Source organism: Pseudomonas sp. TUM22785 (assembly GCF_028198105.1).
Classification (GTDB): domain Bacteria; phylum Pseudomonadota; class Gammaproteobacteria; order Pseudomonadales; family Pseudomonadaceae; genus Metapseudomonas; species Metapseudomonas solani.
Genome location: NZ_CP116239.1, coordinates 6,258,895 through 6,316,565 on the forward strand (window position 1 = coordinate 6,258,895; position 57,671 = coordinate 6,316,565).

48 protein-coding genes, 2 tRNA genes and 1 riboswitch (2 of these 51 only partly in view) are annotated in these 57,671 nt (G+C 66.5%); of the genes, 13 read left to right on the top strand and 37 right to left on the bottom strand.

Annotated features, from left to right (window positions below):
- On the bottom strand, positions 1-810 hold the start of the coding sequence (rnr, locus tag PI990_RS28480; RefSeq protein ID WP_271659178.1) for a ribonuclease R. 2,013 nt of this gene lie to the left of the window's left edge; only the first 810 of its 2,823 coding nucleotides appear in the window; it begins with the start codon at positions 808-810; its stop codon lies off the left edge, out of view.
- A 174-nt stretch (positions 811-984) separates the two neighbouring features.
- Here rnr and PI990_RS28485 point away from each other — a divergent pair.
- Together PI990_RS28485 and PI990_RS28490 are read left to right on the top strand one after the other, a co-directional pair.
- Positions 985-1,071, top strand: a tRNA-Leu gene (locus tag PI990_RS28485).
- A 114-nt stretch (positions 1,072-1,185) separates the two neighbouring features.
- Positions 1,186-1,272, top strand: a tRNA-Leu gene (locus PI990_RS28490).
- Positions 1,273-1,327: 55 nt separating this feature from the next.
- On the opposite strand, the gene PI990_RS28495 is transcribed toward PI990_RS28490, so the two are convergent.
- The 13 genes from PI990_RS28495 to PI990_RS28555 form a co-directional block, all read right to left on the bottom strand.
- Complete coding sequence (locus tag PI990_RS28495; RefSeq protein WP_271659179.1) at positions 1,328-3,262, bottom strand: methyl-accepting chemotaxis protein; 1,935 nt, start codon at positions 3,260-3,262, stop codon at positions 1,328-1,330.
- A gap of 139 nt (positions 3,263-3,401) precedes the next feature.
- Positions 3,402-4,697, bottom strand: coding sequence for an adenylosuccinate synthase (locus PI990_RS28500; RefSeq protein ID WP_184490532.1), 1,296 nt, complete (start codon positions 4,695-4,697; stop codon positions 3,402-3,404).
- A 52-nt stretch (positions 4,698-4,749) separates the two neighbouring features.
- Positions 4,750-5,937 carry an ATP phosphoribosyltransferase regulatory subunit gene (locus tag PI990_RS28505; protein WP_021219737.1) on the bottom strand — a complete coding sequence of 396 codons (1,188 nt, stop codon included), beginning with the start codon at positions 5,935-5,937 and terminating at the stop codon, positions 4,750-4,752.
- 34 nt (positions 5,938-5,971) lie between these two features.
- Positions 5,972-6,157: a DUF2065 domain-containing protein gene (locus PI990_RS28510; protein WP_031287789.1), complete on the bottom strand. Its 186-nt coding sequence runs from the start codon at positions 6,155-6,157 to the stop codon at positions 5,972-5,974.
- Positions 6,158-6,262: 105 nt separating this feature from the next.
- Positions 6,263-7,129, bottom strand: coding sequence for a protease modulator HflC (gene hflC, locus PI990_RS28515; protein WP_021219739.1), 867 nt, complete (start codon positions 7,127-7,129; stop codon positions 6,263-6,265).
- Entirely contained in the window at positions 7,129-8,286 is a 1,158-nt protein-coding gene (gene hflK, locus PI990_RS28520) for an FtsH protease activity modulator HflK (protein ID WP_021219740.1), read from the bottom strand. Before hflK ends, hflC begins: the two co-directional genes overlap by 1 nt.
- Positions 8,287-8,384: 98 nt before the next feature.
- Entirely contained in the window at positions 8,385-9,686 is a 1,302-nt protein-coding gene (hflX, locus tag PI990_RS28525) for a ribosome rescue GTPase HflX (RefSeq protein WP_271659180.1), read from the bottom strand.
- 12 nt (positions 9,687-9,698) lie between these two features.
- On the bottom strand, positions 9,699-9,953 hold the full coding sequence (gene hfq, locus PI990_RS28530; RefSeq protein ID WP_031287790.1) for an RNA chaperone Hfq: 255 nt from the start codon (positions 9,951-9,953) through the stop codon (positions 9,699-9,701).
- Positions 9,954-10,051: 98 nt separating this feature from the next.
- Positions 10,052-11,026: a tRNA (adenosine(37)-N6)-dimethylallyltransferase MiaA gene (miaA, locus tag PI990_RS28535; protein ID WP_271661368.1), complete on the bottom strand. Its 975-nt coding sequence runs from the start codon at positions 11,024-11,026 to the stop codon at positions 10,052-10,054.
- Between the two features lies 1 nt (position 11,027).
- A complete protein-coding gene (gene mutL / locus PI990_RS28540; RefSeq protein ID WP_271659181.1) occupies positions 11,028-12,914 on the bottom strand; it encodes a DNA mismatch repair endonuclease MutL in 1,887 nt (628 codons plus the stop codon).
- Entirely contained in the window at positions 12,911-14,347 is a 1,437-nt protein-coding gene (locus tag PI990_RS28545) for an N-acetylmuramoyl-L-alanine amidase (protein WP_184490534.1), read from the bottom strand. Before PI990_RS28545 ends, mutL begins: the two co-directional genes overlap by 4 nt.
- Positions 14,348-14,355: 8 nt before the next feature.
- Positions 14,356-14,784, bottom strand: coding sequence for a tRNA (adenosine(37)-N6)-threonylcarbamoyltransferase complex ATPase subunit type 1 TsaE (gene tsaE / locus PI990_RS28550; RefSeq protein WP_021219746.1), 429 nt, complete (start codon positions 14,782-14,784; stop codon positions 14,356-14,358).
- A gap of 26 nt (positions 14,785-14,810) precedes the next feature.
- Positions 14,811-16,310, bottom strand: coding sequence for an NAD(P)H-hydrate dehydratase (locus PI990_RS28555; RefSeq protein ID WP_271659182.1), 1,500 nt, complete (start codon positions 16,308-16,310; stop codon positions 14,811-14,813).
- A 66-nt stretch (positions 16,311-16,376) separates the two neighbouring features.
- Between PI990_RS28555 and queG the strand changes: the two genes are divergently transcribed.
- Entirely contained in the window at positions 16,377-17,441 is a 1,065-nt protein-coding gene (gene queG / locus PI990_RS28560; RefSeq protein WP_271659183.1) for a tRNA epoxyqueuosine(34) reductase QueG, read from the top strand.
- Between the two features lie 6 nt (positions 17,442-17,447).
- Here queG and orn read toward each other — a convergent pair whose 3' ends face one another.
- The gene (orn, locus tag PI990_RS28565) at positions 17,448-17,990 is read right to left on the bottom strand and encodes an oligoribonuclease (RefSeq protein ID WP_021219749.1); all 543 of its coding nucleotides are present in this window, start codon (positions 17,988-17,990) and stop codon (positions 17,448-17,450) included.
- Positions 17,991-18,088: 98 nt separating this feature from the next.
- Here orn and rsgA point away from each other — a divergent pair, with 98 nt between their 5' ends.
- Complete coding sequence (gene rsgA, locus PI990_RS28570) at positions 18,089-19,120, top strand: small ribosomal subunit biogenesis GTPase RsgA (protein WP_271659184.1); 1,032 nt, start codon at positions 18,089-18,091, stop codon at positions 19,118-19,120.
- Positions 19,121-19,183: 63 nt separating this feature from the next.
- On the opposite strand, the gene motB is transcribed toward rsgA, so the two are convergent.
- Both motB and motA read right to left on the bottom strand, forming a co-directional pair.
- Complete coding sequence (motB, locus tag PI990_RS28575; protein ID WP_271659185.1) at positions 19,184-20,254, bottom strand: flagellar motor protein MotB; 1,071 nt, start codon at positions 20,252-20,254, stop codon at positions 19,184-19,186.
- A 13-nt stretch (positions 20,255-20,267) separates the two neighbouring features.
- Positions 20,268-21,119, bottom strand: a complete 852-nt coding sequence (gene motA, locus PI990_RS28580; RefSeq protein WP_021219752.1) for a flagellar motor stator protein MotA — start codon at positions 21,117-21,119, stop codon at positions 20,268-20,270.
- 127 nt (positions 21,120-21,246) lie between these two features.
- Between motA and PI990_RS28585 the strand changes: the two genes are divergently transcribed.
- The 5 genes from PI990_RS28585 (at position 21,247) to PI990_RS28605 (ending at position 28,666) form a co-directional block, all read left to right on the top strand.
- Positions 21,247-22,758, top strand: coding sequence for an HDOD domain-containing protein (locus PI990_RS28585; RefSeq protein ID WP_271659186.1), 1,512 nt, complete (start codon positions 21,247-21,249; stop codon positions 22,756-22,758).
- 46 nt (positions 22,759-22,804) lie between these two features.
- Positions 22,805-23,620, top strand: a complete 816-nt coding sequence (rhdA, locus tag PI990_RS28590) for a thiosulfate sulfurtransferase (RefSeq protein ID WP_271659187.1) — start codon at positions 22,805-22,807, stop codon at positions 23,618-23,620.
- Positions 23,621-23,644: 24 nt separating this feature from the next.
- Positions 23,645-24,508 (top strand): archaetidylserine decarboxylase, encoded by an 864-nt coding sequence (asd, locus tag PI990_RS28595; RefSeq protein WP_271659188.1) that lies wholly within the window; start codon positions 23,645-23,647, stop codon positions 24,506-24,508.
- Positions 24,509-24,709: 201 nt separating this feature from the next.
- On the top strand, positions 24,710-26,533 hold the full coding sequence (locus PI990_RS28600) for a molecular chaperone (RefSeq protein WP_271659189.1): 1,824 nt from the start codon (positions 24,710-24,712) through the stop codon (positions 26,531-26,533).
- 63 nt (positions 26,534-26,596) lie between these two features.
- Positions 26,597-28,666: an EAL domain-containing response regulator gene (locus PI990_RS28605; RefSeq protein ID WP_184490543.1), complete on the top strand. Its 2,070-nt coding sequence runs from the start codon at positions 26,597-26,599 to the stop codon at positions 28,664-28,666.
- Between the two features lie 63 nt (positions 28,667-28,729).
- On the opposite strand, the gene serB is transcribed toward PI990_RS28605, so the two are convergent.
- A complete protein-coding gene (gene serB, locus PI990_RS28610) occupies positions 28,730-29,944 on the bottom strand; it encodes a phosphoserine phosphatase SerB (protein WP_271659190.1) in 1,215 nt (404 codons plus the stop codon).
- A 133-nt stretch (positions 29,945-30,077) separates the two neighbouring features.
- Here serB and PI990_RS28615 point away from each other — a divergent pair, with 133 nt between their 5' ends.
- Both PI990_RS28615 and PI990_RS28620 read left to right on the top strand, forming a co-directional pair.
- On the top strand, positions 30,078-31,619 hold the full coding sequence (locus PI990_RS28615) for an AhpA/YtjB family protein (protein ID WP_271659191.1): 1,542 nt from the start codon (positions 30,078-30,080) through the stop codon (positions 31,617-31,619).
- A 24-nt stretch (positions 31,620-31,643) separates the two neighbouring features.
- Positions 31,644-32,183, top strand: coding sequence for a metal-dependent hydrolase (locus PI990_RS28620; protein ID WP_021219760.1), 540 nt, complete (start codon positions 31,644-31,646; stop codon positions 32,181-32,183).
- A 77-nt stretch (positions 32,184-32,260) separates the two neighbouring features.
- On the opposite strand, the gene PI990_RS28625 is transcribed toward PI990_RS28620, so the two are convergent.
- From PI990_RS28625 to PI990_RS28665, 9 genes are all read right to left on the bottom strand, one after another.
- On the bottom strand, positions 32,261-32,965 hold the full coding sequence (locus PI990_RS28625) for a PqiC family protein (RefSeq protein ID WP_031287800.1): 705 nt from the start codon (positions 32,963-32,965) through the stop codon (positions 32,261-32,263).
- Positions 32,966-33,130: 165 nt separating this feature from the next.
- A complete protein-coding gene (gene parC, locus PI990_RS28630) occupies positions 33,131-35,395 on the bottom strand; it encodes a DNA topoisomerase IV subunit A (RefSeq protein ID WP_271659192.1) in 2,265 nt (754 codons plus the stop codon).
- A gap of 7 nt (positions 35,396-35,402) precedes the next feature.
- On the bottom strand, positions 35,403-35,927 hold the full coding sequence (locus PI990_RS28635; protein WP_184490547.1) for a retropepsin-like aspartic protease family protein: 525 nt from the start codon (positions 35,925-35,927) through the stop codon (positions 35,403-35,405).
- Positions 35,924-36,907 carry an esterase-like activity of phytase family protein gene (locus tag PI990_RS28640; protein WP_271659193.1) on the bottom strand — a complete coding sequence of 328 codons (984 nt, stop codon included), beginning with the start codon at positions 36,905-36,907 and terminating at the stop codon, positions 35,924-35,926. Before PI990_RS28640 ends, PI990_RS28635 begins: the two co-directional genes overlap by 4 nt.
- A complete protein-coding gene (gene parE / locus PI990_RS28645) occupies positions 36,904-38,802 on the bottom strand; it encodes a DNA topoisomerase IV subunit B (RefSeq protein ID WP_021219765.1) in 1,899 nt (632 codons plus the stop codon). Before parE ends, PI990_RS28640 begins: the two co-directional genes overlap by 4 nt.
- A gap of 12 nt (positions 38,803-38,814) precedes the next feature.
- A complete protein-coding gene (locus PI990_RS28650) occupies positions 38,815-39,432 on the bottom strand; it encodes a YqiA/YcfP family alpha/beta fold hydrolase (RefSeq protein ID WP_271659194.1) in 618 nt (205 codons plus the stop codon).
- A gap of 60 nt (positions 39,433-39,492) precedes the next feature.
- Entirely contained in the window at positions 39,493-40,332 is an 840-nt protein-coding gene (gene cpdA, locus PI990_RS28655) for a 3',5'-cyclic-AMP phosphodiesterase (RefSeq protein WP_184490550.1), read from the bottom strand.
- Between the two features lie 95 nt (positions 40,333-40,427).
- Positions 40,428-40,880, bottom strand: coding sequence for a DUF1249 domain-containing protein (locus tag PI990_RS28660; protein ID WP_021219768.1), 453 nt, complete (start codon positions 40,878-40,880; stop codon positions 40,428-40,430).
- Positions 40,871-41,488, bottom strand: coding sequence for an NUDIX domain-containing protein (locus tag PI990_RS28665; RefSeq protein ID WP_184490551.1), 618 nt, complete (start codon positions 41,486-41,488; stop codon positions 40,871-40,873). Before PI990_RS28665 ends, PI990_RS28660 begins: the two co-directional genes overlap by 10 nt.
- 200 nt (positions 41,489-41,688) lie before the next feature.
- Between PI990_RS28665 and PI990_RS28670 the strand changes: the two genes are divergently transcribed.
- Positions 41,689-42,411: an RsiV family protein gene (locus PI990_RS28670; protein WP_442969355.1), complete on the top strand. Its 723-nt coding sequence runs from the start codon at positions 41,689-41,691 to the stop codon at positions 42,409-42,411.
- Here PI990_RS28670 and cytX read toward each other — a convergent pair.
- Both cytX and thiC read right to left on the bottom strand, forming a co-directional pair.
- On the bottom strand, positions 42,368-43,666 hold the full coding sequence (cytX, locus tag PI990_RS28675; RefSeq protein WP_271659196.1) for a putative hydroxymethylpyrimidine transporter CytX: 1,299 nt from the start codon (positions 43,664-43,666) through the stop codon (positions 42,368-42,370). The genes PI990_RS28670 and cytX overlap by 44 nt on opposite strands.
- A gap of 79 nt (positions 43,667-43,745) precedes the next feature.
- A complete protein-coding gene (gene thiC, locus PI990_RS28680; RefSeq protein WP_271659197.1) occupies positions 43,746-45,629 on the bottom strand; it encodes a phosphomethylpyrimidine synthase ThiC in 1,884 nt (627 codons plus the stop codon).
- A gap of 93 nt (positions 45,630-45,722) precedes the next feature.
- A riboswitch (TPP riboswitch) is annotated at positions 45,723-45,829 on the bottom strand.
- 218 nt (positions 45,830-46,047) lie between these two features.
- Here thiC and PI990_RS28685 point away from each other — a divergent pair.
- Entirely contained in the window at positions 46,048-47,487 is a 1,440-nt protein-coding gene (locus PI990_RS28685; protein WP_031287807.1) for a TolC family outer membrane protein, read from the top strand.
- A gap of 59 nt (positions 47,488-47,546) precedes the next feature.
- Here PI990_RS28685 and PI990_RS28690 read toward each other — a convergent pair whose 3' ends face one another.
- From PI990_RS28690 to PI990_RS28725, 8 genes are all read right to left on the bottom strand, one after another.
- Entirely contained in the window at positions 47,547-48,257 is a 711-nt protein-coding gene (locus tag PI990_RS28690) for an NAD(P)H-dependent oxidoreductase (RefSeq protein WP_271659198.1), read from the bottom strand.
- Positions 48,254-49,474 (bottom strand): pyridoxal phosphate-dependent aminotransferase, encoded by a 1,221-nt coding sequence (locus tag PI990_RS28695; RefSeq protein WP_271659199.1) that lies wholly within the window; start codon positions 49,472-49,474, stop codon positions 48,254-48,256. Before PI990_RS28695 ends, PI990_RS28690 begins: the two co-directional genes overlap by 4 nt.
- A gap of 15 nt (positions 49,475-49,489) precedes the next feature.
- Positions 49,490-51,109 carry a 5-guanidino-2-oxopentanoate decarboxylase gene (locus PI990_RS28700; RefSeq protein WP_271659200.1) on the bottom strand — a complete coding sequence of 540 codons (1,620 nt, stop codon included), beginning with the start codon at positions 51,107-51,109 and terminating at the stop codon, positions 49,490-49,492.
- A 32-nt stretch (positions 51,110-51,141) separates the two neighbouring features.
- On the bottom strand, positions 51,142-53,229 hold the full coding sequence (locus tag PI990_RS28705; RefSeq protein WP_271659201.1) for an acetate--CoA ligase family protein: 2,088 nt from the start codon (positions 53,227-53,229) through the stop codon (positions 51,142-51,144).
- Positions 53,230-53,239: 10 nt separating this feature from the next.
- Positions 53,240-54,400, bottom strand: coding sequence for an acyl-CoA dehydrogenase family protein (locus PI990_RS28710; protein ID WP_271659202.1), 1,161 nt, complete (start codon positions 54,398-54,400; stop codon positions 53,240-53,242).
- Positions 54,401-54,417: 17 nt separating this feature from the next.
- Positions 54,418-55,206 (bottom strand): enoyl-CoA hydratase/isomerase family protein, encoded by a 789-nt coding sequence (locus tag PI990_RS28715; protein ID WP_271659203.1) that lies wholly within the window; start codon positions 55,204-55,206, stop codon positions 54,418-54,420.
- Positions 55,207-55,455: 249 nt separating this feature from the next.
- A complete protein-coding gene (locus PI990_RS28720; protein ID WP_271659204.1) occupies positions 55,456-56,880 on the bottom strand; it encodes an amino acid permease in 1,425 nt (474 codons plus the stop codon).
- A gap of 222 nt (positions 56,881-57,102) precedes the next feature.
- Positions 57,103-57,671, bottom strand: the 3' end of a protein-coding gene (locus tag PI990_RS28725) for an ATP-binding protein (RefSeq protein WP_271659205.1). The gene runs 1,657 nt beyond the window's last position; 569 of the gene's 2,226 nt are visible here — the last part of the coding sequence; the start codon falls outside the window, past its right edge; its stop codon occupies positions 57,103-57,105.

Here is a 57,671-nt window from a genome sequence, read left to right on the forward strand (position 1 = left end):
CAGGCCGCGCAGGTCGATGCGCTTTTCCTTGTCCTTCTCGGCCACTTCCGGTTTCAGCTTGGCGGCTTCCTTGACCACGGCCTCGGGCCATTCGTGGGGGATGTCGTAGCTGCGCAGGGCGACTTCGATCTCCATGCCCGGCGCCATGTAGTCACCCAGCACCTCGACCACTTCGCCCTGGGCGACGCGGAAGTTGCTCGGCCACTGCTCGATCTTCACCTGCACGAACTGGCCGTGCTTGGCGCTGCCCTGCTTGCCCTGGGGCACCAGCACTTCCTGCTGGATCTTCGGGTTGTCGGCCACCACGCGGGCGATGCCGCTTTCTTCGAAGAAGCGGCCGACCAGGGTTTCATGGGCGCGCTCGATCACTTCCACCAGCGCGCCTTCGCGGCGGCCACGGCGGTCGAGGCCGGATACGCGCGCCAGGGCGCGGTCACCGTCGAACACCAGGCGCATCTGCGCGGGGCTGAGGAAGAGGTCGTCACTGCCGTCATCGGGAATGAGAAAGCCGAAGCCGTCGCGGTGGCCGCTGATGCGGCCGCAGATCAGGTCGAGCTTGTCGACCGGTGCATAGGTGCCACGGCGCGTATAGATAAGCTGGCCGTCCCGCTCCATGGCGCGCAAGCGCCGACGCAGAGCCTCCAGCTGGTCTTCGGTGGTCAGACCGAACTCTTCGACCAACTGCTCGCGGTTGGCCGGGGCGCCACGTTCATCGAGACGCTGCAGGATGAGCTCGCGGCTGGGGATGGGGTTTTCATACTTTTCCGCCTCGCGGGCGGCCTCGGGATCGAGGTTTTGCCAATCGGCCATCAGAGGGGATTCACCTTTTCATTCATAGTTATGTTTGCCATCTGTCTATTGAAGCGCGAAATCCGTTCAGCGGTCAGCTTTCATCCAAGAATAATTTTTTTGCCGTCAGGGGTGTACAAGCAAAAAGTCGAACCGTATAGTTCGCGCCCACAGCGTTGCTGAGACGTTGTGAGTGCCCAGGTGGCGGAATTGGTAGACGCACTAGGTTCAGGTCCTAGCGGTGGCAACACCGTGGAAGTTCGAGTCTTCTCCTGGGCACCATTATTCAAGCGACTGAGCCTTTGGCTTGGTTTGCAGTACAAAGGGTAGCAGCACACCCTGTCGACCTGGTCGATCAAGTGCAGCAAAAAAGTCGATGAGCGATCATCGCAATGTGCCCAGGTGGCGGAATTGGTAGACGCACTAGGTTCAGGTCCTAGCGGTGGCAACACCGTGGAAGTTCGAGTCTTCTCCTGGGCACCACTCTTCAACACAAAGCCGAGCTCTGCTCGGCTTTGTGCTTTCTGGCATCCAGCCATCAGGCCTTGAACTGGCCGAGGCTGGATTTCAGTTGCGCCGCCAGCCCGTCGAGCACACGCCCGCTGCTGACGGTTGCCGCCACGGCGTCCGCCGCCAGGCGCGCCTCGGAATGAATGACATCGACCCGCCCCCGCACGGCATGCGCCCCTTCGGCCTGGTGCTCGGCCGCTCGCGCCGCCGCCCTCACCGCCTCGTGCACTTCCTCCACCGCCTGCTGCACGCTCTGCTGCAGGCGCTCGCTGTCCCGCAGCGCATCGATCCCCTCGGTTGCGCGGGCGCGCGCCTGGGCAATGGCCGCGACCGCCTCCTTGGCGCCCTTCTGCAGTGCACCGATATGCGCCTGGATATCACCGGTGGATTGCTGGGTCTTGCTGGCCAGCGCACGCACCTCGTCGGCCACCACCGCGAAGCCGCGACCACTCTCCCCCGCCCGCGCCGCTTCGATCGCCGCGTTCAACGCCAGGAGGTTGGTCTGCTCGGCGATGCCGTGGATGACCGAGAGCACCACTTCGATCTGCTCGCTTTGCCGCGCCAGGCGCTCGATCACTTCGGCACCGTTCTGCACACGCTCTTCCAGGGTCCCGATCAGGCCACCCACCTTGCGGGCGATGGCGGCATTGTCCTGGGTCGCCTGGCGAATCTCGCCAACCTGCTGCAAGGCCGTTTGCATGGCCTGGCTTTCACCCTGGGCCTCGGCCGTCATCTGCGCCAGCGCATCGAGACTGCCGGCGACTTCATTGCGCTGGCGCTCGGCAGCCGCCGCGGCCGCCAGGCTGCGCTCGGACAGGGAGCGGATTTCACTGCCCGTGCGCACCGCCACATCCCCGGCCTCGCGGACGATGGGCTGCAGCTTGTCGATGAAGCGGTTCACCGCCGTAGCCATCTCGCCCAGCTCATCGGTGCTGTCCAAGCGCACGCGGCGGGTCAGGTCGCCCTCACCGGCGGCCAGGTCATTCAATGCGGCGATCAGCAGGCGCAGGCGATTGACCACGCGATGGCCGAGCACCACCGCCAGCACCAGCAGCACACCAAGCCCCACCAGCACCAGGGCCAGGCCGATACGCCAGCGCAGCTCATTGGCGGCACCTTCCACCGTCTTCTGGGTACCAGTGCTCATGCCATTGGCGGCCTCCTGGGCGGACTTGAGCCGCGCCGTCAGCACCGCCGTGCTATCGGTCGCCGCACCGGAAAGACTCTGCCCTACCAGCTCACCGCCGCTGGCGATCAGCGCACTGAAGCGCGAGTCCAGCGCCTTCAACTGGTCTTCGATGGTGGCCGTGGAGACCCCCAGGCGCACCTTGCCGATCTCCACGCCGTTGGGGCTGATGGAGGCTTCGACCATGTAGACGGACGGGTCGCTGGCGGCGGCGTTGAGCACCTTGTCCAAAGCACGCTCGCCCTGCCCCTTGGCCAGCAGGGCCTTGATCGCGGCGTTCTCGCGATTGAGGTAACGCGTCAGGTGCTGGCCCTGGGCATCGTCATACACCACGAAGAGCACGTTGGGATTGCGCTGGGCGCGGCGGGCGAATTCGGAGAGCGTGGGTATGTCGTTGTCCCACATGGCGCGCGGCGCGACCGCGGCGAGCAACTGGGCGAGATCAGTGGCGGACGCCTTGAGGTTCTCTTCCAGCGTGGAACGCAATTGCCCCTGCTCCGCCTTGAGGCGCTCGGACAGGGAGGCACTGAGGCGCTCACGGGTCTTGCTGGAAAGACTGGAAAGGCTGCCGGAAACCTCCTGACCAGCCTGCTCCAGTTCGCCCGACAGGCGGCGGGTGTCGTCACCCAGGCGCTGACCGAGATCCTCGACCAGCGAGTCGACCGTGCCCCGAGTCAGGGCAACGGCCACCACCACCTGCACCAGCAGGGAGACGCCGAGAGCGATGAAAACAGGCCGCAGCAAGCGGCTTCTGAGCAGGGAAAGGATGGCGGACACGACGATGCTCCTCTACGACCGTTCTTCTTTAACGGCGACTTCAGGGATTTATAGAGCGCCAGCAAGGGCCGTGCCGCAATATTTTCTTTCGCCCATGAAAAAGGGCCGCACGAGGCGGCCCTTTTTCGAGTCGGTCGACTCAGGCGTACGGGTGGCGCAGGACGATGGTTTCGTTGCGATCCGGGCCGGTGGAGATGATGTCGATGGGGGCACCGACCAGCTCCTCGATGCGCTTGATGTAGGCGCGGGCAGCAGCCGGCAGCTCATCGAGCGACTTCACGCCAACGGTGGATTCGCTCCAGCCCGGCATGTCTTCGTAAACCGGCTGCAGGCCGATGTAGCTGTCGGCGTCGGTCGGCGCATCGACAAGCACATCACCGTTCTGGTCCTTGTAGCCGACGCAGATACGGATGGTTTCAAGACCGTCCAGTACGTCCAGCTTGGTCAGGCACAGGCCGGAGATGCTGTTGATCTCGATGGCGCGACGCAGGATGACGGCGTCGAACCAGCCGCAACGACGGGCGCGACCGGTGGTGGAGCCGAACTCATGGCCACGCTTGGCCAGGAAGGCGCCGGTCTCGTCGAACAGCTCGGTGGGAAACGGACCCGAGCCCACGCGAGTGGTGTAGGCCTTGGTGATACCGAGGATGTAGTCCAAGTACAGCGGGCCGAAACCGGAACCGGTGGCGGTGCCGCCAGCGGTGGTGTTGGAGCTGGTGACGAAGGGGTAGGTGCCGTGGTCGATGTCCAGCAGCGAGCCTTGCGCGCCTTCGAACATGATGTAGGCGCCCTGCTTGCGCAGTTCGTGCAGGCGGGCGGCGACGTCGGTGATCATCGGCTCCAGCACTTCGGCGTAGCCCAGGGCTTCATCGAGGGTCTTCTGGAAGTCGACGGCCGGCTCTTTGTAATAGTTCTGCAGGACGAAGTTGTGGTAGTCCAGCAGCTCGCCGAGCTTGGCGGCGAAGCGCTCGCGGTGGAACAGGTCACCGATGCGCAGGCCACGACGGGCGACCTTGTCTTCATAGGCCGGGCCGATACCACGGCCGGTGGTGCCGATCTTGGCATCGCCACGGGCCTTCTCACGCGCCTGGTCGAGGGCGACGTGGTACGGCAGGATCAGGGTGCAGGAAGGGCTGATGAGCAGGCGCTCGCGAACCGGCACGCCCTTCTCTTCCAGCTTGGTGATCTCGCGCATCAGCGCATCCGGCGCGACAACCACGCCGTTGCCGATCATGCACTGCACGTTCTCGCGCAGGATGCCGGACGGGATCAGGTGGAGCACGGTCTTCTCGCCGTCGATCACCAGCGTGTGACCGGCATTGTGGCCGCCCTGGTAGCGCACGACAGCGGCTGCCTGGTCGGTCAACAGGTCGACGATCTTGCCTTTGCCCTCATCACCCCACTGGGTGCCCAGGACCACGACATTCTTACCCATAACACTTGTCCTCTTCGGAAGCTCGATGCCGGCAACGGCCGGCGGGAAAACCTTAGGAAACCAGGGGCGCAACCTGCCAGCGCCCGTCACGCAGGGACAGCTGGCGATCGCAGCCGACCTCCTGCGCGCTATCTACATCCTGCCCCGGCAACGCCTGGACCACCCGCTGACCTTCGCTGCGCAGCCGCTTCACAGCCTGCCAAAGGTAGACGTCATGGACGTCGGGCGCCCAGATACCAGTCGGGATTTCGTCAAGATCCATCCGCCCCAGGGTGACCAGGGTCTTCAGGTCGGTGGAGAAGCCGGTAGCCGGACGGGCACGACCAAAGTCGGCGCCGATATCGTCATAGCGACCGCCCTGAGCAATGGACTGCCCCTCGCCCGGCACGAAGGCAGCGAACACCACACCCGTGTGGTAGTGGTAGCCGCGCAACTCGCCCAGGTCGAAATACAGAGGCAGTTCGGGGTAACGGAGTTCCAGCTCGTCGGCGATGGCGATCAGCTCGTCGAGGGCGACATGCACCTCATCCGGCGCATCCATCAGCACGCCCTGGGCCAGCTCCAGCACCTGGCGGTCGCCACACAGCTCAGCGAGCGCGCGCAGCATGGAAGCCAGTTCACTGGGTAGATCGGCGGTCAGATCGGCCACTTCGTCCACGGCCTTGCGCTGCAGGGCGTCGAACAGTTGCTGCTCCACTTCGCCCGACAGCTCGGCGGCACGGGCCAGGCCGCGGTAGATACCGACGTGGCCGAGGTCCATGTGCACATCCGGCACGGCCGCCAGCTCGAGCATCTCCAGCATCAGGCTGATGACCTCGACGTCACTGGCCGGGCTGGCGTCGCCATAGAGCTCGGCACCCAGCTGGATGGGGCTGCGGGAAGTGGAAAGTGCACGCGGCTTGGCGTGCAGCACGCTGCCGGCATAGCACAGGCGATTGGGGCCTTCACGACGCAGGGTGTGGGCGTCGATACGCGCCACCTGCGGGGTGATGTCGGCGCGGAAGCCCATGAGGCGACCGGATTGCGGGTCGGTCACCTTGAAGGTGCGCAGGTCCAGATCCTGGCCGGCACCGGTCAACAGTGACTCGAGATATTCGATGTGCGGGGTGACCACGAAGTCGTAGCCCCAGCGCTGGAACAGATCCAGCACCTGGCGGCGGGCTGCTTCGATGCGCGCCGCTTCGGGCGGCAGTACTTCTTCGATTCCATCTGGCAGCAGCCAGCGATCTACCGTTGCCATTACGCCATTCCCCTCTCAGCCGGGCGGCAAGCCTTCAGTGAAGCAGATACAGGAGGCCGGTCCCCAGCAACATGCTGACGAGGCCCATTAGGCGGAGCTGGCGGTCTTTCAACCCTGCCAACCCGTGCACCGCGGCGCGCCAACGGCGCGGATAGAGGAAGGGCAGGATGCCTTCCAGCACCAGCACGAAACAAAACGCTATGCCGATTTCCTGCCACATGATTCTCGCGGACGCAAAAAAGCCGGGATTTCCCGGCTGACGCATGATACCACGTTTTCCCGGCGGGTCACCCCGGCGGACAGGACCGTCCGCCGGGGAAGACCATCACTTGGCCTTGTTGAGGAACTGGAAGAACTCGCTGTTCGGGTCCAGGACCATCACGTCGCCCTTGCTCGAGAAGCTCTCGCGGTAGGCCTTGAGGCTGCGATAGAAGCTATAGAACTCCTGGTCCTGGCTGTACGCCTTGGAGTAGATGGCAGCCGCCTGGGCGTCACCATCACCACGAGCCTCTTCCGATTCGCGATAAGCCTCGGCCAGCAGCACGCGGCGCTGACGATCGGCATCCGCGCGGATACCCTCGGCCAGCTCGCTGCCCTTGGCGCGGTGCTCACGGGCTTCACGCTCACGCTCGGTGCTCATGCGCTCGAACACGCTGCGGTTCACTTCCTTGGGCAGGTCGATGGCCTTGACGCGAACGTCCACCACCTCGATGCCCAGCTCCTTGCTGGCCATGGTGTTCAGCGAGCGTGTGATGTCAGCCATCAGGCCGTCACGCTCACCGGATACCACTTCGTGCAGGGTGCGCTTGCCAAACTGGTCACGCAGGCCTGCTTCCAGGCGGCGCGACAAACGCTCGTCGGCGATCTGCTTGAGGCCGGAAGTCGCGGTGTAGAAACGCTCGGCATCCGCCACGCGCCATTTGGCGTAGGCATCCACCATGACCGCTTTCTTTTCCTGGGTCAGGAAGCGCTGGGTCGGGGAATCCAGAGTCAGCAGGCGAGCGTCGAACTTGCGCACCTGGTTGACGTACGGAATCTTCACGTGGAGACCCGGCTTGACGTCGGCTTCGACGATACGACCGAACTGCAGGAGCACCGCGCGCTCGGTCTGCGCCACTATGTAGAAGCTGCTCCAGGCCACCAGGGCGAGGACAACGGCTCCGATCAGGGCGATCAGCGATTTGTTACCCATCAGCGACTCTCCCTAGAACGCAGATCGCGCTGCTGCAGATCGGTGGTGACGCGCGCCCCGAGATCGGCGGCGCCACTGGCAGCTGCGCCGGGAACGGCACTGCCGCTGCCACCACGGTTGTCGATCATCTTGTCCAGCGGCAGATAGAGCAGGTTGTTCTGCCCCTTGTCGCCGGTCAGCAGCACCTTGCTGGTGTTGCTGAAGACTTCCTGCATGGTGTCGAGGTACAGACGCTGACGCGTGACCTCCGGCGCCTTGCGGTACTCGGCCACCAGCTTGGTGAAGCGATCCGCCTCACCCTTGGCACGGGAGATGACTTCATCGCGGTAGCCGTTGGCGTCTTCGATGATGCGCTGCGCCTGGCCACGGGCCTCGGGGATCACGCCGTTGGCGTAGGCTTCGGCCTGGTTCTTGGCACGCTGCTCGTCTTCACGGGCGCGGATCACGTCGTCGAACGCTTCCTGCACCTCACGCGGGGCGGCTGCGCTCTGCACGTTCACCTGGGTGACGGTGATGCCGGTGCCGTAAGTGTCGAGGAACCGCTGCAGGCGCTCCTTGATCTCGCTGGCCATCAGCTCGCGCCCCTCGGTCAGGACCTGGTCCATCTCGGTAGAGCCGACCACGTGGCGCAGCGCGCTTTCGGTGGCGTGCTGCAGGCTGACTTCAGGCTGGTCGACGTTCAGTACGAACTTCTGCAGGTCAGTGATCTTGTACTGGACGGTGAGCGGCACCTCGACGATGTTTTCGTCTTCGGTGAGCATCTGACCCTGCTTGCTATAGGCACGCTCGCGGGTGACGTTTTCCTGGTACTTGCGATCGATGGGCGGGAAATAGATGTTCAGGCCCGGGCCGACGGTGTCGTAGTACTTGCCGAAGCGCAGCACCACGGCCTGCTCCTGCTCATCGACCACGTACACGGCGCTGTAGAGCCAGACCATGGCGAGAAGGAACAGGGCAATGCCGACCAGGCCGAAGCCGCCGCCCTTGCCACCGCTTTCGCCACCACCACGTTTCTTGCCGCCGAACAGCCCATTGAGACTGTCCTGCAGTTTGCGGAAGGCTTCGTCCAGATCCGGCGGCCCCTTGCGATCGCCACCACGGCGTCCACCCCAGGGATCCTGATTGTTCGAGTTGCCACCCGGCTCATTCCAAGCCATAGCGCTCTCCATACTGATAAAGCAAAGACGCACCCACGGCACGCCCGCCAATGCTACCGAAAGCCCGCCACCCGCGGCAAAAAGCGCACCCGCGGGCTTTATTGCAAAGTGTGTTGCTCCAGGAACTCCTGCGGCTTCCAGCCTTCACGGCTGACCAGACGATTGAGCTCCACACGCGGCACACGCAGCGCCAGGAGGAAGTCGCCCGCCTCATCGTGCTGCTCGCTCTGCACCGCGCCAAGGGAAAAGAACTGAGCCCTGAGCCTGCCCAGCTTCTGCGGCAGCCTCAGGGTACCTACGAACAAATCATCACCCAGCAACTCGGCAATCGCCTGCTTGAGCAGATCGAGCCCGAGCCCCTCACGCGCCGACAGCCAGACCCGTTCAGGCTTGCCATCGGCGTCCCGCTGGATCTGCGGCTCCATGCCATCGAGCAGGTCGATCTTGTTGTACACCTCGAGCATCGGCAAGCCATCGGCACCGATTTCATGCAGCACCGCCATGACCTGCTCGATCTGCGCCATGCGCTCAGGCTCATGGGCGTCGATCACGTGCAGCAGCAGGTCGGAGTTGCTGGACTCCTCAAGGGTAGCCCGGAAGGCCTCGACTAGCTTGTGCGGCAGGTGACGGATGAAGCCCACGGTATCGGCCAGCACGATGGGCCCGAAATCGTTCAGATCCAGGCGACGCAACGTCGGGTCGAGCGTGGCGAACAACTGGTCCGCAGCATAGACCTCGGACGAGGTCACGGCATTGAACAGCGTGGACTTGCCGGCGTTGGTGTAGCCAACCAGGGAAACAGAAGGGATATCGGCACGCTTGCGCCCGCGACGAGCCTGTTCGCGCTGGCTGCGCACCTTGTCGAGACGCTGCTTGATCTGGCGTATGCGCACACGCAGCAGACGGCGGTCGGTTTCGAGCTGGGTTTCACCCGGCCCACGCAGGCCGATACCACCTTTCTGCCGCTCGAGGTGGGTCCAGCCACGGATCAGCCGCGTGCTCATGTGTTCGAGCTGGGCGAGCTCCACCTGCAGCTTGCCCTCATGGGTGCGGGCGCGCTGGGCGAAGATATCGAGGATCAGGCCGGTACGATCCAGAACGCGGCATTCGAGCGCTCGCTCGAGGTTGCGTTCCTGACTGGGCGAAAGGGTGTGGTTGAAGATGACCAGTTCGACCTGCTCGGCCTTGACCAGGTCATGCAGCTCTTCGACCTTGCCAGTGCCGATCAGATACTTTGCCGTCGGCTGGTGGCGCGACACGGAAATGAATGCTGCCGTGTCGGCGCCAGCCGACCGAGCCAGCTCCTGGAATTCCTGCGGGTCTTCTCGCGCCTCGGGATTTTGGCCGTCCAGATGAACCAGGATGGCCCGTTCACCACCACCAGGGCGTTCGAAAAACAATGCAGACTCCTATCAGGCGTTACCAGGCTCGGGGTTTTCTTGCTCGGTGGCACTCGGCAGACGCACGGGGCGGCTCGGTACCACGGTGGAGATTGCGTGCTTGTAGACCATCTGGCTGACAGTGTTCTTCAGCAAAATCACGAACTGGTCGAAGGATTCGATCTGGCCTTGCAGCTTGATGCCGTTAACCAGATAGATGGAAACCGGTACGCGTTCCTTACGCAAGGTATTCAGGTAAGGGTCTTGTAGCGAATGCCCTTTTGACATATGCCGCACTCCTGTAGGGATATAAATCGATTTAGTTGTCAAATGACGAGAAAGTTAGGCCGCCCTACCCCCAAGGATAGACGGTAACTGGTGAGGTCTCAGCCCAATATGGAGACCGACGCCAGGTATTTCAAGGTGCGCGGCAGATTGTCGCAAGCCAGGCTGTCCAGCCAATGTATATCAGCCCAACTACGTAACCAGGTGAACTGCCGCTTGGCCAATTGGCGCGTTGCAATGATGCCTCGCTCTTCCATTTCGGCCCGGGTCAGGTCGCCGTCCAGGTATTCCCATACCTGGCGATAACCGACAGCTCTTATAGACGGCAGTCCGGCGTGCAAGTCACGTCTTTCGCGCAGAGCTTCGACCTCTTCGACAAAGCCCTGTTCCAGCATCAGACGAAATCGTTGCGCGATTCGCGCGTGCAACACCTGGCGCTGCGTCGGAGCGATCGCCAAGTGGGCCACAGTATAAGGCAATTGCCCCCGGCCAGAGGGGCCCGAGTCGGGATTTTGCAACGCCTGTCGCTGACGATGTGCGGTCATCGTCATCCCACTCACCTGGTACACCTCCAGGGCGCGGGTAAGCCGCTGGGGGTCGTTCGGGTGGATGCGCGCGGCGGACTCCGGGTCCACCTCCGCCAACTCGCGATGCAACGCTTCCCAACCCTCACGCTCGGCGCGTGCCTCCAGCTCCGCACGTACGGCCGGGTCGGCACTGGGCATGTCCGCCAGGCCTTCCAGCAGCGCCTTGTAATAGAGCATGGTGCCGCCGACCAGCAGGGGGATACGCCCCTTCGCGGTGATCTCGGCCATGGCGGCCAGCGCATCGCTGCGGAACTCGGCGGCAGAGTAGCTCTGCGCCGGGTCGCGGATATCGATCAAACGATGGGGAAATGCCTCAAGAATGGCCTTCTCGGGCTTGGCCGTACCGATGTCCATGCCGCGATAGACCAGCGCCGAGTCGACGCTGATGAGCTCGCAAGGCAGGTGGCGCGCCAGGTCCAGGGCAAGGTCGGTCTTGCCGGCGGCAGTGGGACCCATCAGGAAGATGGCCGGTGGCAGGGGCTGCCCCATCTCAGCGGCCACGCAGGAAGAGCTTGTCCAGGTCATCCATGCCCAGCTGCGTCCAGGTGGGGCGGCCATGGTTGCACTGGCCGCTGCGCTCGGTGTGTTCCATGTCGCGCAGCAGGCCGTTCATTTCGGGCTGGGTAAGGCGGCGATTGGCCCGCACGGCGCCGTGACAAGCCATGGTGCCCAGCAGCTCGTTCAGGTGAGCCTGGATGCGGTCACTGGTGCCGTACTCCAGCAGATCGGAGAGCACGTCGCGCACCAGTTGGGTCGCTTCGGCCTGTTTGAGCAATGCGGGCGTCTGGCGGATGGCCAGGGTTTCAGGCCCAAGACGCTGCAGCTCGAAGCCCAGGCGCTGGAACCAGTTGCCGTGTTCCTCGGCACAGTCGGCTTCACGCTGGCTCACGGCCAGCGACTCGGGCACCAGCAACGGTTGCCCCTTGAGCCCTTCACTGGCCATGGCGACCTTCAGGCGCTCGTAGGTGATGCGCTCATGGGCCGCGTGCATGTCCACCAGCACCAGCCCCTGGGCGTTCTCGGCGAGGATGTAGATGCCCTTGAGCTGCGCCAGGGCATAGCCCAGCGGCGGGATATCGCCCTGGCTGTCCGGCAATACGGCGGCGGACTGGCCCGTCATGGGCGCGAAATATTCACGGTAGGCGCCCTGCGCCTCGGCGGTGCCCAGCGCCGGTGAGGGTCGTGGTGCCTGGTAGCCGGCCCCTGCACCACCGAACGATGGCGTCCAGGCAGGCTGGCTGACCGGCTGCTCCAGAACGGTCGCGGCCAGGCTCATTTCACCTTGAGGGCCGAACTCACCCGCCTCGGCCCCGGTGGCCCGGACCATCCCTCCCACGGCCGCGGGGGCAGCCAGGTGATCTTCAGGCCGTACCTCGCCCAGCGCACGGTGCAACGTGCCGTAGAGGAAGTCATGGACCATGCGGCTTTCACGGAAGCGCACTTCGTGCTTGGTCGGGTGCACGTTGACGTCCACCACGGCCGGGTCCACCTCCAGGAACAGCACGAAGGTCGGGTGCCGGCCGTTGTAGAGCACATCGCGGTAGGCCTGGCGCACCGCGTGCACCACCAGCTTGTCGCGCACCATGCGGCCATTCACGTAGAAGTACTGCATGTCCGCCTGACTGCGGGAGAAGGTCGGCAGGCCGACCCAACCCCACAGGTGCAAACCATTGCGCTCCACCTCGATCGGCAACGCCTGTTCGAGGAAGGCCGGGCCGCATACGCTGGCCACGCGCCGCGCGCGGGTGATCTCGTCCTTCGCTTCGTGCAGGGCGAAGACCGTCTTGTTGTTGTGCCGCAGGTGGAAGGCGACATCGAAGCGAGCCAGAGCCAGCCGCCGGATCACTTCCTGCAGATGGTCGAACTCGGTCTTCTCGGCACGCAGGAACTTGCGCCGCGCCGGGGTATTGAAGAACAGGTCGCGTACTTCCACCGAGGTGCCCACCGGGTGCGCCGCAGGCTGCACACGGGCCTCCATGTCACGCCCTTCGGTCTCCACCTGCCAGGCCTGTTCGGCATCGGCGGTGCGCGAGGTCATGGTCAACCGCGCCACGGAGCTGATGGACGCCAGCGCTTCACCACGGAAGCCCAAGCTCATCACCCGCTCGAGGTCTTCGAGGTCGCGGATCTTGCTGGTGGCGTGGCGTGCCAGGGCCAGCGGCAGATCATCGGCCGGGATGCCGCCGCCGTCGTCGCGCACCCGCAGCAGCTTGATACCACCCTGCTCGACCTCGACATCGATGCGCCGGGCGCCCGCGTCGAGACTGTTCTCCAGCAGTTCCTTGATCACCGAGGCCGGGCGCTCGACCACCTCGCCGGCGGCGATCTGGTTCGCCAGGCGCGGGCTCAATAGCTGGATGCGGCGCAGCTCACTCATGGCTGGGCAGCCAGGGCAGTGGCAGGAATGTCCAGGGTCTGGCCGACCTTGATGTTGTCGCTTTTCAGGCCGTTGGCGCTGCGCAGGGCCGCGAGGCTGACCTGGTAGCGCTGGGCGATCAACGCGAGGCTTTCGCCGGAGGTGACCAGATGCTCACGCGGGCCGGCGGCGATCTTGCCCTGGTCACGCTGAGAGGCGATGTAGGTGCCAGGCGGCGGGTTCTGCTGGAAGAACTGCTTGATCCCGCCCTGGATGGAGCGCGCCAGGGCCTGCTGGTGACCGGCACTGGCCAGCTTCTGCGATTCGTTGTGGTTGGAGATGAAGCCGGTTTCCACCAGGATCGACGGGATGTCCGGGGACTTCAGCACCATGAAGCCGGCCTGTTCGACGCGGCGCTTGTGCAGCGGCGTGACGCGGCTGATGTTGGTCAGCACCTTCTGCCCGACGTTGAGGCTGGAGGACAGCGACGCGGTCATCGACAGGTCCAGCAGCACCCCTGCGAGCATGCGGTCCTTGTCGTCCAGGCTGACGCTGCCGACGCCGCCGATCAGGTCGGAACGGTTTTCGTTGTCGGCCAGCCAGCGGGCGGTCTCCGAAGTGGCGCCACGGTCCGACAGGGCGAACACCGAGGCACCGAAGGCGCTGCGGCTGGGGGCAGCGTCGGCATGAATGGAAACGAACAGGTCCGCGCCCTTCTTGCGGGCGATCTCGGTGCGCTTGCGCAGCGGGATGAAGTAGTCGCCGGTCCGCACCAGCTCGGCCCGGAAGCCCTTCTCCTGGTTGATCTGGCGCTGCAACTCCTTGGCGATGGCCAGGGTCACGTCCTTCTCATGCTGCCCCTTGGGCCCGAGGGCACCTGGGTCCTCGCCGCCGTGGCCGGCGTCGATGGCGATGATGATGTCGCGGTTGCCACCGGGTACCGGCGGCAGCTTGTTGGTGGCGGGCTGGGTCGGCGACACCGGCGGCTGCGGCGTGCTTGGCGCCACGGCGACCTGGGGTGTGGACGCTTCATTGGCAGCGGCTTCCTGGTCGAACAGGTCCACTACCAAGCGGTTGCCGTACTGCTGGTTCGGCGCCAGGGAGAAGCTCTTGGGTACGACGGCAGCGGAAACGTCTATCACCACACGCAGCTCGGTGGGGCTGCGCTGGGCGGAGCGCACACTGGTGATGGGCGTATTGCTCAGCGACAATTGCTCCAGCTTGGTGGCCAACTGGGCGCCGCTGATATCGATGACGATGCGATTGGGGGCCGCCAGCGTGAACACGCTGTGCTGCACGGGGCCAGACAGGTCGAACACCAGCCGGGTATTGTCGGGGGCGCGCCAAAGCCTAACGCCACGAACCTCCGCAGCGGCCAGGACATCAGCGGCAAACACCGCAAGCAGAACCCCAATCCCGGCAAACAGCGCGCGCGAGCGCATACCCCACCCCATTCTCTTGTTCATACTCCCGTGGCCAAGGCGGCGCACCAGGACTCGCCGCGCTCGGTATGCGGCGACAGATGCAGCGTACGGCCGCCTGCATGGGGGCTAATGGTAATGTCCATGTCGGCCTTTGGCAAAATGCCGGTGCCCCTCTGGGGCCACTCGATCAGGCACAGCGCATCGCCCTCGAAATAGTCGCGGATACCCAGGAATTCAAGCTCTTCCGGGTCGGCCAGGCGATACAGGTCGAAGTGGAACGCGCGCAACTCGCCGATCTCGTAGGGCTCCACCAGGGTGAAGGTGGGGCTCTTCACCGAACCGCCATGGCCCAGGCCACGCAGGATGCCGCGCGACAGCGTGGTCTTGCCGGCCCCAAGGTCACCGTGCAGGTAGATGATGCCGCGACCTCCGGTCGCCTGCGCCAGGCGCGCGCCCAGCGCCAGCATGGCGTCTTCGCCGTCGGCAAAAAGATTCAACTCAGGCACGGCGAGCACTCCTCGAGCAGCTGACGAATGGTAGGAATCAGGTCACTGGCTGCCAGCCCACGCCCCTGGGCACCCAGCAGTTGGCCAGCGCCGGCATGCAGCCAGACGCCCAGACAGGCAGCCTCGAACGGCGCCATGCCCTGGGCCAGCAGGGCTCCGATGACACCCGCGAGCACATCTCCCAGCCCGGCGCCGGCCATGGCGGGATGGCCGCGATCACAGAGCGCCAGGCGGCCATCGACACCCGCGATCAGGCTACCCGCGCCCTTCAACACAACGGTGGTGCGATAGCGACGGGCAAGCGCGAGGGCGGCGGCGGGACGATCCTTCTGGACGTCGGCGATGCTGGTACCCAGCAGCCGCGCGGCCTCCCCCGGGTGCGGCGTGATCACGCAACCCTCGGGCAAAACGACCCCACCCGCGGCCAGCATATTGAGGGCATCGGCATCCCAGACCTGGGGTATCTCCTGTGCAGTCACGGCGCTCAGCAGGCTGCGCCCCCAGGCGCCCTGGCCGAGCCCGGGGCCAACCACCAACACGCTGGACGCAGCCGCCAGGCCACGCAGTTGGTTGGCGGACGCAACCCCCACGCTCATCACCTCGGGAATGCGCGACAGTGCCGCGCCAACGTGCTCGCCCCGGGTGGCCAGCGACACCATGCCGGCCCCGCTGCGCAGCGCGCTTTCGGCGCTGAGCAAGGCCGCACCACCGGTGCCCAGGTCACCGCCCACCACCAGCAGGCGGCCGTAGCGCCCCTTATGAGCAGTCGCCGGGCGCGAGGCCAGGAGGTCGAGCCCATCGACGGCCAGGCGCCGGGCGACGAACAGCTGGCTGGCGACGATCGCTTCGTCCGCCTGCAGGCCGTCGAAAACCAGTTCGCCGACCCGATCGGGTGCAGCGCCGGTAAACAGGCCCAGCTTGAGGCCAATGAAGGTCACGGTGAGGTCGGCGCGCACCGCAACGCCAAGCACGCGGCCGGTATCGGCGCAGAGGCCGGAAGGGACATCCACCGCGAGCACCGGCAGGTGGCTGGCATTGATGCAATGGATGGCCTCGGCATAAGGCTCGCGAACCTCACCGACGAGTCCGGTTCCCAGCAACGCATCGACCACGACGCCTTGAAGGTCTGCCGTCTCGTTCCACGACAGGATGGGCACACCGGCGCTCAGCGCCTCATCCCGCGCCAGCGCAGCGTCCCCTTCGAGGGCAGTGGCATCACCCACGGCCAGCACCTGGGCGCGCCACCCCGCGCGCAGGGCCAGCGCAGCGATCAGGTAGCCATCCCCGGCGTTGTTGCCACGGCCAGCCAGAACCGTCAGCTCAGCCACATTCGGCCAGCGACGACGCAGGGCGCGCCAGGTGGCGTGGGCGGCACGCTGCATCAACTCGAACCCCGGCGTACCGGCGGCGATCAGGCGTGCATCCAGCTCGCGTACCTGGGCAGATGAATAGAGGACGAGCGGCAGGTCATCGATTGGGTCGGGCATGCGATTCGGCGTTCAGGGCTAGGTCTGGCAGAATTATACGCACCTCGATTGCGGTTTCCCTCCAGCATGTCCCTATCTCCCGAACAACTCGCCGACCTCGCGCAGTCCATCAAGGACTGGGGACGCGAGCTCGGCTTCCAGCAAGTGGGCATCACCGGGGTGGAGCTGGGCGAGCACAAGGCGCACCTGCAGCGCTGGCTGGACGCGGGCTACCAGGGCGAGATGGATTACATGGCCGCCCACGGCAGCAAGCGCTCCCACCCGGACGAGCTGGTCCCCGGCACGCTGCGGGTGGTCTCTCTGCGCATGGACTATTTGCCCGGCGACACGCGCATGGCGCAGGTACTGGGGCAGCCGGAGAAGGCCTACGTCTCGCGCTACGCACTGGGCCGCGACTACCACAAGCTGATCCGCAAGCGCCTGCAGCAACTGGCCGAGCGGGTCCAGCAGGCCATCGGCCCCTTTGGCTATCGCGCCTTCGTCGACAGCGCGCCGGTACTGGAGAAGGCCATCGCCGAACAGGCGGGCCTCGGCTGGATCGGCAAGAACACCCTGGTGCTCAACCGCAAGGCCGGCAGCTACTTCTTTCTTGGCGAACTGTTCGTCGACATGCCGCTGCCGGTGGATGCACCCCACGGCAGCGAACATTGCGGCCGCTGCTCGGCGTGCATGGACATCTGCCCCACCGCCGCCTTCGTCGCGCCCTATCAACTGGACGCGCGGCGCTGCATCTCCTACCTGACCATCGAGCTCAAGGGCTCGATCCCGGAAGAGCTGCGCCCGCTGATCGGTAATCGCGTATTCGGCTGCGACGATTGCCAGATGGTTTGCCCCTGGAACCGCTTCGCCCGCCCCACCGACCAGGGCGACTTCCAGCCCCGCCACGGCCTGGACAATGCGGCCCTGGCGGAGCTGTTCACCTGGAACGAGGAGGAGTTCCTCACCCGCACCGAAGGCTCGCCGCTACGCCGCGCCGGCTACGAACGCTGGCTGCGCAACCTGGCGGTCGGCCTGGGCAACGCCCCCTCGACCATCCCGGTGCTGGAGGCCCTGCGCGCCCGGCGCGAGCACCCCTCGGAACTGGTTCGCGAACACGTGGAGTGGGCCCTCGCCCGGCACCAGGCCGCCTGAAACGGCTCAGACCTTGATGAAGTGCTCGCGGTAGTGACGCAGTTCGGCGATGGAGTCGCGGATGTCGTCCAGGGCCAGGTGGGTGCTGCTTTTCTTGAAGCCGTCACGCACATGGGGCGCCCAGCGCGCGGCCAGCTCCTTGAGGGTGGAGACGTCCAGGTTGCGGTAGTGGAAGTAGCCTTCCAGCTTGGGCATATGGCGATAGAGGAAGCGGCGGTCCTGGCAGATGCTGTTGCCGCAAATCGGCGACTTGCCCTTGGGCACCCACTGCTCCAGGAAGGCCAGGGTCTGCGCCTCGGCCTCGGCGGCGCTGATGCGGCTCTCGCGCACGCGCTGGGTCAGGCCGCTCTGGCCATGCTGGCGGGTGTTCCACTCGTCCATGCCGGCAAGAATCTCGTCGCTCTGGTGCACGGCGATGGTCGGGCCTTCGGCGAGCACGTTGAGATCACTGTCGGTGACGATGGTGGCCATTTCGATGATGACGTCGTTATCGGGATCGAGACCGGTCATTTCCAGGTCGATCCAGATCAGGTTCTGTGCGTTCTGCATGTTCGCTCTCCAAGGCAAGGCGCGCATTCTAGCTTAGAGCCCGGTGCGCCGGGCTGCCCGTGCTAAACTCGCCGCCGTTTTCAATCAGTGGAAGTTCCATGGCCAAACGCCACCTCAGCCGCCGGCAAAGCTGGCGCATCGAGAAGATCCAGGAAGAGCGCGCCGCCCGTGCGGCCAAGCGCGAATCACGCGCGCTCGACGAGCTGGAAGGCGGCGATCTCGGCCCCGAACAGACCGGCCTGGTGATCGCCCACTTCGGCGTGCAGGTCGAGGTCGAGGCGCTGGAAGGCGAGATCGCCGGCCAGGTATTCCGCTGTCACCTGCGCGCCAACCTGCCGGCGCTGGTCACCGGCGATCGTGTGGTCTGGCGCTCGGGCAACCAGAGCAGCGGCGTGATCGTCGCGCAACTGCCGCGCACCAGCGAGCTGTGTCGCCCGGACATGCGCGGCCTGCTCAAGCCGGTGGCGGCCAACGTCGATCTGATCGTCATCGTCTTCGCTCCCCTGCCCCACCCGCACGCCAACCTCATCGACCGCTACCTGGTGGCCGCCGAGCATGCCGGCATCCAGCCGCTGCTGCTGCTGAACAAGGCCGACCTGGTGGACGATGACAACAGCGCGATGCTCGACTCGCTGCTGGGCGTCTATCGGCAGCTCGACTATCCGCTGCTGGAGGTCTCGGCACACCGCGGCGGCGGCATGGAAGACCTGCAAGCGCGCCTCGATGGCCACGTCAGCGTGTTCGTCGGCCAGTCCGGCGTCGGTAAATCCTCGCTGGTCAACAGCCTGTTGCCCGGTGTCGACACCCGCGTCGGCCCGCTCTCGGAGCTGACCGGCAAGGGCACCCACACCACCACCACCGCGCGGCTGTTCCATTTCCCCGGTGGCGGCGAGCTGATCGACTCCCCCGGCATCCGCGAATTCGGCCTAGGCCACGTCAGCCGCCACGACGTGGAAGCCGGCTTCATCGAGTTCCGCGACCTGCTCGGCACCTGCCGCTTCCGCGACTGCAAGCACGACCGCGAGCCCGGCTGCGCCCTGCTCAAGGCGCTGGAGGACGGCCGCGTGCAGCCCCAGCGCATGTCGAGCTACCGGCACATCCTCGAAAGCCTGCCGGAACCCGAGTACTGACAGGCGCTGAAAACGAAAAGGCCACGCAATCGCGTGGCCTTTTTCATTCAGGGTGGCTGCCGGTCAGGGCTGCTTGTTCTCGTCCATCTTCAGCACGCCGTCCTCGAAGATGTTCAGCTTCTGCTGCAGCTCCTGGGGTTGCAGCGGCGCGGCGACGCCCGGCGGCGTGGCCTGGGTTCCCGAAGCCCCACCCGGGATGGCGGGCTGAGTGCCGCTGGCAGGCGTAGCCGGCGGCGTACCCTCTTCAGCGGGTGCGTTCTGGTCGCCATGGGAGCCTTCGATATCGCGCTGGGCCTTCTTGGTCAGCACGATGATGTCGATACGCCGGTTGACCGGGTTGAAGGGGTCCTCGCGGTCGAACAGCGCCGAGGAGGCGTAGCCCACCACCCGTGCGACCTGATCATCGGGGTACCCGCCCGCCACCAGGGTCCGACGGGCAGCGTTGGCGCGGCCGGCGGAAAGCTCCCAGTTGCCGAACTCGCCGACCCCGGCGAAGGGCTTGGCATCGGTGTGGCCGCTGATGCTGATCTTGTTCGGCACGGCCTTGATGGTCTCGGCCATGATCAGCAGGATGTCTTCGAAATAGGGCTGCAGGCGCGCGCTGCCGAGGTCGAACATGGGCCTGTTGGCGGCGTCCATGATCTGGATGCGCAAACCATCCTGGGTGATCTCGAAGAGGATCTGATCCTTGAATTTGCGCAGCTCGGGGTTCTCGTCGACCTTGTTCTGCAGCTCCTGCAGCAGCATCTCGAGGCGTTCCTTCTCGATCTGGTCGGCCAGGGTTTCCACCTGCTTGGCGTCCACCTGCTTGTTGGTCGAGTCGATCGCCGCCTCCTGGGCGTCAGGGGCGTCCTTCAGCTCGGGGTTGAGCGTACGGTCCGGCGCCGGCGTCGGCGTACCGCCGAGGTCGATAACATAAGGGCTGGCGCTTTCGGTGAAACCGATGGGGTCCTGGAAGTAGCCAGAAATCGCCTTCTTCTGCTCGGGCGTGGCCGAGGACATCAGCCAGAGCACCAGAAAGAACGCCATCATCGCGGTGGCGAAGTCGGCGAAGGCGATCTTCCAGGCACCGCCATGGTGCCCAGCGGCGATCTTCTTGACCCGCTTGACGATGATCGGCTGGTTGTTATCCATGGTTCAGCCCCGGTCAGCTACCGCGAACGGCCTGCTCGAGCTCGCTGAAGCTCGGGCGATGTGCGGGGTATAGAACCTTGCGCCCGAACTCCACCGCCAGCGACGGAGGCATCCCGGACGCCGAGGCAACAAGGCAAGCCTTGATGGCCTCGTAGACGTTGAGCTCTTCCTTCGCGTCGTGCTCCAGGCAGACGGCCAACGGGCCGAAGAAACCGTAGGCCGCGAGAATACCGAGGAAGGTACCCACCAGGGCCGCACCCACGTGCTGGCCCAGCGCAGACTGCTCGACCTGGCCGAGCAGCGCCATGGTCACCACGATACCCAGTACCGCCGCAACGATACCGAAGCCCGGCAGGCCATCGGCGATGCGGGTAACGGCGTGGGAGGGGTGTTCGAGGTCTTCCTTCAGGCTGTTCAGTTCCATGTCGAACAAGCCTTCGAGTTCGTGGGGCGCCATGTTGCCGGAAGACATGATGCGCAAATAGTCGCTGATGTACGCGACCATCCCGGCATCCTTGAGGATCCCCGGGTACTTACTGAAGATCGGGCTGGCGGCCGGGTCTTCGATATCGGCCTCGATGGCCATCATCCCTTCGCGGCGGCTCTTGTTGAGAATCTCGTAGAGCAGGCGCAGCACTTCCAGATAGAAGGCATGGGTGAAGCGCGAGCCGAACATCTTCAGCGACTTTTTCAGCACATGCATGAAGGTGCTGCCCGGGTTGGCCTGGAGGAAGGCCCCGAGCGCCGCGCCACCGATGATCAACACCTCGAAAGGCTGTATCAGGGCACCGATCTTACCGTGGGAAAGGACATATCCGCCGAGAACGGTGGCGAATACGACGATGATGCCGATTATTTTTGCCATAAAGTGAGACTTGAAGGGTCAGTAATAGGGTTATGAAAACAACCCTTCTAATTATCGGAACTTATGCGCCAGACTATAGCCAGTTAAGGCGAAAAGCCAGTTTGGCTCAAACCTCATGAAGACGCAGATGCCCCCACCCAGCAGCCTCGACGCCTGGATCAAACAACTCGACGGCGTCCGCCTCCCGATTCCGGCGGAAAGCCATGAACGGGTGCGCCGCGCCCTGGGCGACAGCCGCCGTTCGATGCGCGAGATCGCTGACCTGATTCAGGATAGTCCCGGCCTGGCCTTGAGCATCATGCGTGAGGCCAACCGCGCCGGTTCCTCCCTCGACAGCCCGGCGGAAAGCCTGGAAGTGGCACTGACCCGCCTTGGCCTGAAGCGCTCGGAAGAGCTGCTCAACCGCCTGCCAGCCGTCAACGAAACCGATATCCCCCTGGCACTGCGCCAACTGCAACTGATCAGCCAGCACGCGTCGCAACAGGCCAGCGGTCTGTTCGCCGCCCGCCTGGCGCGCCTGTGGCAGGAAATCCACTGGAACAGCCTGCTGTTCCTGTCCCCGCTCTGGCCGTTGCTGGCCCTGCATCCGCAGCTGTTCGCCGCCTGGGAAACCCGCGTCATCGTCCGTGGCGAGCCGGCGCGCAAGGTGGAACTCGAACTGCTCGGCGTACCACTGCTGCGCCTGTGCCAGGCCCTGGCCGAACACTGGAAGCTGCCGGACTGGATCACCTACGGCTACCGCCTGCTCAACGCCGACCGGCGCATGCTGGTGAAGGCCCTGCACATCGCCCGTGACAACGAGCACCCCCTGCACCAGCAGCAGATGCTCGATGCCGACCCGGCCCTGCGCCGCTGGCTAACCCAGCCGGGCAACACGGTATTGCTGGCCAACGGGCTGGCATTGTCCGCCCACGACTCCTGGGCCTGCGACCACAGCCTGCGCTGGCAGCGCCTCACTGGCCTCTACATGCAACTGCCGCTGACCGAGCTGCAGCAACTCATCCACCAGCACGCTGCCGATAGCGCCCGCAAGCACGCGCGCAGTGACCTCTGGCATCCGGCCCAGGCGTTGATCTGGCCCTGGGATTGCAGCCGCTGGCCGACCGAGGAAGTGAAGCCGACCCCGCCCCCCGCCGCCGCACTCAGCGAATGGCGCCAGCATTGTGGTCAGTTGCTGAAGGAGCCCAGCCCCTTCGCCAACATCGTCCAGCTCACCGGCCGTGCCCGCGACGCCCTCACGGCCTGTGGCATGCGCCGCTGCCTGATCCTGCTCACCGACCGCACCCAGAGCCGGCTGGCGGTGCAGCAAAGCGCCGGGCTGCCCAGGGAAGCCGCCGGCCTGCAACTGGACCCGACCCAGAGCCAGGTGCTGCGCCGCCTGCTCGCGCAACCCGGCCAGCTGCGCCTGACGCCGGAGAACGCCGCACAGTACTCCGCGCTGATACCCGGCAACCTCAAGGCACTGTTCCCGGCCGACCACGTGCTGCTGCGCTCCATCCCTGCCAATGGCCGCGTCGCCCTGCTGCTGATCGCCGACCAGGGCGGCCAGCCCTTCGCCGACGTCAGCCTCCAGGCCTTCGGAAAGACCGTGCAATGCATCGAGCGCGCCCTGGCCAGCTTTGCTACGCGCGGGCGCTGACCTTTCCGCTACAATCCGCCTCTTTCATTCTCTTCCGGAGTGTTCAATGTCCGCCTTTTCCGGCCTGCCACTGGTCATCGAACCGGCCGACCTGGCAGCTCGACTCGATGCGCCCGAACTGATCCTGGTGGACCTGACCAGCGCCGCGCGCTACGCCGAAGGCCACATTCCCGGCGCCCGCTTCGTCGACCCCAAGCGCACTCAGCTCGGCCAGGCCCCGGCCCCCGGCTTGCTGCCCGCCAAGGCGGACCTCGAAACCCTGTTCGGCGAACTGGGCCAGCGCAGCGACGCCACCTATGTGGTCTATGACGACGAAGGCGGTGGCTGGGCCGGGCGCTTCATCTGGCTGCTGGATGTGATCGGCCACGGCCGCTATCACTACCTGAACGGCGGCCTGCATGCCTGGCTGGCCGATGGCCGCGCCACCGCGACCGAGACTCCAGCCCCAGCTGGCGGCCCGCTGCCGCTGGTGATCCACGACGAGCCCACCGCCACCCGCGAGTACCTGCAGAGCCGCCTCGGCGCCGCCGACCTGGCCATCTGGGACGCGCGCGGCCCCGGCGAATACGCCGGCACCAAGGTGCTGGCGGCCAAAGGTGGGCACATCCCCGGCGCGGTGAACTTCGAATGGACCGCCGGCATGGACCCGCAGCGCGCTTTGCGCATCCGCGAAGACATCGCCGAGATCCTGCAATCGCTCGGTATCACCCCGGACAAGGAAATCGTCACCCACTGCCAGACCCACCACCGCTCCGGCTTCACCTACCTGGTGGCCAAGGCGCTGGGCTACCCCCGCGTCAAGGGCTACGCCGGCTCCTGGTCGGAGTGGGGCAACCACCCGGATACCCCTGTCGAGGCCTGAGCCTCCGGTAAACAAGGAACACCCATGAAAGAACGCCTGTTCATCATCAGCCAATACCTGCTGCCCCATCACCTGCTCTCGCGCCTGGCCGGCTGCGTGGCGGAGTGTCGCGTGCGCTGGTTCAAGAATGCCTTCACCGCCTGGTTCGCCCGTCGCTACCAGGTGAACATGAGCGAGGCCCTGGTCGAAGACCTCACCGCCTACGAGCACTTCAACGCCTTCTTCACCCGGGCGCTGAAAGACGGTGCACGCCCGCTCGACCCGACACCCGGCGCCATCCTCTGCCCAGCAGACGGCGCGGTCAGCCAGCTCGGCCCCATCGAGCACGGCCGTATCTTCCAGGCCAAGGGCCACAGCTTCAGCGTGCTGGAACTGCTGGGCGGTGACGCCGAGCGCGCCGCACCCTTCATGGGCGGTGAATTCGCCACCATCTACCTGTCGCCTCGCGACTACCACCGTGTGCACGCCCCCCTGGGCGGCACCCTGCGCGAAATGGTCTACGTGCCCGGCCGCCTGTTCTCGGTGAACCAGAGCACCGCCGAGAACGTGCCCGAACTCTTCGCCCGCAACGAACGCGTGGTCTGCCTGTTCGACACCGAGCGTGGCCCGATGGCCGTGGTGCTGGTGGGTGCGATGATCGTCGCCTCCATCGAGACCGTCTGGGCTGGCCTGGTAACGCCCCCCAAGCGCGAGCTGAAGACCTTCCGCTACGACGAAGCCGCACGTGCGCCGATCAGCCTGGAGAAGGGCGCCGAGCTGGGCCGCTTCAAGCTGGGCTCCACCGCCATCGTGCTCTTCGGCCCGCAGCAGATCCGCTGGGCCGAAGGCCTCGACGCCGGCAGCGCGGTGAGCATGGGCGAACTGCTGGCACAGCCCGCGCAGGCCTGATAAACCGGGCGGGCCGGGTTGAACGCAAGGCTGCGACCGAATGTCCAACCTTGCAGTGCAGCCGCCCGGCTCGCCGTCCATTCCGTAGCGGCACTTTGCCATACCAACCCCGCGATGGGCTGCGGGCCGCAAGGGATGCTGCTAGAGTGCGAGTGAAATTTCCGCACGTCTTGCCCGCTGCAGTTGGAGTATTCGAGCTACATGGACAAACAGAGTCCCCACCTGTTATTGCGTGTTCCTACTCCGAACAAGCAGAGCCTGTCCTTCTGCGATGCCTCCCCGCGTGATCTGAAACGCTGGATTTCCGGACTGCCCAAGGCCAACCTCGGCGAGACCGCGCGCCAGCTCTACCAGGCCCTCGTGGAGCTCAACCAGCTCGTCACCGCCAGTGAAAACCGCCTGCAGTTGCTCGAACTGCTGCGCCCCGAGGTCTACTACGTCTGCCAGCACCTGGAGCGCCACTTCCTCAACCAGGCCATCGTCCTCGACGAGCGACCGCGCAAGGTCGCCAACCTCTGCCAGGCCCTGCAGAACCACCTGGCCATCGGCTACAAGCAGATCGTTGCCCAGGAATCGTCGCGCCAGTCCAAGGAAGGCGCGCAACTGCTGACCATCGCCCTGCAGCGGGCCATGCACAGCCTCAACGGCGCACTGATCCGCGCCAGCCAGCTCTACTGCCCCGTGCCCGAAGGCCTGTGGCTGGAGCTGCATCAGCTCTACCAGATTGCCGTCTCCCGCCAAGTCCAGCGCGCCATCATCCGCGACAACCTGGCCCGTCACACCGAAGGCCTGAGCGTCGAGCAGACCTACCTCGTGGCCCTGCTGCTGGGCTGCTCGCGCTGCAACCAGATGCGCCAGAACAACATCGCCCGCCTTGCCGAGGTGCTCGAACCCTGGAGCGGGCTGGTGCGTCTGCAACGCGGCAACGAGCCGACCACGCTGTTCGCCGTCGCCACCCAGGTGGACGGCCCGCCGCGCTACAAGTCGCTGTTCCAGGACAGCGAGCTGCCCAACCTGCTGGGCATCGACCCGCTGCCGCTGGTGGACGCGATCAAGGAATACCTGCTGCTGCCCAACGAAAGCCGTGACAAGGCCCGCCTGCAGGTTCCCGAAGGCATCACCCTGGATCTGCTGCAGCACCTCAGCTCCGCGTGGGGCGACATTTCCGAGCGCACCTTCCAGCGCAACCCGGGCCGCGGCACCCTGACCCTGTGCATCGGCATGAGCGCCCTGCACTTCTTCATCTCCGGCAGCAAGCCGTTCAGCGAAATCCTCAAGCTCCCGGTCGAAGTCGGCCAGGCCGTGTTCAAGCCGATCAACAAGGACGAGGGCGATATCTGGGGCAACGCCTTCGACGCCCAACCCAACCAGAACTGGGAAGCCGGCCTGCCCTACGAAGAGATCCAGTACAGCAAGCCCGTGGTCAGCGGCGACACCTCGCCGCAGCACGCCGCCGCAGCCCCCAGCGCAGAGAGCTACCCGACCTTCGCCCTGACCATCGTCAACCACAGCCCGGGCGGTTACTGCCTGAGCTGGCCCAAGGAAGTCCCCAGCCAGCTGCAGGCCGGCGAGCTCCTGGGTGTGCAGGACGCCCCCGGCCAGGGCTGGAGCGTTGCCGTGGTGCGCTGGATCCGCCAGGTCCGCGGTGGCGGCACGCAGATGGGTATCGAACTGATCGCCCCCCACGCCCAGGCCTGCGGCCTGCAGCTGTTGCGCAAGGCCGACCAGCACAGCCATTACCTGCGCGCCCTGCTGCTGCCGGAAATCAGCGCCATCTCGCGCCCGGCCACCCTGATCACCCCGCGCCTGCCCTTCCAGGAGGGCAACAAGGTACAGATCAACATTCAGGGCAAGGAGCGTCGCGCGGTACTCACCAGCCGTCAGACCACCACCGGCAGTTTCAACCAGTTCGAATACCGCGCCTTCGAGCAGGAAAGCGAGAATCCCGGGAAGCCCGTCACAGCTTCCAGCGAGCAAAGCGCTGCGGGGGAGGAAGATTTTGACTCCCTCTGGAAGTCGCTGTAGATTCCCGTGCCATCACCATTTGTCGCCTATTAGCGCCCGTTCGGCGCGGTCTAAGCACACGCCATGGCAATCGAAAAGAAAACCATCCGTCTGCTGATCCTGGAAGACTCGCAGAACGAAGCCGAGCGCCTGGTCAGCCTGTTTCGCAACTCGGGTCGCGCGACCCGTGTGCATCGCCTGGTCTCCAGCGATGACCTCGCCGAGGTCCTCCAGCAGAGCTGGGACCTGCTCATCGCCGCCCCCGAGAGTGACAACCTCTCCCCTGGCGAAGCCCTCAACGCCATCCGCCGTCAGGCCAAGGACATTCCCTTCATCCAGTTGGTGACGGAGAACGACTCGGACCTGATCACCGAGGCCCTGGCCCTTGGCGCCCAGGATGCCCTGCCCCAGGGCGAGGACGAGCGCCTGGTGCTGGTCGCCAACCGTGAACTGGCCAACCTCGAAGAACGTCGCTCCCGTCGCGCAGCCGAAGTGAGCCTGCGTGAAGCGGAGAAACGCTGCCAGCTGCTGCTGGACAGCTCGGTCGACGCCATCACCTACGTCCACGACGGCATGCACATCTACGCCAACCGCGCCTATGTCGAGATGTTCGGCTACGAGGATGCGGAAGAGCTGGAAGGCATGCCGATGATCGACCTGATCGCCAATTGCGACCAGGTGGTGTTCAAGGACTTCCTCAAGAACTACCGCAGTGGCGACGGCAGCGCCGAGTTGACCTGCTCGGGTGCCAAGGTCGACGGCCAGAGCTTCCAGGCGCGCATGAGTTTCTCCCCCGCCACCTATGACGGCGAGCCGTGCATCCAGGTGGTGATCCGCGCGGAAACGGCCAGCGCCGAGCTGGAAGAGAAACTGCGCGAGATCAGCAGCCAGGACCTGGTCACCGGCCTGTACAACCGCAACCACTTCAGCGAGCTGATGGACGCCGCCGCCGACCGCGCGGTGAATGCCGGCCAGCCCGCCTCCCTCGCCTACATCCGCGTCGACCGCTACTCCGGCCTGCTGGCGGACGTCGGTATCGCCGGCAGCGACCTGCTGCTCACCGACCTGGCCAACCTGCTGCGCGCCCACTTCCCGGCCGACGCGCAACTGGCGCGCTTCGGTGACGACGTGTTCAGCGTGCTGCAACCGGGTATCACCCCGGAGCAGGCCCGCGAAGGCCTGGGTACGCTGCTGAAGAAGGTCGAAGGCCACCTGTTCGACGTCAGCGGCCGCACCGTGCAGTTCAGCCTGTCCATCGGTGTCGCCGGCCTCAACGAGACCACGCCCAAGGCCCAGGAAGTGATCGATCGCGCCCACCGCTGCGCGGACGAGATCACCGACGGCAACGAAGTGCGCCTGTACAACCCAGCCAGCGAACTGGCCGCCGCCGCCAACCGCGGCAGCCTGGTGGCCATGGTCCAGCAGGCCCTGGAGAACAACAGCTTCCGCCTGCTGTTCCAGCCGATCATCAGCCTGCGCGGCGATAACTTCGAGCACTACGAAGTCCTCCTGCGCCTGCTCAGCCCCCAGGGCGACGAAGTACCGCCAGCCGACTTCCTCGGCGCGGCGCGGGAAGCCGGGCTGGCCGAGAAGATCGACCGCTGGGTGATCCTCAACTCCATCAAGCTGCTGTCCGAGCACCGCTCCAAGGGCCACAGCACACGCCTGTTCGTCCACCTGTCCGGCGTCAGCCTGCAGGACCAGACCCTGCTGCCGTGGCTCAGCGTCGCCCTCAAGGCCGCACGCCTGCCATCCGACGCGCTGATCTTCCAGTTCAGCGAGCCGGACGCCATCGCCTACCTGAAGCAGGCCAAAGCCCTGACCCAGGGCCTCGCCGAGCTGCACTGCCAGGTCGCCCTGAGCCAGTTCGGCTGCGCGCTCAACCCGTTCAACACGCTCAAGCACCTGAACATCGACTTCGTGAAGGTCGATGGCTCCTTCACCCAGGACCTGAGCAAGGCGGAAAGCCAGGAAGCGCTGAAGACCCTGCTTGCCAGCCTGCACTCCCAGGCCAAGCTGACCATCGTGCCCTATGTCGAGAGCGCCAGTGTCCTGGCCACCCTCTGGCAGGCCGGGGTCAACTACATCCAGGGTTACTACCTGCAGGGCCCGAGCCAGTCGATGGACTACGACTTCTCGTCCGGCGACGAGTAAGCCGCCTTTCCAACCGCCCAAAGAAAAAGCCGCCCTCGGGCGGCTTTCTCGTTCAAGCGTCACTCACTCCAGGCCGTCGCGGTCGCGGAAGCCCAGCAGGTAGAGGATGCCGTCCAGCCCCAGGGTGGAGATGGCCTGTTTGGCCGACTGCTTGACCAGCGGCTTGGCACGGAAGGCCACGCCCAGGCCGGCCAGGGCCAGCATCGGCAGGTCGTTGGCGCCATCGCCCACGGCGATGGTCTGCTCCAGGCGCAGCCCTTCCTTCTCCGCCAGCTCACGCAGCAGGTCGGCCTTGCGCTGGGCGTCGACGATCGGCTCGACGGCCACGCCAGTCAGCTTGCCGTCTTCGATCTGCAGTTCGTTGGCGAACACGTAATCGATGCCCAGTTTGGCCTGCAACTGCTTGGCGAAGTAGCTGAAGCCACCAGAGAGAATCGCGGTCTTGTAGCCGAGGCGCTTGAGCTCGGCGAACAGGGTCTCGGCACCTTCGGTCAGGCGCAGCGAGGCACCGATCTCCTCCAGCACGTCCTCGGAGAGGCCCTTGAGCAGCGCCAGGCGCTCTTTGAAGCTGGCGCGGAAATCCAGTTCGCCGCGCATGGCGCGCTCGGTAATCTCGGCCACCTGCTCGCCGACGCCGGCGGCCTTGGCCAGCTCGTCGATCACTTCGGCTTCGATCAGCGTGGAGTCCATGTCGAACACCGCCAGGCGGCGGTTGCGGCGGAACACCGAGTCGCGCTGGAAGGCGATGTCGACGTTCAGCTCCTGGGCCACGCTGAGGAACTCGGCACGCAGCGCCACCGGGTCGGCCGGCTCGCCGCGCACGGAAAACTCGATGCAGCCCTTGCCCTGGCTCGCAGGCATGTCCAGCGGCATGCGCCCGGACAGGCGATCGATATGGTCGATGTTCAGGCCGTACTTGGCAGTAATGGCGCTGACGCGCTGCAGCTGCTCGGCGGTGACCTTGCGGGTCAGCAGGGTCACCATGTGCCGGGGCTTGCCCTGGCCGCCGACCCACACCTGGTAGTCCGCCTCGGAAACCGGGGTGAAACGCACCTGCTGGTCCAGCTTGTAGGCCGTGAAAAGCACGTCCTTGAGTACGGAGGAAGCCTGCTCGGTATCGGGGATCTCCACCAGGATGCCGAACGACAGGGTGTCGTGGATGACCGCCTGGCCGATGTCGAGAATGTTCACCCCGCCCTGTGCGAGTACACCGGTAATCGCGGCGGTGAGGCCGGGACGGTCTTCCCCGGTGATGTTGATCAGGACTATTTCGCGCAAGGCGCACCTCCCGCAGTGGAAAAGGCGCACATTCTACCCACTTTCACGGTCTGACGAGCATGCCGGGCGCTTTGCCCTGCTAGGGGGCGCCGTTATACTGCGCCACAATTCCGTCCGAGAAGAGCCGAGCTCTGTGAACCGGCCTACGCCCGTCAAACCCGACAACTTCTTCCTGCTGATCTTCCACGCCCTGCGCCAGCGCCGTGTGCCGATCGCCTTGCGCATCGCCAGCCACAGCCTCCTGCTGGTAGCCCTGGCCCTGGTGATCTACGCCTGGGTGATGGGCATGCAGTTCAAGCAGGCGATGCAGCAGCAGGCCGACGCCCTGGGCCAGAGCCTGACCGCGCAGACCGCCGCTTCCGCCACCGAGCTGCTGGTGTCCAACGACATCCTCAGCCTCAACGTGCTGCTCAACAACCTGGTGAAGAACCCCCTGGTGGCCCATGCGGCCATCTACAGCGTGGACAACCGCATCCTCGCCGAAGCCGGCTCGCGCCCGAAGCAGGGCCTGCTGGGTGAGGTCGAAGGGTTGTATTCCACGCCCATCACCTTCCAGGAAGTGATAGCCGGGCACCTGCGCCTGAGCCTGGACATGCAGCAGTTCCAGCAGCCCATGACCATCAGCCTGCAGAGCATGGGCCTGCTCAGCCTCATCCTCCTGGCCCTGGCGCTGTCCCTCAGCCTGCGCCTCGGCCGGCACATCTCCACGCCGCTGCTGCAACTGCGGGTGTGGCTGCGCGACCCGGACGACCCCGCACCCGGCGCCGGCCGCCAGGACGAAATCGGCGACCTCGCCCGCCAATTGCAGGCACGCCTGGTGCCGGAAAAGCCCGAGCCCGAGCCGGAACCCGAGATCGAAGAGCAGTACCTGGACGAGGAAGAAGACTTCCCCGAAGAGCAGGACGACGACGAGCCGGCCTTCGAGATCCGCGACCTGCGCGATGACAGCTACGACAGCGACGCCGTCGAGGAGGAGCGTCCCAGCCGCCTGTTCACCCCCGACGAAGACGACCCCTTCGCCGACCTGCGCCCACGCGAGGAAGAGAAGCCCGTCGTGGCGACTCCGGAGCCGGAAGCCGAGCCCGAAGCGCGCGACGAGCTGCACCGCAGTGCCGTGCTGGCCGTCCAGTTGGGCGCCCAGGACCAGCTGCGCCGACTGCCCCGCACCCGCCTGCTGGACCTGCTGCAACGCTACCGCGACTGCCTCGACCAGGCCGCCCAGCTCTATCAGAGCGAATTGCACACCCTCAACGATGGCAGCAGCCTGATGCTGTTCCACAGCGCCGACAGCGGTGAGGACCACCTGACCCACGCGCTCTGCTGCGGCGAGCTGCTGCGTGCCCTCGGCCACGCCCTGCAGATCGAAGTGGCCGACAGTGGAATCACCCTGCAGCTGCAGCTCGGCCTGACCCTCGGCGACAGCCTCGCCGGCCTCGGCCAGGGCGACCTGCTGCTGGATGACACCACCCAGAACGCCCTGGCGCTGAGCCAGCACAGCCGCAACCTGCTGCTGGTGGAGCGCGCCATCGCCGACGACGGCCTGGTGCGCCAGCGTGCCCGTGTACGCCCCATCGCCAGCCCGGAAGGCGCCTGCTGCGTCGAACGCCTGCTGGACCCCTACCCCTCGCTGCTGGAACGCCAGCTGGCCCGCATGCACGACGCCGGGCGCCGCTGAGCCCCCGGCGCCAAGGAAGGCGCCATGACCACCCTGATCACCCATCCCCTGCCCGTCCTCGCGGTGGGCATCGCCCTCGGCAGCCGCGTGATCCCGCCACGCCTGCTCCTGGCCGGGCTGTTCTTCGCCTGCCTGCCGGACGCCGACGTCGCCGCCTTCAAGCTGGGCATCGCCTACGCCGACGCCTTCGGCCACCGGGGCTTCAGCCATTCACTGCTATTCGCCGGCTGCTGCGCCCTGTTCGGCGCCCTGATCGCCCCGCTGCTACGCTGCGGCCCGCTGAAAGCCGGCCTGTTCGTCGGGCTCTCGACCCTCAGCCACAGCCTGCTGGACGCCCTGACCGACGGCGGGCTGGGCGTCGCCTGGTTCTGGCCCTGGGACCTGCAGCGCCACTTCCTGCCCTGGCGTCCCATCGAGGTGTCGCCTTTCATCGGTGGCTTCTTCACCCAACGCGGCCTCGATGTGCTGCTCTCCGAAGCGCGCTGGGTGGGCCTGCCCTGCCTGGTCCTGGCCCTCGGCGGCTTCGGCCTGCGACGCCTGTTCGGCAAGCGCCGCGCCGAGTGAGCGCCCGGTCGATCAGCACAATTCGCAGCCCATGAAAAAGCCCGCATCATGCGGGCTTTTTCGTGCATCTGCGGCGATCAGAAGCGGAACACTTCCACATCGGTGCGCACCGGGGCGGCCATGGGGATCTTCGGCGGTACGGGCTCACGGGCACGCGCCGGGGCGGCAGTGGCCTTGCGCGGCTCCTCGGCGGCAGCGGCAGGCTGGCCAGAGAGGGGCTTGACCGCACCGGCCAGTTGCTCGGCCAGTTGTTGCAGCAGTTGGCTCTGGGCCCGCACCTGATCAGCGGCGGTGCCGCTGTGGGGCTGCTCCAGGCGCACCAGGCGGCTGTCACGCAGCTGGCCGGCCTTGTCGAGCACGCGCCACTGGGCTTCCAGCACCGCAGGGCGCTGAGGGCCCGAATCGAGGCGGCTGATGCTCAGCAGCACCTGGATCTCGGGCGTGAAGCCGGGGTTGGCAGGGGCCAGGACCAGGCGCTGGCTGTCCAGGCGCCACGACAGCTGGCGCAGCAGCAGTTGGTCGATGTCACCGGCCAGGCTGCCGGCCCAGCGGCCATCGGTGGAGGCGGTCAGGCTGCCATCGGGCTGGCGTTGCAGGAGGGTTTCGCGCTGCAGGTAATCGGCAACCGAAACCGGCCCGAGCAGCACGGCCATGCCGGCGGACTGGTCCGGCAGTTCGGCGGTGCCGCTGTCGAGCTGGTACATGGGTACCGGCGCGTTGTGAACGCAACCGCCCAGGCCCAGAAGGCCGGTCAGCAGCGCTAACAAGGGAAGACGCTTCATCTTTCTCACCCAGGGCCGCCGCACGGCGACCCGCAGTCGGATTCATTGATGTTCGGGGCGCCCGCCACAACCGCGTTCGGCCCGAGGGGACATATCATCCGCCAATGTGACGGATGACTCCAGCCTCGTGCGTCGAATGGCAGCCGACGAGCGGCAGGTGCAGGCTTAGGCCGGCATCTCGACCAGCAGCGCATCGACGCGCTGGAAGCCGCGTGGCAGCTTGTTGCCACGGCGTCCACGCTCACCCTTGTAGTGCTCCAGGTCGTCGGCCTTGAGCGAAAGGGTGCGCTTGCCGGCCTGGAGCACCAGCGTAGCGCCGGCCGGCAAAACTGCCAGGTCGGTCAGGTATTCCTCGCGACTGGCCACGCGATCACCGGGGATGCCGATGATCTTGTTGCCCTTGCCCTTGGCCAGCTGCGGCAGGTCGGCGACCTTGAACAGCAGCAGGCGGCCTTCGGTGGTCACCGCTGCCAGCCAGTCTTCCTCGAGGCTGGTGAGCGGGCGCGGCGCGACCACCCGGGCGCCGGCGGGCAGGCTGACCAGGGCCTTGCCGGCCTTGTTCTTGGCTTGCAGGTCCTCGCCCTTGACCACGAAGCCGTAGCCGGCGTCCGAGGCGATCACGTAGAGCGCATCGTCCTCGGGCAGCAGCACGCATTCGAAGGTCGCCCCCGGCGGCGGGGTCAGGCGGCCGGTGAGCGGCTCGCCCTGGCCACGGGCAGACGGCAGGGTATGGGCCGCCAGCGAGTAGCTGCGGCCGGTGGAGTCGATGAACACGGCGTACTGGTTGGAGCGCCCCGGCGCGGCAACCTTGAAGCCATCGCCGGCCTTATAGGACAGGCTGGTGGCGTCGATCTCGTGGCCCTTGGCGGAGCGGACCCAGCCCTTCTCCGACAGCACCACGGTGACCTTCTCGTTCGGCAGCAGGTCGTGCTCGGTCAACGCCTTGGCTTCGGCGCGAGCGACGATGGGCGAGCGACGGTCGTCGCCGTACTTCTCGGCGTCCTCGAGGATTTCCTTGCGCACCAGCTTCTTCAGCTTGGCTTCGCTGCCCAGCAGGGCCAGGAGCTTGTCACGCTCCTTGGCCAGCTCTTCCTGCTCGCCACGGATCTGCATCTCCTCCAGGCGGGCCAGTTGGCGCAAGCGGGTCTCGAGGATGTATTCGGCCTGGATCTCGGTGAGGCCGAAGCGCTCCATCAGCACCGGCTTGGGCTGGTCCTCGGTGCGGATGATGCGGATGACTTCGTCGAGGTTGAGGAAGGCGATCAGGCGGCCTTCCAGCAAATGCAGGCGATGCTCAACCTTGTCCAGGCGGAACTGCAGGCGCCGGCGCACGGTGCCGACGCGGAAGGTCAGCCACTCGGTGAGCAGGGTGCGCAGGTCCTTGACCTGGGGCCTGCCGTCCAGGCCGATGATGTTGATGTTCACCCGGTAGGTGGACTCGAGGTCGGTGCTGGCGAACAGGTGCTGCATCAGCGCTTCGTGATCGACACGGCTGCTGGTGGGGATGATCACGATGCGGCAGGGGTTCTCGTGATCGGACTCGTCACGCAGGTCGGCGATCTGCGGCGCCTTGGAAGGCTTGGCCTGCATCATCGCGGCGATCTGCTCCAGCACCTTGGCACCGGAGACTTGGTGCGGCAGCGCGGTGACGACGATGTCGCCATCCTCGATCTGGTACACGGCGCGCATGCGCACCGAGCCACGGCCGGTCTCGTAGATTTTCAGCAGGTCGGCGCGCGGCGTGATGATCTCCGCCTCGGTCGGGTAGTCCGGCCCGGCAATGTGCTCGCACAGCTGCTCGATGGTGGCCTTGGGCTCATCCAGCAGCTGCACGCAGGCGGCAGCAACCTCGCGCAGGTTGTGCGGCGGCACGTCGGTGGCCATGCCCACGGCGATGCCGGTGGTGCCGTTGAGCAGGATGTTCGGCAGACGCGCCGGCAGCACCAGCGGCTCGTTCAGGGTGCCGTCGAAGTTCGGGCCCCAATCCACGGTGCCCTGGCCCAGTTCGCTGAGCAGCACTTCGGAATAGCGCGACAGCCGCGCCTCGGTGTAACGCATGGCGGCGAAGGATTTGGGGTCGTCCGGCGCACCCCAGTTGCCCTGGCCATCCACCAGCGTGTAGCGGTAGCTGAAGGGCTGGGCCATCAGCACCATGGCTTCGTAGCAAGCGGAGTCGCCATGGGGGTGGAACTTGCCGAGCACGTCGCCGACGGTACGCGCCGACTTCTTGTGCTTGGAGTCGGCATCCAGGCCCAGTTCGCTCATGGCATAGACGATGCGCCGCTGCACGGGCTTGAGGCCGTCGCCGATGTGCGGCAGGGCGCGGTCCATGATCACGTACATGGAATAGTTGAGATAAGCCTGTTCGGTGAATTCGGCGAGGGAGCGACGCTCCACGCCATCCAGGCTCAGATCGAGGGGTTCGCTCATGCGTGCCTCACGGTGACAGGTGTTGGCGCAGCACCAGGGTGCCGTCGCGCTGGGTGAATTCGAGTTGTTTGAGGGCGCTCATGCCGAGCAGCACCTCGTCGCCGTCCATGCCCGGGGCGATGATCGCGGGCACATCGGCGAGGACGATCTCCCCCAGCTGCAGCTCGCGCAGCCGGGTGCGATGACCGCTGCTGCGGCCATTCGCGGTGCTCAGGGTGATGGGTTCGCCGGGCTCCAGGCCCAGTTCGCCGGCCAGAGGTTCGGGCACCGCCACGGCGGTGGCGCCGGTATCCAGCAGGAAGGTCACCTGCTGGCCGTCGATGCGCCCGTTCATCAGGTAGTGCCCCTGACGGCTGCTGGCCAGACGCACTTCCACGAAGCCGTCGCCGCGTACCGACTCGGGCACCTGATTGGGGTTGCGCTGACCATCTTCCCAGCGGCCGAAGAAGTGCGTGGCCAGGAGCATGGCGATGCCCCAGGCGAGGATCAGCATGACCCTCCCCGCGCGCTTGCCCGGCGCTTGTTCGCTCATGGCGCGTCCCAGCCTCCAGCAGGCTTGGCGAAGCGCCAGACGATGGGCCGCTGCTCGCCATCGGCGCGGGTCATGCCGCCGTTGTCGAGAACGATCCAGGCGCCGTCGGCGTCCACCCACAGCCCTTCCGCCAGGCCCCAGTCGGCCTCGTAGCGACGGGGTGGCGTGAGCGCCTCGGCAGCGAAGGACCAGCAGCGCTCGACACTGCCCTTGGCCGGGTCGCGGCGACAGATACGGTGGGCATGGCGCTCCAGGGTGAACAGCTTGCCCTTGTGCACGGCCAGGTCAGAGAAGTCCTTGGGCATGGGTACGGCGCGGCCCAGGTCGGGTGGCGGGATATCCTCGCCGGTCTCGCTGAACAGCACGCAACCGCCCGCGCATGCCCAGGTGGATGGTTTCTTGTGCAGCACCATCAGGCCACGGCGCTCACGCTCGGCCGCCAGCCACAGGCGCTCGCCGGCAGGGTCGATGGCGATGCCTTCCAGCAACGCATTGAAGTGCAGCAACATGCCACTGGCACGCGCCTGGCGAACCAGGCTTGCGGAAATGCGCAGCCACTCGGCGCTGCCCATGGCGTTCACCTGCAGCACGGCGGCGTGGGCCTCGCTGACCAGGTAGCGATTGCCGGCGGCATCACAGGTGATGCCTTCGAAATCCAGTTCGTTGCCGCGCATCATGCTCATCGCCCAGGTGCGCGCACGCACGCCCCAGGGCAAGCCGCTCTCGGGCGGCGGCGGCGCGGCGAAAAGCTCGGCCTCGGCGCGCATCACACCGTCGACTGCCGTCAGGTGGAACAGGCGATCATCGAGCCGGTCGGACACCACCAACAGCTCCTTGCCGCAGAGCGCGATGCCGGAGAGGTTGCCTTCGGCGACACCCTCCACCGGGTACTCGGCACTGAGCTTGAGCTCCTCGATCGGCGCTGCGGCCCAGAGGGGCGAGACGACCAGCAGGAGGGCGAGAAGGAAACTCGCCTTCACGCCAGGACCTCGGCCAGGTTGCCCTTGGATTCCAGCCAGGACTTGCGGTCACCGGCGCGTTTCTTCGCCAGCAGCATGTCCATGATTTCCGCAGTGGCCTCGACGTCTTCCAGGGTCAACTGCACCAGACGCCGGGTGTTCGGGTCCATGGTGGTCTCGCGCAGTTGCGGCGGGTTCATTTCACCCAGCCCCTTGAATCGGGTGACCTGCGGCTTGCCGCGTTTCTTCTCCGCCACCAGGCGGTCGAGAATGCCGTCGCGCTCAGCTTCGTCCAGGGCGTAGTAGATCTCCTTGCCCAGGTCGATGCGGTACAGCGGCGGCATGGCGACGTAGACGTGGCCGGCATCCACCAGCGGGCGGAAGTGCTGGACGAACAGGGCACAGAGCAAGGTGGCGATGTGCAGGCCGTCGGAGTCGGCGTCGGCGAGGATGCAGATCTTGCCGTAGCGCAGCTGGCTCATGTCCTCGGCCCCCGGGTCGACCCCGATGGCCACGGCGATGTTGTGCACTTCCTGGCTGGCCAGGACTTCACTGCCGTCCACTTCCCAGGTGTTGAGGATCTTGCCGCGCAACGGCAGGATCGCCTGGAATTCCTTGTCCCGCGCCTGCTTGGCCGAGCCGCCGGCGGAGTCCCCCTCCACCAGGAACAGCTCCGAGCGCATCGGGTCCTGGCCGGCACAATCGGCCAGCTTGCCCGGCAATGCGGGGCCCTGGGTGATCTTCTTGCGCTCGACCTTCTTGCCCGCCTTGAGGCGGCGACCGGCGTTGCTGATGGCCAGCTCGGCCAGCTGCAGCCCCAGCTCCGGATGGGCGTTGAGCCACAGGCTGAAGGCATCCTTGACCACGCCACCGACGAAGGCCGCAGCCTCGCGGGAGGACAGGCGCTCCTTGGTCTGGCCGGAGAACTGAGCGTCCTGCATCTTCATCGAGAGGACGAAGGCAATGCGCTCCCAGACGTCTTCCGGGGCCAGTTTCAGGCCACGGGGCAGCAGGTTGCGGAACTCGCAGAACTCGCGCATGGCATCCAGCAGGCCCTGGCGCAAGCCGTTGACGTGGGTGCCGCCCTGGGCCGTGGGAATCAGGTTGACGTAGCTTTCCTGGACGCTGTCGCCGCCTTCGGGCAGCCACAGCAGGGCCCAGTCCACCGCCTCCTTGTTACCCGCCAGGCTGCCGCAGAACGGCTCGGCCGGCAGGCGTTCGAACTCGCTGACGGCATCCACCAGGTAGGAGCGCAGGCCGTCTTCGTAGTGCCACTCGATGCGTTCGCCGCTGGCCTTGTCCTCGAAGCTCACCAGCAGGCCCGGGCAGAGCACGGCCTTGGCCTTGAGCACGTGCTTGAGGCGGCTGACGGAGAACTTGTGCGAATCGAAGTACTTGGCGTCGGGCCAGAAGTGCACGCTGGTGCCGGTGTTGCGCTTGCCGACGCTGCCGATCACTTCCAGGTCGCTGGACTTGAAGCCGTCGGCGAAGGTCATGCGGTATTCGCTGCCATCGCGCTTGACCCGCACCTCGACCAGGGTCGACAGGGCGTTCACCACCGAGATGCCCACGCCGTGCAGGCCGCCGGAGAACTGGTAGTTCTTGTTGGAGAACTTGCCGCCCGCGTGGAGCTTGGTGAGGATCAGCTCGACACCGGGCACGCCTTCTTCGGGGTGGATGTCCACCGGCATGCCACGGCCATCGTCGATCACTTCCAGCGAGTTGTCCTCATGGAGGATCACCTGCACGCTCTTGGCGTGCCCGGCCAGCGCTTCGTCGACGCTGTTGTCGATGACTTCCTGGGCCAGGTGGTTGGGCCGGCTGGTGTCGGTGTACATGCCCGGGCGCTTGCGCACCGGGTCGAGGCCGGAAAGGACTTCGATGGCGTCTGCGTTGTAAGCGTTCTGCTGGGCCATGGGGTCTCTTCGTCAAAGGGTGGAAAAGTCGATATCACGCCATAACTGGGCGGGAAAACCGGCGTACGCCAGCAAGGCCGGCAGGTGGGCAGGGAATTGCTGGAAACCATGGTCGCCACCGGCCTCGATGCGCAGGGCGCAGGCGCGGTAGTAGCGCTCGGCATGGCGGTAGTCCAGGGTTTCGTCGGCCGTCTGCAACCACACCTGGTAGCGGGCCGGGTCCTGCGGGGGCGGTACCTCGAGCTCGGCCAGGGCATCCACATGCGCCTGCGTCAGCTCCCAGGTCTCGCCGCTGTAATAGTTCTTCTGCGGTCCCAGTTGGCCATCGAACAACCGGTGCGGGGCCACCGCCGGGTTGATCAGGACGGCCCTGAGCCCGTGCCGCTCGGCCAGGTGGGTCGCATAGTAGCCGCCCAGGGAGCTGCCTACCAGCGTCGGCCGACCTAGCGCGGCCAGGGCTTCCTCGAGCTGCGCGATGGCCTCGCGTGGCTGGTGGTGCAGGGCCGGTACGCGCAGCTGCTCAGCCAGGCCCAGGCGCTGCATGAGCGCGCTGAGCTGGCGCGCCTTCTGCGACTCGGGCGAGCTGTTGAAGCCGTGGATATAGAGAAGGGAGGGCTGTTCGGTCGACACGCGGCATCCTGGCAAGTCTGGCGGGCAAGCTGTACTTCTTGCCGTGCCACAGCGCTAAGGTCAATAACCTTTGACGCTGTAATCCACTTCGAAGTCGATACCGGTCACCCGCGACACGCCGGTTTCCAGCACGCCGTCGTCCCGCAAGCGCAGCCAGCGATAGCCCGGCGCCTCGGTGTCGACCTGGAATTCCTCGCTGCCCGGCGCGAACTGCACGCAGGTGGAAGGCGACGCCAGCAGGCGCACGCCCTTGCGCATCTGATCGAACTCCTGGTGCACATGGCCCCAGAGCACGGCGCGCACCTGGGGGAAGCGGTCCAGCACGGTGAACAGCGCATCCGGGTTGCGCACGCCGATCGGGTCCATCCAGCGGCAGCCGATGGGCACCGGGTGATGATGGAAGCTGATCAGCACGTGCTTGTCCGGCGCCTCGCTCACGGCGCGCTCCAGCAGCTCCAGCTGTTCCGGCGGCATGTGCCCAGGCACCGCACCGCTGATGGTGGAATCCAGCAGCACCACGCGCCACGCCGGGAAGTCGATGATCGGCTCGAGCAGGTCGGTGCCGGCACAAACCTGTTCCATCACCTGCACTTCATCATGGTTGCCCGGGAACCAGCGGCTGTTGGCGGGGATCACCGAGCACAGGTCGCGGAAACGCTCGTAGGACTCGATGCTGCCGTCCTGGGACAGGTCGCCGGTGGCCAGCACCAGGTCGATGCGTGGCTGTTCTTCCAGTACCCGCTCGATCACCCGCTGCAGGCTGTCGGAGGTATTCATGCCCAGGAGTCGTCCGTCCTCTTCGGCAAATAGATGACTATCGGAAAGCTGCACCAGCAGCACCGATGAATCAATGGCGAGAGTGGACGCGCTCGACAAGGCGGTCTCCTTGGGCGAAATCATGTGAATTATGGTGGTTCAGGCGTGAAACGGTAAACCCGAGAACCGGGACTGGATCACATTAGCGAGCGCCAGGAAATCGGCAGGGGGCGGATTTTCTAAAGCACGGGTTCCAGTTCGTGGCCACAGGCCAGGCAATGGCTGAGCCATTCGCCGAGGAAGAGGTTGAGCTGGCTCTTCTCGTCAGGCTGGTGCATATCGGCGTTCGGGTAGGGGTAGAAGCTGCGCAGGCGCCGGGCATTCTCGGCGCTGACCACCTCGGCCATGCGCGCATCGTGGTAGACGCGCACCTCCAGCTGCGGAGAGGGCAACCAGGGCAGGCTGAGCTCCTGGCGCACCTTGAGCGTGGTGGTGTAGGGGCAGGCTTCGACCACATCCAGCGCCAGCACCCCCACCAGGCGTTCGCCCTGGCTGAGGGCCACGCGGCGCGAAGACTGGGCTTCGCGCATGTGCGGCAGCAATCGCATCAGCCGGGCATAGTTCGCCTCGCAGGCCGCTTGCAGCCCGACGAGGTCCACCCGGTAGCGATCGCGCAGCAGATTCACGTCCACATCCCCCGAACTTCATCCCGGTTCAGTGCCAGCCATTGCAGGGCGATGATGGCGGCGGCATTGATGATCCGGCCGTCGCGCAGCGCGGCCAGGGCATCGGCGAAGGACAGCACGTGGACGCGGATGTCCTCGCCCTCTTCCGCCAGGCCGTGCACGCCACCGGCAGCGCCGCTGTCGCAGCGCCCGACGTAGAGATGCACGAATTCGTCCGATCCCCCTGGAGAAGGATAATAGGCGGTGATCGGCCACAACGACGTCAGCGTCAGGTCGGCTTCCTCGACGGCCTCACGGCGGGCCACCTCGTCCGGCTCCTCGTCCTTGTCGATCAGCCCGGCCACCAGCTCCAGCATCCAGGGGTTGGCGCTCTTCTGCATGGCGCCGACGCGGAACTGCTCGATCAGCACCACCTGGTCGCGCTGCGGGTCGTAGGGCAGCACGCATACGGCATCGTGGCGCACGAAGAGCTCGCGGCTGAGGGTCGGCCCCATCTCCCCGGAGAACTGGCGATGACGCAGGTGCAGGCGATCCAGGCGATAGAAGCCACGGAAGCATTCTTCGCGCTTGATGATCTCGACCGCGTCCGGTCCGGGTTTGAAGGTATCTATCATCTGCGTCTCACTCGATCTGATGGTCCCGCTTTTCGCGCATCCTACTCTGGCGACTCGCCTTGCGCAGCCTCTTTGCAGATGGATTCGCGGCTGGGATCATGGCTCCCCGCGAGCGAACTCGAACCGCCCCAGGCAGTCGAAGCTCGCAATCCATAACGACTCCTCACCCGATGACGAATTCAATCCCGATGCACAAGAAACTGCTCCTTCTCGGCTTCGCCCTCCTCCTCGGCGCCTGCCAGGCCCTGACGCCCGGCGACAGCGGCCTGGCCGTCAAGCGTGATGCCTGGGAGCACCTCAAGCCCGGTTGCCAGGGCGACAGCTGCCCGCTGGTGAACATCGACGTCATCAGCTTTCCCGATCACCCGCAGCTCAGCGAGCTGGTGACCCAGCGCCTGCTGCGCATGACGGCCGACGCACCGGATGCACCGCTGCCGGCCTCCCTGCAGTCCTACGAGAAGGACTTCCTGCAGCGCGCCGAGCCGGGCTGGGCCAGCTACCTGCAAGCCAAGGTGCGTGAACAACGTGACCAATTGACCATCATCGAACTGTCCAGCTACCTAGCCACCGGCGGTGCCCACGGCATGCCCGGGCGCGGCCTGATCAACTACGACCGCACGCTGGACAAGGTGCTGACCCTGCGCGACATGCTCGTCCCCGGCCAGGAAGCCGAGTTCTGGAAGCTCGCCGAGCAGGCCCACCAGCGCTGGCTGGTCGCCAACAAGCTGGACCAGGACCCGGAATACGCGAGCACCTGGCCCTTCCAGCGCACCGAGCACATCGCCCTCGGCCGTGGCGCGCTGCTGCTCAAGTACGACGTCTACAGCATCGCGCCCTATGCGGGCGGGCACCCGGAGCTGACCATCCCCTACCCGCAACTCAACGGGATACTGAAGCCGCAATACTTCCCCGGCCGCGGCTGAGGGAGCCCAGCACCAACTGCAGCCCGCCGGCCAGCAGCAAGGCCGGCAGGGTGGCGCCCACCTCGGGCATGAAGTTCGCCAGCAGGTGGTAGACGGTCACCCCGCAGGCCCAGGCGGTCAGCGTGTCCCAACGCAGGGCCCGGCGCGGTGCCAGCTCCTCGCGACGGCGGCGCAGCAAGAAGTGATCCACCAGCACCACGCCGAACAGCGGCGCGAACACCGAGCCGATCAGCAGCAGGAAGTTCTGGTACTCGGCCAGCGGCGCGAACCAGGCGATCAAGGTGCACAGCGCGCCGATGGCCAGGGCCAGCTGCTCCACCTTCAGCGGCACCAGGATGCCGCTGGAAACCGCCGCCGAATGGATGTCGGCGAAGGCGTTCTCCGACTCGTCCAGCAGGATCAGCAGCAGCGGGATGCCCAGGCCGGCACCGGCCAGTGCCAGCAACAGTGCGTTGACCTCGCCGCTCGGGGCGAAGGCCAGGGTATAGGCGACGCCCAGGCTCATCAGCCAGAAGTTGCCGAGGAAGAAGCCCAGGGCGGTACCGCCGAACACGTTGCGTGCGCGCTTGCCGAAGCGCGAGTAGTCGGCGATCAGCGGCAGCCAGGACAGCGGCATGGCGATGGCAATGTCGAAGCCCAGGGCGAAGGGCAACGAGCCGTCACCGCCACGCGCCCATATGGCGCCCAGGTCGGCCTTGTCGAACAGGTTCCAGGTCAGCCAGATGCAGGCGCCCAGCAGCAGCCAGATGCCCCACTTGCGCAGCACGCGGCGCACGAAGGTGAGAGGGCCGGTCACCGCCAGCAAAGTGGCCAGGGCGCCGAAGAACAGGGTCCAGAGCGCCGGCGAGGCCAAGGCGCTGCCCTCGCCCCAGGCGCGGCCGGCCAGCAGGCTGGCGGCATCGCGCATGACGATGATTTCGAATGCACCCCAACCCACCAGTTGCAGGAGGTTGAGCAGCGCCGGCAGCACTGCGCCGCGCTTGCCCAGGGCGAGACCGAGGGTGCCCATGGCGGAAAGGCCGGTGTCGCTGCCGATCACCGCCGCAGCGCCCAGCAGCAACACGCCGACAGCGGTGCCGCAGGCGATGGCCGCCAGTGAACCGGCCAGGCCGAGCCCCGGCGCCAGCAGCGCGCCGAGTTGCAGCACCATCAGGCCGACGCCGAGGGAGAACCAGAGGGAGAACAGATCACGCGCGCCGAATACGCGCTGGCCGGCGGGAACCGGCAGGGTCGGCGAGTAGCTGGGAGTGGTCACGATGACGAAGGCCCTGAAGGTTGAACGCAGAAGGCCCGACGCATTGCGCCGGGCCCGTTGGCTGTAGCCGCGAGGTCGGTCAGACCTGCTTGTAGATCACCGAACCTTCGTCCTTGAAGCGCGCCGCCTGCTCCTGGAAGCCCGCCTCGATGGCGCGGCTTTCCTCGGAGAGGCCATTCTCCTTGGCGTAGTCGCGCACCTCCTGGGTGATCTTCATGGAGCAGAACTTCGGCCCGCACATGGAGCAGAAGTGCGCCACCTTGGCCGAGTCCTTCGGCAGGGTTTCGTCGTGGAAGGCGCGGGCGGTGTCCGGGTCGAGGCCGAGGTTGAACTGGTCTTCCCAGCGGAACTCGAAGCGCGCCTTGCTCAGGGCGTTGTCGCGGATCTGCGCGCCCGGGTGGCCCTTGGCGAGGTCGGCGGCGTGGGCGGCGATCTTGTAGGTGATGATCCCGGTCTTCACGTCATCCTTGTTCGGCAGGCCCAGGTGCTCCTTGGGCGTGACGTAGCAAAGCATGGCGCAACCGAACCAGCCGATCATGGCGGCGCCGATGCCGCTGGTGATGTGGTCGTAGCCGGGGGCGATGTCCGTGGTCAGCGGGCCGAGGGTGTAGAACGGTGCCTCGTCGCAGCACTCCAGCTGCTTGTCCATGTTCTCCTTGATCAGCTGCATGGGCACGTGGCCGGGGCCTTCGATCATGCATTGCACATCGTGCTTCCAGGCGATCTTGGTCAGCTCGCCGAGGGTCTCCAGCTCACCGAACTGCGCGGCATCGTTGGCGTCGGCGATGGAGCCCGGACGCAGGCCGTCGCCCAGCGAGAAGCTGACGTCGTAGGCCTTCATGATTTCGCAGATTTCCTCGAAGTGGGTATAGAGGAAGTTCTCCTGGTGATGCGCCAGGCACCACTTGGCCATGATCGAGCCGCCACGGGACACGATGCCGGTGACGCGCTTGGCGGTCAGCGGCACGTAGCGCAGCAGCACGCCGGCATGGATGGTGAAGTAGTCGACGCCCTGCTCGGCCTGTTCGATCAGCGTGTCGCGGAACAGCTCCCAGGTCAGGTTCTCGGCGATGCCGCCGACCTTCTCCAGCGCCTGGTAGATCGGCACGGTGCCGATGGGCACCGGCGAGTTGCGGATGATCCACTCGCGGGTTTCGTGGATGTGCTTGCCGGTGGACAGGTCCATCACCGTGTCCGAGCCCCAGCGGATGCCCCAGGTCAGCTTGGCCACTTCTTCCTCGATGGAGGAACCCAGGGCCGAGTTACCGATGTTGCCGTTGATCTTCACCAGGAAGTTGCGGCCAATGATCATCGGCTCCAGCTCGGTGTGGTTGATGTTGGCGGGAATGATGGCGCGGCCTCGGGCGATCTCCTCACGCACGAACTCGGGGGTGATCACCGCCGGGATGCTGGCGCCGAAGCTGTGCCCGGCGTGCTGCTCCTTGAGCAGGCCGGCGGCGCGCGCCTCGGCCAGCTTCATGTTCTCGCGGATGGCGACGAACTCCATCTCCGGGGTGATGATCCCCTGGCGGGCATAGTGCATCTGGCTGACGTTGCGCCCGGCCTTGGCCCGGCGCGGGTTGCGCACGTGGGCGAAGCGCATGGCGGTCAGCTCGGGGCTGGCCAGGCGCTCCTGGCCGAAGCTGGAGGACAGGCCGGCGAGCAGTTCGGTGTCACCACGGTCGTCGATCCATTTCGAGCGGACGTCGGCCAAGCCCTTGCGCACGTCGATGGTCACGCTCGGATCGGTGTAGGGGCCGGAGGTGTCGTAGACCATCACCGGGGCGTTGATCTCGCCGCCGAAGGCGGTGGGGGTCACGTCCAGGCTGATCTCGCGCATCGGCACGCGGATATCCGGGCGCGAACCCTGCACGTATATCTTCTGGGAACGGGGGAAAGGCTGGATGGATTGCTGGTCGACCTGGGCGCTCTCGCTCAGGTTCGCTTGTTGTTTTGCAGTCATCGGCTAGCTCCTGGGTGATGTCGGAGCGAACCTGAAAGGCAGAGTGCACCGGGACCGGTGCCGAGAGGAACCTCCCAAGAATGCTGCAAGGCGGGGGAGGTGCATCTTGTTCCCTACGCAGGCCTTAACCTGATCAGGTTCAACGGGATCCGGAACTTTCCGATCTCAGCCTCCGATTCGAGGCACCCCGACAAGAACGCGGCCAGTCTAAACAAGCCCCTCGAACAAAACCAACCCCAAGGTCAGAAATAAATGACCAGCCCGTCCGAAACCGACGCCCGGACCGCGTCGCGCATTCATTGTTCCCGGCAAGCAACATAACGTGTTGCAAACTACACTGACCCCGCCATGGAGCCGTCTTGACCGCGTACCATGGCAGCCGTAGCCTTGCCCGACTTCACTGAATCTAGGATTGATCATGCTGCGCAGACTCTCACTGGCTGTTGCCGTGGCCTCCGCTTTCGCGGGTAGCGCCTGGGCAGCAGAGGCCCCGCTGTCAGCCAAGACGGACCTCGTGACCGTCTACAAGGACGCCGTAGACAACAACGCCGATCTCGCCGCCGCGCGCGCCAACTTCGAAGCCGTGCGCGAAGCCGTGCCCCAGGCCCGTTCCGGCCTGCTGCCGCAGATCAATGGTGGCGCCACCGCCAACGACACCCGCACCAAGCTCGATGAGCCGTCGGCCACCAGCTCGCGCAGCGGCATCGCCTACCAGGCCAGCCTGAGCCAGCCGATCTTCCGCGCCGACCGCTGGTTCCAGCTGCAGGCCGCCGAGGCCAGCACCGAGCAGGCCTCCCTGGAATTCTCCGCGACCCAGCAGAACCTGATCCTGCAGACCGCCGAAGGCTACTTCGCCGTGCTCCGCGCCCAGGACAACCTGGCGTCCACCAAGGCTGAAGAAGCGGCGTTCAAGCGCCAGCTCGACCAGGCCAACGAGCGCTTCGACGTCGGCCTCTCCGACAAGACCGACGTGCTGGAAGCCCAGGCCGGCTTCGACACCGCCCGTGCCAACCGCATCATCGCCGAGCGCAACGTGGATGACGCCTTCCAGGCCCTGGTCACCCTGACCAACCGCGAATACGCCTCCATCGAAGGCATCCAGCACACCCTGCCGGTGGTGGTGCCCGCGCCGAACGACGCCAAGGCCTGGGTCGACACCGCCGCCCAGCAGAACCTCAATCTGCAGGCCAGCAACTACGCCGTCGACGCCGCCGAAGAAACCCTGCGCCAGCGCAAGGCCGGCCACGCACCGACCCTGGACGCCGTCGCCCAGTACCAGAAAGGCGACAACGACAGCCTCGGCTTCAGCAACACCGGTTCCAGCCCGGTGCGCTACGGCAGCGACGTCGAGCAGCGCACCATCGGCCTGCAGCTGAACATCCCGATCTACAGCGGCGGCCTGACCAGCTCCCAGGTGCGCGAGTCCTACCAGCGCCTGAGCCAGACCGAGCAGCAGCGCGAAAGCCTGCGTCGCCAGGTGGTGCAGAACACCCGCAACTACCACCGCGCGGTGAACACCGACGTTGAGCAGGTCAAGGCCCGCAAGCAGTCGATCATCTCCAACCAGAGCGCCCTGGAAGCCACCGAGATCGGCTACCAGGTCGGTACCCGCAACATCGTCGACGTGCTCGATGCCCAGCGCCAGCTGTACGGCTCGGTGCGCGACTACAACAACGCGCGCTACGACTACATCCTCGACAACCTGCGCCTGAAGCAGGCCGCCGGCACCCTGGCCCCCTCGGACCTGGAAGCCCTCGCCAGCTTCCTCAAATCCGACTACGACCCGGACAAGGACTTCCTGCCCCCGGACCTGGCCAAGGCTGCAGAAGCCAGCCTGAAGAACAAGGCCGACTACTGAGTCGTCACCGCCCCATGAAAAAGCCCGGCACATGCCGGGCTTTTTCGTTCCTGGGCCGCTCAGCTCTCTGCGGGCAACGGGTACAGCCGCGCATCGAACTGGTCGAGGCGGGGGAAGACCAGCGCTTCGTCCTGCTCGATCCCGGCGAGCCGCGCCTGGTACGCCTGCAGGTAGCCGGCCCGTACCTCGTCGCTCACATAGGGCACGTGCCAGGCGACGAACGGCGGCAGCACCGTCATGCCGGTGTAGGCCAGCGTACCGCGCAGGAGCGGTCGCAGCATGTCCTCCAGCGGGCCGTGGATCGCCCCTGGGCCGAACATGTGGTCGCGCCCGCCCAGGGTCAGGGTCAGCAAGGCGCGCTTGCCCGCGAGCCCGCCCTGGTCGTAGAAGCGCTTGCCGCCGTAGCAGATGCCGGAGACCAGCACCCGGTCGAACCAGCCCTTGAGGATGGCCGGCACGGAGAACCAGTAGACCGGAAAGTTGAAGATCACCAGGTCCGCCCACAGCAGCTTGTCCAGCTCCTCGCGGATGTCGGCGGCCAGGGTCTGGGCCGTCACCGCCTCGCGCTGCTCCAGGGCGTACACCAGGTAGTCCGGGTTGCGCCGTTCGAGGAAGTCCGCCTCGCTGGCCACGGGGTTCCAGTTCATCCCATACAGGTCCGACACCTTCACCCCATGGCCACGCTCCCGCAGCGTCTGCTCGGCGAGCCGGCACAGCGCGGCGCAGAAGGAGCGCGATTCGTTGTGGGCGTGGACGATCAATACATTCATGCAAACTCCCGTCGCGCAGGGTCATTGGAAGAGGACGCGCCCTGCTCAAGCACCTCGGCCGCGCAGCGTGCGATGCGCCGGCAGGCCTCGCGCAGGGGCTCGGCGCCCAGCACCAGGCCCAGGCGGATGTGCCCGGCCGCACTGGGGCCGAAGGCCTCGCCGGCCAGCACCGAGACGCCGTGGCGGTCCAGCAGCACATCGGCGAAGTCTTGGGCGGAAAGCCCCGTGGCGCGGATATCCACCATCACGAACATGCCCCCGTCCGGCCGCAGGGCGCGCACGCCGGGGCAATCGGCCAGGCAGTCGAGCACCAGGTCGCGGCGCTGGCGGTAGGCCTCGCGCATGGCCTCCAGCTCCGGCAAGCGGGCCTCCAGCGCGGTGCAGGCAGCGTCCTGGATGAAGTCCGGCGAGCCGTAGAGCATGCACAGCGCCAGGTTCTCCAGATGCCCACAGAGCGCCCGCGGGCCCACCACCCAGCCCACGCGCCAGCCGGTCATGGCGTGGGACTTCGACAGGCTGTTGAGGGTCGCCGTGCGCTCGGCCATGCCCGGCAGGCTGGCGGGGCTGATGTGCTCGCCCTCGAACAGCAGCTCGCTGTAGACCTCGTCGGAAATCATCCACAGGTCATGCTGCACACACAGCTTGGCGAGTGCTTCCCAGGTGGCGCGCGGCAGGCTGGCACCGGAGGGGTTGTGCGGGCTGTTGATCGCCAGGGCGCGGGTACGCGGGGTGATCCGCGCAGCCACGTCCTCGGCCTGCACGCGGAAGCCGTGCTCGGAGCGCACCGGAACCGGCACGACGGTGGCGCCACAGGCCCCGAACACCGCCTCGTAGGTGACGTACATCGGCTCGGCGACGATCACTTCATCACCCGGGTCGAGCATGCACTGCGCCACGGCATAGAGCGCACACTGGGCGCCGGCCAGCACCACCACGTCATCGGCGGTGACGGCCTGGCCGCTGCGCTGGCTGTGACGACGGGCGATGGCTTCGCGCAGCGAACGCTTGCCGCGCACATCGGCGTAATGGGTGTTGCCGGCCAGCAGGCTGTCGATGGCCGACTGCACGATGGGCACCGGCGTGTCGAAGTCCGGGTCGCCCACCGACAGCAGCAGGATGTCGTCGCCCTGTTCCAGGCGTGCCAGGGCGCGGTAGTGGATGTCCCAGGCGGCGGCACCGTCGCCGGCGATGCGTTGGGTGAAGTTCGAATAGCGCATGTGCAGCTCCTTGGGTCAGCGGGCCTGTTGGGCGCAGGCGTGTTTCAGCTCGATCAGCGTGACGCCCGGATGGGCGAAGCCTTCGCGCAGGTCCTGCTCCAGTGCGTCCAGGCTCTGCGGCTGGCGCACCTCGCAGCCGTAGGCGCGGCCGAGCAGGGCGAAATCCGGGTTGCGTGGCAGCACGCCGATGGGCTCGATGTCCAGGTCGAGCATGTCGTCGCGGATCTGCCCCAGCGCATCGTTGTTCCACAGCACCACCACCAGCGGGCTGTCCAGTTCCTCGGTGGCGGTGGCCAGCTCCTGGGCGGTATAGAGGAAGCCGCCGTCGCCCACCAGCACCAGGCCGGGGCGCTCCGGCGCGCCGAACTTGGCGCCGATGCCGGCCGGCACGCCGTAGCCGAGGGTGCCGTAGCCGGTGGGGTGCAGCCAGCTGCGCGGCGCCCGGCTGGGGAACAGGTAGTTGCCGCTGTAGGCCAGCTGGGTCATGTCGCTGGCGATGAAGGCGGTGTCCGGCAGGGCCTGGGCAATGCGCTCGAGGATCGCCTGGTGGATGCGCTGCAGCGGGGCGTGGCTGGCCTCCAGTTGCGCGCGCAACCGCGTCACGCGCTCACGGGCGCTGGCCGCATCCCGCGCGGCAGCCGGCAGCGCGGCGAGCAACGCCTCGGCGGTGGCCTTCGCATCCCCCAGCAGCGCCACGGCGCAGGGGTAGAAGTCGTTGAACTTGCGCGAATCGACGTCGACGCGGATCACCTCGCCGGTCAGCGGCAGGCGCTCGCGCCAGTAATCGGTGTCGGCCATCTCGGTGCCGATGGCCAGCACCACATCGGCCTCGGCGATCATGTCCCAGCCGGCCTGGGTGCACAGGGTGGCGCCGGCGGCGAGCGGCGCTTCCGGCGCCAGCAGGCCCTTGCCGGCGACGCTGGTGAACAGCGGCGCAGCCAGGCGCTCGCTCAGCGCGGCCAGGGCGTCGGCGGCCTGCAGCGCACCGCCGCCGGCGATGATCATCGGGCGCCGGGCGGCCTGGAGTTTATCCACAGCCTGTCGGAGCGCGGCGGCGCTGGGCTGGCCACGGCCGGCGCGGCGCACCACCTCGTGGGTCCAGTCGCGGGCGACCGGGTTGGCGAGCACGTCCAGCGGCACGGAGATGTGCACCGGCCGCGGGCGCTCGCTGTCGAACACGGCAAAGGCGCGGGCGATCAGTTCGGGCAAATCCTCGGCACTCAGGGCGACGGCGGAAAACGCGGTGATCGGCGCGGTCATCGCGCGCTGGTCCTGGGTCTCGTGCAGGCAGCCCCAGCCTTTGCCGAGGCTGGCGGTGTGGTTGACGCTGGAGATCACCAGCAGCGGGATCGAGTCGGCGTAGGCCTGGCCGATGGCGGTGGCGGCGTTGGTCACCCCCGGCCCGGTGATGATGAAGGCCACGCCCGGCTTGCCGCTGACCCGCGCGTAGCCGTCGGCCATGAAGCCGGCGCCCTGCTCGTGGCGGGTCAGCACGTGGCGGATGCCGCTGCCGGGCAGGCCCCGGTACAGCTCCAGGGTGTGCACACCGGGAATGCCGAACACGGTGTCGACCCCGTAGTTGGCCAGCAGGCGGACCAGGGCCTGGCCGCCGGTGAGAGGTGTGGTCTGTTGCATGGGTCGTCTCCCCAAGGGCTGAAGCGTGACGGTCATTCGGCGAGGCGGATCAGTGCATCCACCGCCACGGCGCCTTCGGCGTCCGCCAGCAGCGGGTTCACGTCCAGTTCCAGCAGGCTGTCCACGTATTCGCAGGCGTAGTCGGCCACCGCGCGGATGGCCTCCACCAGCGCCTCCAGGTCCACCGCCGGGCGTCCACGGAAGCCGGTGAGCAGCGGCGCACTGCGCAGGCTGAGCAAGGCATCGCGGATCGCCGCATCGGTGGTGGGCAGCAGCAGGCTGCGGCTGTCCTTGAGCAACTCGACGAGGATGCCGCCAGCGCCCAGCACCAGTGCCAGGCCGAAGCCGTTCTCGCGCTTGATGCCGACGATCAGCTCCGCCAGCGGCGGGTTGGCCATGCGCTCCAGCAGCATCTGCTCGAAGGGCACGCCGGGCGCGTGGCGGGCGATGTTCGCGCGCATGTCGAACAGCGCGGCTTCCAGCGCCGCCTCGTTACGCAGGTTGAGCGCCACGCCGCCGGCCTCGGTCTTGTGCGGCAGTTGCGCACTGACCACTTTCAGCACCAATGGGAAGCCGACATCGGCGGCCGCTTCGCGGGCCTGTGCCGGGGTGCTCAGCGCGGCGCGCGGCAGCGGCAGGCCGAAGGCCTTCAGCGCCTGCTTGGATTGCCACTCGTCCAGCAAGCGGCCTTCGCCTTCCAGCGCCTGCGGGCAAAGTGGCACCAGCGCCGCTTCGCCACGGGCCAGCAACGCGTCGCGGCGCTGGCGGTAATGGGCGATGCGCCCCCAGGCGGCGAGGCCGTCTTCCACGCCTTGCAGCGCCGCGACGCCGTGGGCATGCAGCCGTTCACGGGCCGGCCTGGGCAGCAGCTCCGGCAGCGCGGAGGCGATGAAGCCCACCTTGCCGTGGCGCTCCAGCGCCGCGCAGTAAAGCTCCAGCAGCAGGTCGCATTGCGGGCGCTCGCCGGTCTCCTCGCCGGGGTAGTCGAGCACCAGCAACGCGGCGTCGGCCTCGGTCTGCAGGGCGCTGTCGAGCATCTTCTCCAGCGCCGGACCGTCGCCCCAGATGGCGGTGGTGAAGTCCAGCGGGTTGGCGATGTTGGCGTAGTCCGGCAGCACCTGGGCCAGCTCGGCGCGCTGGGCGTCAACCAGCGCGGGCAGGCCCAGGCCGTTGCGTTCGGCGTAGTCGGCTATCAGCCCGGCGTCGCCACCGGAGCAGGCCAGCGCCGCCAGGCGCGGGCCGGCCGGCAGGTTGCCGCAGGCGGCGGCCTTGAGGGTTTCGATGAAGCTCACCGGGCCGCTGACGCGGATCACCCCGAGGCGCTCGAACAGCGCGTCGTACAGCGCATCGGAACCGGCCAGGGAGCTGGTGTGGCTGAGCGCCAGTTCGGCGCCGATCTGCGACACGCCGGTCTTCAGCGCGATCACCGGGATGCCTTTGTGCAACGCTTTGTAGGCCGCGCGGGCGAAGCCGGGAACGTTCCTCAGCCCTTCCAGGTGCAGGCCAATGGCGGTGACGCGCGGCTCGTCGAGCAGCACGTCCATCAGTTCGGCCACGCCCAGCTGCGCCTGGTTGCCCACCGAGGCCATGTAGGCGATGGGCAGCGAGCGGTCGCTCATGGACAGGTTGTAGGCGAAGTTGCCGCTCTGGGTGAGCACCGCCACGCCCTTCTCCACCCGCTGCCCGCCGTGGGCCACCGGCCACAGCGCGGCGCCGTGCAGGTAGTCGAGCAGGCCGTAGCAGTTGGGGCCGAGCAGGGCCATGTCGCCGGCGCTGGCGAGCAGGCGGCGTTGCAGGGCCTCGCCTTCGGCGCCGGTCTCGGCAAAGCCGGAGGCGTAGCAGATGGCACCACCGGCCTCCTTGGCGGCCAGCTCGGCGACGGCCTGCAGGGTCAGCTCGCGATGGGTGGCGACAAACACCGCGTCGGGCCCTTCGGGCAGGTCGGCGATGGTGCGCACGCAGGGCACGCCTTCGAGCGCGTCGTGTTGCGGGTTGACCAGCCACATCGGCCCGGCGAAGCCGCCTTCGGCGCAGCGTTTGAGCGCGCGCGCCATGCTGCGGCCGCCGACGAAGGCGAGGTGACGGGGTGCCAGCAGGCGCTGGAGGTTTTCGCGTTTCATGGCACGGGCCTCAGCGCAGCAGCGGACGCAGCAGTTCGCGGGAAATGATGTGGCGCTGGATCTCCGAGGTGCCTTCCCAGATGCGCTCGATGCGCGCGTTGCGCCAGATGCGCTCCACCGGCCCCTCGTCCATCAGGCCCATGCCGCCGAAGATCTGCACCGTCTCGTCGGCCACCTTGCCCAGCACTTCACTGGCGAACAGCTTGGCCATGCCGGCCTCGCCGTCGCTCATGGTGCCGCGGTCCATCTTCCAGGCGGTGTGCAGGGTCATCAGCTCGGCGGCGCGGATCTGCGTAGCCATGTCGGCGAGCTTGAAGGCGATGCCCTGGTAGCTGCCGATGGGCTGACCGAACTGCTTGCGGTCGGCGGACCACTGCAGCGCCAGGTCCAGCGCGCGCTGGGCCTGGCCGACGCAGTTGGCGGCGACCATCACGCGGCCGGCGGTGAGCCAGGCGTTGGCCACTTCCCAGCCCTTGTCCACTTCACCGAGGACCTTGGAAGCCGGCACGCGGCAGTCGTCGAAGAAGATCTCGTAGGTGTGATAGCCCTTGTTGCTCACGCACTTCGGCCCCCGGCGCACGGTCATGCCGGCGGTGCCCTTGTCCACCAGGAAGGCGGTCACGGCGTTGCGCTTCTTGCCGTTGCGTTCAAAGGTGTCGGTCACCGCGAAGACGATGGCGAAATCGGCATGCCCAGCGTGGCTGATGAAGTGCTTGGCGCCGTTGATGATGAAGTCGTCGCCGTCACGCACGGCGCGGGTCTTGATGGCATTGGCGTCGGAACCGGCGCCCGGTTCGGTGAGGGCGAAGCAGTCGATCTTCTCGCCCTGCACGCACGGCAACAGGTAGTCGCCGATCTGCGCGCCGGTGCAGGCCATGAGGATCTTCGACGGCCGCGCAACGAACACGTGCAGCGCCCAGGACACCTTGGACAGCTCGCGCTCGACCAGCGCCTGGGACAGGTAGTCCAGGCCACCGCCGCCGACGTCCTCGGGCATGTTGAAAGCGTAGAAGCCGGCCGCCAGGGCCTTGCCGCGAATCTGCGCGGCCAGCTCCGGGGACACGGCGTCGGCGCGGTCCACGTCTTCTTCGTGGGGCAGCAGCTCTTTCTCGACGAAGGCCTTGACCGCCTCGACGAGCATGTCCTGTTCCTGGGTCAGTTGAAAATCCATGGCATCACCTGCAGCCGTCAGCGGCCGTTGAATTGGGGGGAGCGTTTCTCGGCCACGGCGCGCAGCGCCTCGGCGGCATCGTCACTGCGGCCGCAGAGCAGCCCGGCGGCCTGTTCGGCCTCCAGCTGCTGGGCCAGGGTGCGGCTGGCGCCATCGCGCATCAGGCGCTTGGTCTGGGCGAAGGCGAAGGTCGGGCCGGCGGCCAGGCGCGCGGCGAATTCGCCGACCTGTTCCAGCAGGTGTTCATCGGCAACCACTTCGCCGACCAGGCCGGCATTCAGCGCGCGCTCGGCGTTCCACAGCTCGTCGAGGAACAGCAGGCGCTTGGCCGCTTCGCTGCCGATCAGGCGCGGCAGGTGCCAACTGGCGCCGGCGTCCGGGCAGTAGGCCATGCCGGTGTAGCCGGCCTTGAAGCGCGCGGAGGCGGCAACGATGCGGAAGTCGCAGCACAGCGCCAGGTCCATCCCCGCCCCGACGGCGGTGCCGTTGACGGCGGCCAGGGTCGGCTTGTCCAGCCCGTGCAGGCGGCGCATCAGGGCGTGGGCGGTTTCGGTCCAGCCGTAGGTTTCCAGCTCGCCCCGGGCTTCGGCCTCGGCCCATTCGGCGAGGTCGGCTCCGGCGCAGAAGCTGCGGCACTCGCCGGTGAGCACGATGACGCGCACCGCCGGGTCCGCCTCATGGGCGTCCAGCAGGGCCAGCAGGTTCTTGAGCGTGGGGATGTCCAGCGCGTTGCGCTGTGCGGGGCGGTTCAGGGTGATCCAGGCGATACCGCCCTGGACCCGGCTGAGCGGAGATGGCTGTGTCATGCGGCCCTCGTTCTTGTCGTTGATTGTGTGGAGGCGAATGCGTGGCCTCATGCTAAACAGTCGTTCAACAAGACCACAATCCATCCCGCTAGCCCCTGTAACGAAGCACGTACAAAGGCTAGGAGGCGCCAGCCCTGGCGCCGAAGGCACCTTGAACGACGTTCGTATCCGGCGGCGTTACAACTTCGAACAAAGATGCCCCCAACGAAAAAGGCCCCGCAGTGCGGGGCCTTTCGGGTGAGGAGAGCATCAGCCGATGCTGGGTGCGACTTCGCTAGCGTCAAGACCGCGCTTGCGGCGGATCAGGTAGTAGGCGAGGTAGCACGCGGCGATAAAGCCGAACCCCCAGTAGAGCGACGGCCGCTGGGTGGGGTCCAGGGCGAGGAAGACGAACAGCGAGCAGCAGATGGCGATGCAGGCCAGCGGCACCAGCGGGAACAACGGCGCCGAGTACTTGAGGTCGGCCCGGGTGCCACCCTTGGCCATGTGCTCACGGCGGAAGCGGTACTGGGCGTAGGCGATGACGATCCAGGTCACGGTGCCGGCCATGCCGCTCACCGCCATCAGCACCATGAACAGGGTGTCGGCGGCGACGATGCTGGTCAGCAGCGACAGCAGGGCGAAGCACAGGGTGATCAGCAGCGCATACAGCGGCACGCCCCGGGCGCTCAGCTTCGACAGCTGGCGCGGCGCCATGCCGGTCTTGGACATGGCCCAGAGGATGCGGGTGGAGGCGTAGAGCCCGGAGTTGCCCACGGAAAGGATCGCCGTGAGGATCACGAAGTTCATCAGGTCGGCGGCATAGGGAATGCCCACCCTGTCGAACACCTGGACGAACGGGCTCTCCATCAGCCCGGCCTCCCGCCAGGGGACGATGGCGGCCAGTACGCCGATGGCCAGCACGTAGAAGATCAGCACGCGGAAGACCACGTTGCGCACTGCCTGGGGGATGCTCTTCTCCGGCTGGTCGGTCTCGCCGGCTGCGACACCCATGATCTCGCAGCCCTGGAAGGCATAGACCACCGTCATCATCACCGCGAACACGGCGGCCAGCCCGTTGGGGAAAAGGCCATCGGCCACCAGGTTGCCCAGGCCCGGAGCAACGTCCCGTCCCTCGATGGGAATGGCGCCGAATACCACAAGCAAACCGACCAGGATGAACACCAGGATGGCCGCCACCTTGATGCCGGAGAACCAGTACTCGGCCTCACCAAAGGCCCGGGTCGCCAGGGCGTTTAGGGAGAACAGCACCACGACGAACAGCCCCGACCATAGCCAGATCGGCACATCAGGGAACCAGCGCGTCATCAGCATCCCGGCGGCGGTGAACTCCAGGCCCACCGTGGACGCCCAGCTCATCCAGTAGACCCAGCCGATCATGAAGCCGGTGGCCGGGCCGATGAAGCGCGTGGCGTGGGCCTGGAACGAGCCGGAGACCGGCATCTGCACCGACAGCTCGCCGAGGCATACCATCACCAGGTACATCAGCAGCCCGGCGACCAGGTAGGCGAGGATGGCGCCCATCGGGCCGCCGGAGCCGATGGTGACGCCCGAGCCCATGAACAGGCCGGTGCCGATCACCCCGCCGAGCGAGAGCATGAAGATGTGCCGGCTCTTGAGTGCGCGGGTGAGCTGGATTTTCTCGCCACTGCCGGCGTGATGGGTCTCAGACATGGCGCACCTCCGGGGAACGGCGGGTGCGGGTGAGCGGAACTCTACGTTGGGTCATTGTTGTTATCTCCAATCGATCAGAGGCCGTGGCTCGAGCACGGATACCGCTGGATTATTCGAAGGAGATGTAAGGTGCCGTTGATCGCCGGGATCGAAGTTGTAAAAAGCTGTAATGAAGCTGTCTCGCGTCGTCGTCCCGACTGACAAGCCACCGCGGTGTGTTGCTCAACAGCCTGCCGAGTCGAACGGCTGCATGTGCACCTCGGCCGCCGCCCGTTCCCGGTCCAGGCGCTCGCTCCAGCCCTGCAGCGCCTCGCCCGCCAGGGCGGCGGTCTCCAGTTCCGCCAGGCAGTTCCCCAGGCCACGCCAGCCCAGTGAACGGCAGCTGCCGGCAAGCCGATGGGCCAGGCCGGCGACTTCGTCCCGGTCGTCGGCGCGGATGGCCTCGTGCAGCAGCGGCATCTGCTCGGCCAGCAGCTGGCGCAGGGCGCCGACCAGCGCCGCGAGGCGGTTCTCACCCAGCAGTTCGCGGTGGGTGGCCAGCAGCCGGGTGTCGAGCGCGGTTCCGTCGTCCGCCTCGTCCGGCGGCGGGCTGCCCGGCATGGCCAGTGCGCGACGCAGGGCGTCCAGGCGCAGGGGCTTGGCCAGTACGCCCTGCATGCCGGCCTCGAAGTAGCGGCGAACGCTGGCCGGTTGGACGCTGGCGGTGAAGGCAAGGATGGTCGTCGCCCAGTTGAGCCCGTCCACCTGCCGGCGGATCGCCCGGCACAGCTCGATGCCGTCCATGCCCGGCA

Excerpts from the sequence above, each read along its gene's own strand:
- PI990_RS28500 (WP_184490532.1), bottom strand. The coding sequence starts at position 4,697 with ATGGGTAAGAATGTCGTGGTCCTGGGCACCCAGTGGGGTGATGAGGGC.
- PI990_RS28505 (WP_021219737.1), bottom strand. The coding sequence starts at position 5,937 with ATGGCAACGGTAGATCGCTGGCTGCTGCCAGATGGAATCGAAGAAGTA.
- PI990_RS28510 (WP_031287789.1), bottom strand. The coding sequence starts at position 6,157 with ATGTGGCAGGAAATCGGCATAGCGTTTTGTTTCGTGCTGGTGCTGGAA.
- hflC (WP_021219739.1), bottom strand. The coding sequence starts at position 7,129 with ATGGGTAACAAATCGCTGATCGCCCTGATCGGAGCCGTTGTCCTCGCC.
- hflK (WP_021219740.1), bottom strand. The coding sequence starts at position 8,286 with ATGGCTTGGAATGAGCCGGGTGGCAACTCGAACAATCAGGATCCCTGG.
- hfq (WP_031287790.1), bottom strand. The coding sequence starts at position 9,953 with ATGTCAAAAGGGCATTCGCTACAAGACCCTTACCTGAATACCTTGCGT.
- miaA (WP_271661368.1), bottom strand. The coding sequence starts at position 11,026 with ATGGGGCAGCCCCTGCCACCGGCCATCTTCCTGATGGGTCCCACTGCC.
- mutL (WP_271659181.1), bottom strand. The coding sequence starts at position 12,914 with ATGAGTGAGCTGCGCCGCATCCAGCTATTGAGCCCGCGCCTGGCGAAC.
- PI990_RS28545 (WP_184490534.1), bottom strand. The coding sequence starts at position 14,347 with ATGGGGTGGGGTATGCGCTCGCGCGCGCTGTTTGCCGGGATTGGGGTT.
- tsaE (WP_021219746.1), bottom strand. The coding sequence starts at position 14,784 with ATGCTGGCGCTGGGCGCGCGCCTGGCGCAGGCGACCGGAGGTCGCGGC.
- PI990_RS28555 (WP_271659182.1), bottom strand. The coding sequence starts at position 16,310 with ATGCCCGACCCAATCGATGACCTGCCGCTCGTCCTCTATTCATCTGCC.
- queG (WP_271659183.1), top strand. The coding sequence starts at position 16,377 with ATGTCCCTATCTCCCGAACAACTCGCCGACCTCGCGCAGTCCATCAAG.
- orn (WP_021219749.1), bottom strand. The coding sequence starts at position 17,990 with ATGCAGAACGCACAGAACCTGATCTGGATCGACCTGGAAATGACCGGT.
- rsgA (WP_271659184.1), top strand. The coding sequence starts at position 18,089 with ATGGCCAAACGCCACCTCAGCCGCCGGCAAAGCTGGCGCATCGAGAAG.
- motB (WP_271659185.1), bottom strand. The coding sequence starts at position 20,254 with ATGGATAACAACCAGCCGATCATCGTCAAGCGGGTCAAGAAGATCGCC.
- motA (WP_021219752.1), bottom strand. The coding sequence starts at position 21,119 with ATGGCAAAAATAATCGGCATCATCGTCGTATTCGCCACCGTTCTCGGC.
- PI990_RS28585 (WP_271659186.1), top strand. The coding sequence starts at position 21,247 with ATGCCCCCACCCAGCAGCCTCGACGCCTGGATCAAACAACTCGACGGC.
- rhdA (WP_271659187.1), top strand. The coding sequence starts at position 22,805 with ATGTCCGCCTTTTCCGGCCTGCCACTGGTCATCGAACCGGCCGACCTG.
- asd (WP_271659188.1), top strand. The coding sequence starts at position 23,645 with ATGAAAGAACGCCTGTTCATCATCAGCCAATACCTGCTGCCCCATCAC.
- PI990_RS28600 (WP_271659189.1), top strand. The coding sequence starts at position 24,710 with ATGGACAAACAGAGTCCCCACCTGTTATTGCGTGTTCCTACTCCGAAC.
- PI990_RS28605 (WP_184490543.1), top strand. The coding sequence starts at position 26,597 with ATGGCAATCGAAAAGAAAACCATCCGTCTGCTGATCCTGGAAGACTCG.
- PI990_RS28620 (WP_021219760.1), top strand. The coding sequence starts at position 31,644 with ATGACCACCCTGATCACCCATCCCCTGCCCGTCCTCGCGGTGGGCATC.
- PI990_RS28625 (WP_031287800.1), bottom strand. The coding sequence starts at position 32,965 with ATGAAGCGTCTTCCCTTGTTAGCGCTGCTGACCGGCCTTCTGGGCCTG.
- parC (WP_271659192.1), bottom strand. The coding sequence starts at position 35,395 with ATGAGCGAACCCCTCGATCTGAGCCTGGATGGCGTGGAGCGTCGCTCC.
- PI990_RS28635 (WP_184490547.1), bottom strand. The coding sequence starts at position 35,927 with ATGAGCGAACAAGCGCCGGGCAAGCGCGCGGGGAGGGTCATGCTGATC.
- parE (WP_021219765.1), bottom strand. The coding sequence starts at position 38,802 with ATGGCCCAGCAGAACGCTTACAACGCAGACGCCATCGAAGTCCTTTCC.
- cpdA (WP_184490550.1), bottom strand. The coding sequence starts at position 40,332 with ATGATTTCGCCCAAGGAGACCGCCTTGTCGAGCGCGTCCACTCTCGCC.
- PI990_RS28665 (WP_184490551.1), bottom strand. The coding sequence starts at position 41,488 with ATGATAGATACCTTCAAACCCGGACCGGACGCGGTCGAGATCATCAAG.
- thiC (WP_271659197.1), bottom strand. The coding sequence starts at position 45,629 with ATGACTGCAAAACAACAAGCGAACCTGAGCGAGAGCGCCCAGGTCGAC.
- PI990_RS28685 (WP_031287807.1), top strand. The coding sequence starts at position 46,048 with ATGCTGCGCAGACTCTCACTGGCTGTTGCCGTGGCCTCCGCTTTCGCG.
- PI990_RS28690 (WP_271659198.1), bottom strand. The coding sequence starts at position 48,257 with ATGAATGTATTGATCGTCCACGCCCACAACGAATCGCGCTCCTTCTGC.
- PI990_RS28695 (WP_271659199.1), bottom strand. The coding sequence starts at position 49,474 with ATGCGCTATTCGAACTTCACCCAACGCATCGCCGGCGACGGTGCCGCC.
- PI990_RS28700 (WP_271659200.1), bottom strand. The coding sequence starts at position 51,109 with ATGCAACAGACCACACCTCTCACCGGCGGCCAGGCCCTGGTCCGCCTG.
- PI990_RS28705 (WP_271659201.1), bottom strand. The coding sequence starts at position 53,229 with ATGAAACGCGAAAACCTCCAGCGCCTGCTGGCACCCCGTCACCTCGCC.
- PI990_RS28710 (WP_271659202.1), bottom strand. The coding sequence starts at position 54,400 with ATGGATTTTCAACTGACCCAGGAACAGGACATGCTCGTCGAGGCGGTC.
- PI990_RS28715 (WP_271659203.1), bottom strand. The coding sequence starts at position 55,206 with ATGACACAGCCATCTCCGCTCAGCCGGGTCCAGGGCGGTATCGCCTGG.
- PI990_RS28720 (WP_271659204.1), bottom strand. The coding sequence starts at position 56,880 with ATGTCTGAGACCCATCACGCCGGCAGTGGCGAGAAAATCCAGCTCACC.